Genomic DNA, 57,671 nt, shown 5'->3' with positions numbered 1-57,671 from the left:
CGTAGGCGCGCGAACCGATGTGCAGCTGCAGGTACTGCTTGACTGCCTCGGGCGAGTCGAACACCGCGCGCTCCTTGAGGCGCTCGGCCATGGCGCGGCGCGCCAGTTCGAGCACTGCGATGAGTTCGGCGCGCTTGGCGTCGCCGCCCATGCCCTTGATCACCTTCAGATCCTCGGCGCCGGTCTGGAGCAGCCCCGAAAGGCCTCCGAAGTGGTCGAGCAGCTCCTGGGCGAGCTGGAGCACGTTTTTTCCGGCCACGCCCGTGCGCAGCAGCAACGCCAGCAATTCGGCGTCGGCCAGCGCGCCGGCACCCCGCGCGATGAGTTTTTCGCGCGGGCGGGCGTGGGCGGGGAGATCCTTGAATGCCATCGGAAACCTGGTGAAACCCTGAAAGGGCAGGCGAACGCGCCCGCTCCTTAAAATGCAGTCCAGTTTATCGGGACACCCACCTTGTCTTTGCCTACCTCCACTGCACCCATGTCCCACGTTGTGACTTCCGGCTCGTTCCTGACCCTGCACTACCGGCTGGCCGGTCCGGCGGGCGACATCATCAACACCTTCACCGACAAGCCCGCGACCCTGTCGCTGGGCACCGGCGAGCTTTCGCCCGCCATGGAGCAGCGGCTCATGGGCCTGGAAGAGGGCACGCACGCCACCTTCGAGCTGCCCGCCGGCGAGGCCTTTGGCGAGCGCAACCCCGAGATGCAGCAATGGGTGGCCAGGAAGCTGCTGGCGCAGATGGGCGACCCCGACGAGCAATACGCGGTCGGCGACGTGGTGCAGTTTCCCACGCCCGACGGCACGGGCAGCTACGCGGGCGCGGTGGTCGAATCGAACGAGACCGCGGTGCGCTTCGATTTCAACCATCCGCTGGCCGGACAGCCCGTGACCTTCGAGGTGCGCCTGATCGGAGTGCTATGAACCCGAGCCTCGAAGAAGTCATCCTCGCCGAACCGCGCGGCTTTTGCGCGGGCGTGGACCGCGCCATCGAGATCGTCGAGCGTGCCCTTGCCAAGTTCGGCGCGCCCATCTATGTGCGCCACGAGATCGTGCACAACACCTATGTCGTGAACGAACTCAAGGCCAAGGGCGCGATCTTCATCGAAGACCTGGCCGACGTGCCGCCCGGCGCCACGCTGGTGTTCAGCGCGCACGGCGTGAGCAAGGCGGTGCAGCAGGAGGCGCGCGACCGCGGCTTCGAAATTTTCGACGCCACCTGCCCGCTGGTGACCAAGGTGCACGTCGAGGTCGCCAAGCTCGCCAAGGAAGGCTACGAATTCATCATGATCGGCCACAAGGGGCACCCAGAGGTCGAAGGCACCATGGGCCAGCTTTCGAGCGGCATCCACCTGGTGGAAGACGTGGAAGACGTGGCCAAGGTGGCGCCCGCGCAGACCGACAAGCTCGCGGTCGTCACGCAGACCACGCTCAGCGTGGACGATGCGGCCGAAATCGCGGCCGCCGTGCGCGCGCGTTTCCCGAAGGTGCGCGAGCCCAAGCAGCAGGACATTTGCTACGCCACGCAGAACCGCCAGGACGCGGTCAAGATCATGAGCCCGCAGGTCGACCTGGTGATCGTGGTCGGCAGCCCCACCAGCTCCAACAGCAACCGGCTGCGCGAACTGGCAGAGCGCCTCGGCACCGAAAGCTACATGGTCGATTCGGCCGACGAGCTCAAGCCCGAATGGTTCGAGGGCAAGGGCCGCATCGGCCTCACGGCTGGCGCCTCGGCCCCTGAAGTGCTGGTGCGCGAGGTGATCGAGCGGGTGAGGGCGCTCGGCGCGGTGTCGGTCCGCAAGATGGACGGCATCGAGGAAACCATCAAGTTTCCGCTCCCCAAGGGCCTCAAGCTCGACGACATTCCTCCTCCTGGACATATCTCTTGACCAACGAAAACACCGACTGGCGCCTTGAAATAGACGGCGCCTCCCGCCGGCTGCGCGAACGCTCCGGCACCTTCCTGCGCCAGACGCCGCTCTGGAAATTGCCGGCTTCCGCTTTCGGCATCGAAGTGCCCGGCGTGGAGCTGTGGCTCAAGCTCGAGCACATGCAGGTGAGCGGCAGCTTCAAGGCGCGCGGCATGATGAACCGCCTGCTGGCCAACGACATTCCCGCGAGCGGCGTGGTCGTGGCCTCGGGCGGCAATGCCGGCATTGCCACCGCGGCGGCCGCCAAGGCGCTGGGCGTGCGCTGCCAGGTGTTCCTGCCCGGCGTCTCGCCCGAAGCCAAGCGTGCGCGGCTGCGGGCACTGGGGGCCGAAGTGATCGTTGTCGGCGAGCTGTACCCGGACGCGCTGGCTGCCTGCCTCACGCGCCAGAAGGAAACCGGCGCCCTGCTGACCCATGCCTATGACCAGCCCGAAGTCGTGGCCGGCGCGGGCACGCTGGGGGTCGAAATCGAAGCCGAGGGCGGCCTGCCCGACGCGGTGCTCGTGAGCGTCGGTGGGGGCGGCCTGATCGGCGGCCTCGCCGGCTGGTTCCAAAAGCGCGCCCGCGTGGTGGCGCTCGAACCCGAGAAGGCGCCCACGCTGTTCCGCGCCCGTGAGGCCGGCGAGCCGGTCGACGTCGATGTGGGCGGCATCGCGGCCGATTCGCTCGGCGCGCGACGCATCGGCGCCATCTCGTGGGAAATTACCCAGAAGTACGTGCAGGACGCGCTGCTGCTGTCCGACGAATCCATCCGCGCCGCGCAGCAGTGGCTGTGGAAGGAACTGAAGCTCGCCGTGGAGCCGGCCGCCGCGCTGCCGCTGGCGGCGCTGCAGACCGGCGCCTACCTGCCGCGCGAAGGCGAGAAGGTGTGCCTGATCGTCTGCGGCGCGAACGTCGACCCCGCCACCGTCGCCTGAAGTCCTTTTATTTTTCGCAGTTGACCATCCACGGCACGCCGAACTTGTCCTTCAGCATGCCGAAGCCGACGGCCCAGAACTGCGGGCCGTACGGCATCGTCACTTCGCCGCCCTCGGCCAGCGCGTCGAAGAGCTTTTTCCCTTCGTCCACGTTGTTGCCCTGCACCGACAGCGAAAAGCCCTTGTGGCCCTCGAAGGGCATGCCAGGCGGCATGTCGGAGGCCATCAGCTGGTGGCCGCGAGCCTCCAGCGTGGCGTGCATGATCTTTTCCTTGTACGCGGCGGGTGTTTCGGCGCCCATGGGGCTTTCGCCGAACGTCATGCTGAAGATGACCTTGCCGCCCAGCGCCTTCGCGTAGAAGGCCAGTGCCTCGGCCGCGTTGCCGTTGAATGTCAGATAGGCTTGCATCGCTCTTTCCCTTCGGTTGAGGTGTGGGGAGGAAGATGCTACGCCCACCTAAAATCCCCCCATGCTTGACATCACTCTGCTCCGCAAGGACCTGGCCTCCGCCGTCGCCGGCCTCGAAAAACGCAAGAAAAACCAGCCCTACCTCGACGTGGCGGCGTTCACCACGCTCGAGGCCGAGCGCAAGACGCTGCAAACCCGCACCGAGGAAATCCAGGCCCGCCGCAATACGCTGAACAAGCAGATCGGCCCGCTCAAGGCCAAGGGCGAATCGACCGATGCGCTGATGGCCGAAGTCAACGCGCTCAAGGCCGAGCAGGAATCGCAATCCAGGCGCCTCGAAGAAATCCAGCCCGAACTGCAGGCGCTGCTGCTCGCGGTGCCCAACCTGCCGCATGCCAGCGTGCCGGTCGGCGAGGACGAAACCGCCAATGTCGAAATGCGCCGCTGGAGCCCCCAGGGCGGCGCCGGCGCCAATGCCGCGCCGCTGGCGTTCACGCCAAAGGACCATGTGGACCTTGGCGCGCCGCTGGGGCTCGACTTCGAGATGGGCGCCAAGCTCGCGGGCTCGCGCTTCACCGTCATGAAGGGGCCGATTGCCCGCCTGCACCGAGCGCTCGCGCAGTTCATGCTCGACATCCAGACCGAGAAGCACGGCTATGCCGAGTGCTACGTGCCCTACATCGTCAACGCCGCCACCTTGAGCGGCACTGGCCAGCTGCCCAAGTTCGAAGGCGACCTGTTCGCCGCCAAGAAGGGCGGCCAGGACGGCGAACCCGCGCCCGACCATTCGGCGCTCTACCTCATTCCCACCAGCGAAGTGCCGCTGACCAACTTCGTGCGCGACGAGGTCGTGGCCGAGGCGCAGCTGCCGATCAAGCTCACGGCCCACACGCCGTGCTTCCGCTCCGAAGCCGGCAGCGCGGGCCGCGACACGCGCGGCATGATCCGCCAGCACCAGTTCGACAAGGTCGAGATGGTGCAGATCGTCCACCCCGAGAAGAGCTACGAAGCGCTCGAACAGATGACCGGCCACGCCGAGGCCGTGCTGCAGGCGCTGGAGCTGCCGTACCGCGTGGTGCTGCTGTGCACCGGCGACATGGGCTTTGGCGCCACCAAGACCTACGACCTGGAGGTGTGGCTGCCGGCGCAGGACACGTACCGCGAGATCAGCTCGGTGTCCAATTGCGAAGCCTTCCAGGCGCGCCGCCTGCAGGCCCGGTTCAAGAACGCGCAGGGCAAGAACGAACTCGTCCATACGCTCAACGGCTCGGGCCTGGCGGTCGGCCGCACGCTGGTGGCGGTGCTCGAAAACCACCAGAACGAAGACGGCTCGATCAGCATCCCCGCCGCGTTGCGGCCTTACCTGGGCGGGAAGGAACTGCTGCGCGGCTGATGGCCCCGGGGCTTCAAAACCCCCGTTTTTGTCTGCTAGAATCGCAGGCTCGACAGCACCGGAGAGGTGGCAGAGTGGTCGAATGTACCTGACTCGAAATCAGGCGTACTAGCGATAGTACCGAGGGTTCGAATCCCTCCCTCTCCTCCAGAATGGCCCCGCAAAGGGGCTATTTTTTTGCCTGTCTTTTTTCCTGTCTTCCCGCCGACTTCCTTCGCTCGGCCGCCCGCGCCGGCAAAACAATACCTTTCGTTTCCCGGCCTTTGCGCTTCGTTCGCAGGGCCCATCAAGGTGCCGTGCCGATGCCCGGGAAGGCCGCATCCGCCCGTTAAGATCGCCACCTCTTCATTCCCCGCAACTTGCGGGCGGTTCCTGTAGTCGAAAACTAAAAAGAGGGCTCAGCGCCACATGGCCAATGCGTCGATCGCGAGCGTGACACCGGTCCCGGCTTCGGCCGATGAAGCTGAATCGTGGGTACGCGGCGAGCTGATCCGCAGTCTGATGCGGTCCGCACGCGGGTCCTACATGGTCTCGGCGGCGCTCATGCCGTTGATGGTCGGCCTCAACTGGAGCTACATCCCGCACTGGGAGTTGCTCACGTGGCTGGCCGCAGGCTTCATTGCCACCGCTTGCCGTGCCTGGGGCGCCAAGGTCTATGCCGTGCGCTATGCGGGCCGGAGCGCAGCCGCGCAGCAGCAGTTCACCGAGCGCTACGGTTTCATCTGGAGCACCAGCGCGGTGGTCTGGGGCGCGTCGATCCTGCTGTTCTTCGAGCGCACGCCGCAGGTCAACCAGTTCATGAGCTGGCTCATCGTGGCCGGCGTCGGCACTTTTCCGCTCAACGGGCTGGCGCTGCACCCGCCGCTGCTCAAGCGCTACGTCAATACGCTGTTCATCACGATGCTCGGAGCGGTTCTGATCCGGCTCGTGAGCATCAACATCGTGGAGCCGCATTTCCAGTACGGCTTCCTGATGCCGATCTTGCCGATCCTGCATTGGTTTCTGCTGCTGCGCGCGGGGCGCCACATCCACGAGACGGCGCGCAACAGCCTGGAACTGCTGTTCCACAACCACATCCTGATCAAGTCGCTCACGCAGCAGCGGCAGGCCGCGGTGGCGGCCGTGGCCATGAAGAACCGCTTCCTGGCCAGCGCCGCGCACGACATGCGCCAGCCCGTGCTGGCCTTGTCCCTGTACGCCGACTGGCTGCGCAACGAGCCGGAGCTGGTGCTGGAACTCGCGCCCAAGATCGTTCGCGCCACGCATGCCGTGAACGCGCTGTTCGACTCCATGTTCGATCTGGCGCGCATCGACTCGGGCCAGGTGCGGCTGCACATCGAGCGCGTGGACGTGGCCGAGCTGCTCCATGACCTCGAACTGCAGTACCGCCCCGTGGCCGAAAGCCGCGGCCTCGATTTTCGCGTGCACGTGACCGAGGGCAGCTTCCTCACCGACCCGATCCGCGTGCGCCGCATGATCGGCAACCTGCTTGCCAACGCCATCAAGTACACCACCGACGGCGGCGTGCTGCTGGCCTCGCGGCAAACGCGCGACGGCCTGCGCATCGAGGTGTGGGACACCGGCATCGGCATTGCGCCCGAACACCTGCGCGACGTGTTCCTGGAGTTCTACAAGGTCGCCGACCACGCCGGCACCTCCGACGGCTTCGGCCTCGGCCTTGCCATCGTCGCCCGCCTGTCGCACGTCCTCGGCCACCCCGTCAGCGTGCGCTCCCGCCTCGGCAGCGGCAGCGTGTTTCGCGTCGCACTGCACGACGCCGACGAAGCCGTCGCCCAAGCCCGCGTCAGCGCCTCCGGCGGCTGACACCCTTGCCCCAATAAAAAACCGCGCACGAGGCGCGGTTTGATTCCTTCCAGAAACACCGCGGAACCGGCTTTGCCGGGCCGGTGGTGTTGCCCCCGGAAGGGGGTTGGCGAAGCGACACGAAGTGCGCGAAGACTGGGGGAGAGCCAAGCTCTACCGAGGAACCGGCTTCGCCGGGCCTCTGGTGTTGCCCCCGGTAGGGGGTTGGCGAAGCGACACGAAGTGCGCGCAGACTGGGGGCGAGCCTAGTTGCTTGAAATCAACCCATTGGTACGCGCATAGTGCAGCGCCTGCGTGCGGCTCTTCACGCCCAGCCGGCGGAACAGGCGCCACAGGTGCACCTTCACCGTGTGCTCGCTGATCTCCAGGTCGGTGGCGATGTCGCGGTTGCTCATGCCCTTGTCGAGCATGGCAATCAGCTGCGTCTGGCGCTTGGAGAGCTTGCTGTTGCTGGCCAGCGCGGGCTCTTCCCCTTCTTCGGAGCCGGCCATCAGCAGGCCGCGCAGGGCCGCGGTCAGCTCGGCCGAGCTGGCCGACTTCTCGATGTACGTGTCGGCGCCCGCTTCGATGCAGGCGTCTTCCATGTCCCCGGCCGGCGCCGCCGAATACACGGCGATCGGCACGTTGGGGTAGACCTGCTTGACCGCGACCACGCCCGAAACGCCGTTGGTGTCGGGCAGCTTCAGGTCCAGGCAGAAGAGGGTGGGCGCACCGCGCTGCTGGACCGAACTCGCGAGCTTGTCGAGACGCTCGAGCTCGACGATATTCTCGGCCGGCCGCAGGCGCCGCAACACCATCACGATGGCGTCGCGCATCAGGGGGTGGTCGTCGATGACATAAATGCTCATGTTTTCTTCCTTAGTGATCGCACCGTCTTCTTTCGTCTTCCTCGGCGGGTAGCCGATGGATATTGCCGGATCAACTCCCGTTGGTAGGGGCTGTTGCTTCCGCCAGTGCCTCCAGCGCCTCGTTCGCGGCGCGTAATTCTTCCGGCCCGGCCGGCTCGAGCCGGTCGGCCAGCGTGGCCAATGCCGCGCCACGCTGCTGCTGCAAGGCGGCAATGGCACGGCCGGCTTCCTGCGGCGAGGCAAAACCGCGGCTCTGCAGCAGGGCGGTGCCGTGCGCATCGAGCAGCTTGAAATAGAACAGCCCGTCGCGCTCGCGGTACTGCTTGAAACTCGGCTTGGCAACCTTGGCCTTGCGGGCGCCGTCCTTGCCGCTGCCCGCCGCGAGGTTGCGCAGGCCCACGGCATGGCGCAGCTCGGCCATGAAGGGGCGGGCCAGCTTGCGGGCCTTCTCGGCGCCGATGAGCAGAATGCGCTCGATCTCCGCCGGGTCGTTCATCAGCGCTTCGTAGCGCGCACGCAGCGGCGCCACTTCGAGGTCGATGCGCTCGAACAGCATCTGCTTCGCGTCGCCCCAGCCGATGCCTTCGGCATAAGCCTTGCGCAGCGCCTCGGTTTCTTCGGCGGTGGCAAAGGCCTGGTAGATCTGGAACAGCGCCGAGCCCTCTGTGTCCTTGGGTTCGCCGGGCGCGCGCGAGTCGGTCACGATGCTGGCAATCTGCTTTTGCAGCTGCGCACGCGGCGCGAACATGGCAATGGTGTTACCGTAGCTCTTGCTCATCTTGCGGCCGTCCAGGCCAGGCAGGGTGGCCACCGCATCGTCGATCTCGGCTTCGGGCAGCGTGAAGTGCTCGCCGTACTGGTGGTTGAAGCGCTGCGCCATGTCGCGCGCCATTTCGATGTGCTGCACCTGGTCGCGCCCCACGGGCACCTTGTGCGCGTTGAACATCAGGATGTCGGCGCCCATCAGCACCGGGTACATGAAGAGGCCGGCCGTCACGTCGGCATCCGGGTCTTCGCCCTTGGCGATGTTCTTGTCGAGCTGCGCCTTGTAGGCATGGGCGCGGTTGAGCACGCCCTTGCCGGTCACGCAGGTGAGGAACCAGGTCAGCTCGGGAATCTCGACAATGTCCGACTGGCGGTAGAAGGTGACGCGTTCCGGATCGAGTCCGCAGGCCAGCCAGCTGGCGGCAATCTCGAGCGTCGAGCGCTGGATGAGTGCCGGCTCCTGCACCTTGATGAGCGCGTGGTAGTCGGCCAGGAAGAAAAAGCTCTCGACGCCCGGCGCGACGCTCTGCCGCACCGAATGGCGGATCGAGCCGACGTAATTGCCGAGGTGCGGCGTGCCGGACGGCGTGATGCCGGTCAGGACGCGCAGGGGAGCGGAAGAAGACGTAGCCATGGGAGAGGAACTTAACGCAGCAAAGCCGTGAGCGGTGAGATAAGCAGGTTGATGACGGTGTATCCGACGTCCATCAGCGGACGCAGCCAGAAGGTGCTGACGATGCCCGCGAGCACCAGGCCCATCACGATGAAGAAGCCGAAGGGCTCGATGCGCGCCAGGAAATTCTGCGCCGCACCGTTGGGAAGCAGGCCCGCGAGCACGCGGCCGCCGTCCAGCGGAGGCAGCGGAAATAGGTTGAAAGCCCACATCACGAGGTTGACCAGCACGCCGCCCTGCGCCATCTTGATGAAAAAGGTTTCATCCACGCCGGTTGCAATGAGCCCGACCAGCACCAGCGCCCAAAGAATGGCCTGCACGAAATTCGATGCCGGCCCGGCCAGCGCCACCCAGATCATGTCGCGCTTCGGATGGCGCAGGCGCTCGAAGTTCACCGGCACCGGTTTGGCGTATCCGAAAAGAAAGGCTCCAGAAGTGGCAAAGTACAGCATCAGCGGCATCAGGATGGTCCCGATGGGGTCGATGTGCTTCATCGGGTTGAGCGTGACGCGGCCCATCACTTCGGCTGTGTTGTCGCCGAAATGGCGCGCCACATAGCCGTGCGCCGCCTCATGCACCGTGATCGCGAAGACCACGGGCAGTGCGTAAATAAGTACCGTCTGTATCAGGTTGGAAATATCCACTGTGCGATTGTGTCAGACAGAGTGAAAGCTTCGGTGCCGCTTGTCAGAGGCCGAGCACCGCCAGCGCGCCGCGGCCCTGCCGCACCACCACCGGATCGTCGCCCGAGCCCATGGGCGTGAGGTCCACCACAGTGGTGGGTTGCGAAGGGCAGGCGCCCGCGTCGATGACGGCGCCGATCTGCTTCTCGAAGCGCTCGCGAATGGTCTGCGCGTCGTTCAGCGCCTCGGTTTCTCCCGGCGCGATCAGCGTGGTGGCCAGGAGCGGCGCGCCGTGCAGCATCAGCAGTTCGAGCAGCACCTTGTGGTCGGGCACGCGCAGGCCGATGGTCTTGCGCTGCGGGTGGCTCACGCGCCGCGGCACCTCCTTGGTGGCTTCGAGCAGGAAGGTGTAGGGCCCGGGCGTGGCGGCTTTCAGCAGCCGGTATTGTTTGTTGTCCACACGCGCGTAGTTGGCCAGCTCGCTCAGGTCGCGGCAGATCAGCGTGAGGTGATGCTTCTCGTCGACCTGGCGGATGCGGCGCAACTGGTCGACCGCGTCCTTGTCGTCCAGATGGCAGGCCAGCGCGTAGCTCGAATCGGTGGGCACGGCCACGATCTCTCCGCGCTGCAGCAGCGCCGCCGCCTGCTTCAAGAGGCGTTGCTGGGGGTTGTCGGGATGGACTTCGAAGTACTGGGCCATGAAGAAAAAAGCTCCTGATCAGGATTCCGCCGGTTCGATGGGCACCCGGCGCTCGCGCACGGTGAGCCAGGCGCCGGCAGCGCCGCAGACGGCGATCATCGCCATGCCGATGAGCGAGAAGCGGTCGGGCACGTGCGAAAAGACAAGCCAGCCGCCCAGCATGGCAAAGGCGATCTGCGCATAGAGGTACGGCGTGAGCGTGGAGGCCGGCGCGCGCTGGTAGGCCAGGATGAGAATGAAATGCCCCACCGTGCCCATGAAACCCATGAGGCACAGCAAGGCCCACCAGTGCCACGAGGGCAGCGCCGTCCAAACGAAGGGCAGCGTGAGCGAGGCGATCAGCGCGCCGACCCAGCCGGTATAGAAATGCATGGTCAGCGGATTCTCGGTTTGCGCCAGCTTGCTCGTGAGCACCTGGAACCACGCATTGGTCAGCACCAGCCCCACGGGCAGCAGCACGGCCCAGCTGAATGCACCGCCGCCCGGCCGCAGGATGACCAGCGTGCCGATGAATCCCCCCGCCACCAGCACCCAGCGCAGCGGTGAGACATGCTCCTTGAGCGTGGTGGCCGCGAGCAGCGTGATGACCAGCGGCGCGACCAGCACGATCGACGTGAACTCGGCCAGCGGCATGTAGCGCAGGCTCAGGAAGGCCAGCGTGCTCGACACCAGCAGCAGCGCGCCGCGCAGCAGCTGGTAGCGCGGATGCTGCGTGCGCAGCAGCGCGGTGCCGTGCCGCGGCAGCAGCACCGCCGTGGTGGCCACCGCCTGGAAGGCATAGCGGAACCACACCCCCATGAGGATCGGCACGGCGGCGGTGGACGTCTTGGTGGCGGTGTCGAGCGTGGCAAAGCAGGCCACCGCCACCAGCACCAGGCCGATGCCCGCGAGGATGCGTCCGGATTCGGTGTCGCGCGCCTGGCGCGACGCGGCGCGGGCGCTCGCCAGTGCCGCCGTTGCCGCGCTGTCGGTGCCGGGCCCGTGGGTCTGGCTCACTGCTGGATGCGGTCGCTGAGCAGTTCCCACACCGGCGTGAGCGCACCGGGCAACGGTGGCAGCTTGCCGAGATCGCAGTGGCTTTCGTCGGGACTGTGGAAATCGCTGCCGCGCGAAGCGGCGAAATCGAACTCGAGCGCCTTGTCGGCGTACTCGACGTATTCGGCCGTCGTATGGCTGCCGGTGACGACCTCGATCGCCTGCCCGCCATGCGCCTTGAATTCGAGGAACAGCGCGTATTCCTCGTTCGCCGTGAACTTGTAGCGCCCCGGGTGCGCGATGACGGCCATGCCCTTGGCGGCCGTGATCCAGTGCACCGCATCCTTCAACGAGGCCCAGCGGTGCGGCACGTAGCCGGGCTTGCCTTCGGTCAGGTACTTGCGGAACACCTCGGACGTGTCGCGGCAGTGGCCCTGCTCGACCAGGAAGCGCGCGAAGTGGGTGCGCGAGATCAGCTCCGGGTTGCCGACGAACTTGAGCGCGCCTTCGTAGGCGCCGTGGATGCCGACCTTGGCCAGCCCCTCGGACATTTCCTGCGCGCGCTTGCCGCGGCCGCCGCGTGTGTCGTAGAGGCCCTGTGTCATCGCGGCGTCGGCGGGGTCGAAACCCAGGCCGACGATGTGCACCGTCTCGTTGGCGAAGGTCACCGAGATCTCGGTGCCGGTGAGATAGCGGATGCCGTTGGCGCGTGCCGCGGCGGCTGCGCGGTACTGGCCGCCGACCTCGTCGTGATCGGTGAGCGCCCAGAGCTCGACCCCGTTGGCTGCCGCGCGCGCGGCCAGTTCCTCGGGCGTCAGGGTGCCGTCGGAGACCACGGAATGGCAGTGCAGATCGGCATTGAGAATGGTGGACACAACGTCATTCTATTGGGTCTGGAAATCGATGCAGGCGCATGGATGCTATTGTGGTTGCTATTAAATAAATAGCATTACTGCGCCTGCCGATGCGCCTCAGCGCTTCTTGCGGAATGCCGTCCAGGCGGCCACAGCGGTAAAGCTGGCAACGATTGCCACCACGATCCAGAACCCGTGCTTGTGCTCCGCCAGCGGAATGCCGCCCACGTTCATTCCAAACAGGCCTGCGAGGATGTTGATCGGCAGCGCGAGCACGGTCACCACCGTCAGCACGAACAGGCTGCGGTTGTTGTCCTCGTTCACGTTGGCGGCAATTTCTTCCTGCAGCAGCTTGATGCGCTCCTGCAGTGCCTGCATGTCGCGCAGCACCACCGAGAACTCTTCGGTCGAGCCGCGCAGCTCCTGCACGTCGGGCTCTGCCATCCAGCCCGGCGGCCCTTGCAGCAGGCGGAAGAGGGCGGCGGGTTCGGGCGCCAAGAGGCGCTGCAGCCGCACCAGCAGCCGGCGCAGCACGCCGAGCCGCGCGCGCTTGTGGTCGAGCCGGCCGGCAAGCAGCTCGTCCTCGATGCGGTCGATGCGCGAAGTGACGCCGCGCACGATCTTCACCAGCACGTCGGCCTGCGCGCGCAGCAGGTGCTCGAGCAGCTCGGTGCTCGAGCGCGGCGCGTCCCCGGCCTTGACCGCCGTGCGCAGCGCATCGACCGAGCGCAACGGCTTGGCGCGCGCCGTGACCACCAGGCGCGGCCCCACGCTGATCCAGAGCGTCGAGATGTCCGAGGGCTCGAAGCTGAACTCGAAGTGCACGTCGTTGATGACCGCTATCAGCGAATCGTCAGCACGCTCGATGCGCGTGGAGGGCAGGCCCTCGTGCAGCGTTTCGTAGAAGGTGTCGGACAGCTGCGCATGGCGCAACAGCCAGCGCTCGGCCTGGGCGTGGCTCAGGTTGAAGTGCAGCCAGAGGAATGCGGGGGAACTCGCGCGGCCCGGCGCTGCGATGGGGCCGTCCTGTACCGCACCCGTATCCAGCCAGGCCGCAGCCTGCGCCGAATCGATGGCCCGCACAGGCTCCGGCGCATCGGCGTCGAACAGGTAGCCGCAGATCAGCCCGGCTTCGTCGCCGCCGTACGAATTGGCGGCCAGGTCATGGAGTGCCGGCAAGGTGCGTGTGGATCAGGAAAGACAAAAGGGTGTGTCCCGGATGGTGTTCGCCATTTATGACAACTTCGTGTCGGCGGATTGCAGGTTGTCACGCGATGGTCATATGCGGCGGGCAGCATGCTTTGTTCTACCCCACACCTCTTCTCCTTGCCATGATGCTGACGAGCGCACTTCCAGACCACGAAGACCTGATGCAACGCATCGCCCGCGACCTGATCGACAGCTATGACGAAGAGCTAGAGCTGGAGATCGAGGACCGCAACATCGACGGGCTCGACCCCGCGGCGCAAACAACCGACAAGGCTGCTCGCCAGGCCTACTTCAAGGAGCTGTTCCGCCTGCAGGGCGAGCTCGTGAAGCTGCAGGACTGGGTGCAGCACAGCAAGCAGAAGGTGGTCATTCTTTTCGAAGGCCGCGACGCGGCGGGCAAGGGCGGCGTCATCAAGCGCATCACCCAGCGCCTGAACCCGCGCGTGGCCCGCGTGGCCGCGCTGCCCGCCCCCAACGACCGCGAGCGCACGCAGTGGTACTTTCAGCGTTATGCCGCGCACCTGCCGGCCGCCGGCGAAATGGTGCTGTTCGACCGCAGCTGGTACAACCGCGCCGGCGTCGAGCGCGTGATGGGCTTTTGCAGCGACGACGAATACGAAGAGTTCTTCCGCACCGTGCCGGAGTTCGAGAAGATGCTGGTGCGCTCGGGCATCAAGCTCATCAAGTACTGGTTCTCCATCACCGACGACGAGCAGCACATGCGCTTTCTCGGCCGCATTCACGATCCGCTCAAGCAATGGAAGCTGAGCCCCATGGATCTCGAAAGCCGCCGCCGCTGGGAGGAATACACCAAGGCCAAGGAGATCATGCTGGAGCGCACGCACATTCCCGAAGCGCCCTGGTGGGTGGTGCAGGCGGTTGACAAGAAGAAGGCACGGCTGAACTGCATCAGCCACCTGCTGGGCCAGCTGCCCTACCAGGAGGTGCCGCATCCGCCGGTCGACCTGCCGGCGCGCGAGCGCCATGCGGACTATTTGCGCCAGCCCGTGCCGGCCGACATGATCGTGCCGGAAATCTACTGAGGCCTCGCGGCCGTTTGGCCGGCCGGCGCTTTGCCCTCACACTGCGCCCATGGTCCGTCGTTCCACTGCATCCCTGTTCGCCCGCGCCTACGAGCGCAACCTGAAGGCACTCACCAAACTCACGCTCAGCAACAGCAAGCGCGTGACGGGCCAGGTGCAGCGCGCCACCGCCAAGCGGCTCAAGCCGCCGCCCGGCAGGGGCGACTGGCTCAGCGGCATGGCGCTGGGCCCCGGCGGTGCACGCGGCTATCACCTGTTCCGTCCCGTCGACCTGAAGCTCGCGCCCGGCGAAAAGCTGCCGCTCATGGTCATGCTGCACGGCTGTGGCCAGACGGGGCGCGACTTTGCGGCCAGCACGCGCATGAATACGCTGGCAGTGCGGCAGCGCTTCCTGGTGCTGTACCTGGAGCAAGACAGGCTGGCCCATCCCCAAGGCTGCTGGAACTGGTATGAGCGCCGCTCGGGCAAGGCCGATGCCGAGGCCGCCACGTTGATGGCGGCCATCGACCAGGCCTGCGTGCTGTATCCGGTCGACCGCGAGCGCATTGCACTGGCCGGCCTTTCGGCCGGTGCCAGCATGGCGGCGCTGCTGGCCACGCGCTACCCGCTGCGCTTTCGCGCCGTGGTCATGCATTCGGGCGTGGCGCCGGGTGCGGCAAAGTCTTCGGCCACCGCCCTTGGCGCGATGCGCGGACAGCACACGCCGCCCATGCCGTCCACCGCGGTCGGCAAGGCGATGGGCGCGGCTGCCGTCTTTGCAACCTTGCCGCCGATGCTGGTGCTGCATGGCACCGCAGATGCCGTGGTGGCGCCGAGCAATGCCGTCAGCAGCGCGGCCGTATGGGCCACGGCCCTGGGTGCCAAGCCGGGGACGCCGCGCACGCTTCAACGCGGCAAGCGGCACCCCATGCAGGTGACCGAGTTCCGGCGCAAAGGCCGCGCGGTGGTCACGCTGTGCGAAATTGAGCGCCTGGGGCACGCGTGGAGCGGCGGCGCTTCCCGGCTGCTTTTCAGCGACCCGGGAGGGCCCGATGCGACGCGCATGGTCTGGGCCTTTGCGGTGGCCCAATTCAAGCGCGAGGCCCGAAGTTTGATTTCGGCCGCGAATGCCTAGTCCAGCCTGGGCGGCGGCAGTTCAGAGAGCTTCGAGGCTACGCGCTCGCATGCTGCGATCAGATCGCGGACGATGCGCTCATCCACATTCAGGTTGCCTTCGTACTCGCCGAGGTTTCGTATTTCGTGGCCTTTGGCCAATACCCTCCACACCTCCGGTCCCAACTCCAACGTATGGGGCAACACCTGGAAGACGATGAAGCGGTTGCTCGACCGATAGCCATGCCAACGCAGCGCTGCGAGGCACATGGCATGCGCGGCGTTGTATGCGAGATCGAATCGGCCCTCGACGGAGAGTTGCATCACCTGGGCATCCGCCAGGCGTGCAAGGCCAGAACGCAGCAGGCCCGCGAATTCGCGAGCATCCGGGGGTTCTGCGGTGAGCGGCTTGGTCGGGCCGCACAGGTTTTCAAGCGGGGAGGGCATGCGCGTCACCGATGACCCAGAGCTTGGGCTGTTCCATGACGCGCTTCACGAACGACTCGCCGTCTTTGTGCTTTCGCATCAGTTCTTTTCTTGTGAACATGGTCGGGTTCACTGTACGGCCAAGACGTGCCGACACTGCATCGAGGGCGAGAAACAGGTCCGAATACGCAAGTTCTTCACTGATCAGCAGCAAGTCGATGTCGCTGGAGGCCGTATCCCTGTTCTTGGCCACCGAGCCGAATACGAAGGCGGCTTCGATTTTTGCGGCGAGCGGTTCCAAGGCTTCGCGCAGCGGACCTGCGAGGCCGAAGGTCTTGCGAACAATGCTGCTCAACTCGTCGTAGATCGGCGCCGCGGCGTTGGCTTGATAGTGCTTCTGGTTGCCCACGCGTGATGTGATGAGCAAGCCGCTGTCGGTCAATTGCTTGAGCTCGCGCTGCACCGCGCCGGAGCCTGCGCCGGTGAGCTTGATCAATTCGGTGGAAAAGAAACTGCGGTCCGGCTGCCCGAAGAGATAGCCAAGCACGCGTTGCTGGGTGGTCGTGAACAGGGCATCCGCCAAGCTGGCGGGCCTCTCGATCTGCGCGGCGGGCGACAAGAACTTACCCATTTTGGGCATTTTAAAGCCCAAAATGGGTTTTTGCCACGAGGATCACGCGCGTAGAAAGAGTGTGTGGCCGAGCCGAATTGCAGGTCGGCCGCCCTGAGTACCTCCGTGTACGCCACCCGGCGTATTTCTCGCGGGCGGGCGAATCCGCAGACTCCCTTCCATCGTCCGGCCAGCCGGCGACAAAGGTTTCAACCACCCTGGAGCAGGAGTCCACATGCAACGTCGTTTCACACTCAAGGCGCTTACCGCCGCCGTCGCCCTGGCCAGCATCTCCGCTGCGCCGGCCTTTGCCGCCGACACCATCAAGGTCGGCGTGCTGCACTCGCTGTCGGGCACGATGGCCATCTCGGAAACCGTGTTGAAAGACACGGTGCTGATGGCCATCGAGGACATCAACAAAAAGGGCGGCGTGCTGGGCAAGCAGCTCGAGCCCGTGGTGGTCGATCCGGCTTCCAACTGGCCGCTGTTCGCCGAGAAGACCAAGCAGCTGCTCGGCCAGGACAAGGTGTCGGTGATCTTCGGCTGCTGGACTTCGGTGTCGCGCAAGTCGGTGCTGCCGGTGGTCGAGGAAATGAACGGCCTCCTGTTCTACCCCGTGCAATACGAAGGCGAAGAGCTGTCGAAGAACGTGTTCTACACGGGCGCCGCGCCCAACCAGCAAGCCATTCCGGCCGTTGACTACCTGATGAGCAAGGAAGGCGGCGGCGCCAAGCGCTGGGTGCTGCTGGGCACCGACTATGTGTACCCCCGCACCACCAACAAGATCCTGCGCGCCTACCTGAAGAGCAAGGGCGTGAAGGACACCGACATCGACGAGAAGTACACCCCCTTCGGCCACAGCGACTACCAGACCATCGTCGCCGACGTCAAGAAGTTCTCGGCCGGCGGCAAGACGGCCGTGGTGTCGACCATCAACGGCGACTCCAACGTGCCGTTCTACAAGGAACTCGGCAACGCCGGCCTCAAGGCCAAGGACGTGCCGGTGGTGGCCTTCTCGGTGGGTGAAGAAGAACTGCGCGGCGTGGACACCAAGCCGCTGGTCGGCCACCTGGCCGCATGGAACTACTTCATGTCGATCAAGAACCCGACCAACACGGCGTTCATCAAGCAGTGGGGCGATTACGCCAAGGCCAAGAACATTGCCGGCCACAAGGACAAGCCGCTCACCAACGACCCGATGGAAGCCACCTGGATCGGCATCCACATGTGGAAGCAGGCCGTCGAGAAGGCCAAGAGCACCGACACCGACAAGGTGATCGCGGCGATGGCCGGCCAGACCTTCACGGCGCCCTCGGGCATCGTGTCGAAGATGGACGAGAAGAACCATCACCTGCACAAGAGCGTGTTCATCGGCGAGATCAAGGCCGACGGCCAGTTCAGCGTGGTGTGGAAGACGCCGGGCCCGGTCAAGGCCAAGCCGTGGAGCCCGTACATCGAAGGCAACGACAAGAAGCCTGACCAGCCGGCTGGCAAGTCGCTGTAATTCGTCGGCAAGTCCCTCTCTTGCTCCCTCTCCCCTCGGGGAGAGGGCGGGGGTGAGGGCAACGGCGGTCGATCTGGCCGCCGTGTCTGTTGGAAGGCTGCCCGCCCTCACCCCAACCCTCTCCCCAAGGGGAGAGGGGGCAACACGATCTCATTCACCATGCTTCGACGATCCCTTCATTGCGCACTCGCCGCCATGCTGCTCATGGCATCGGCCGTCCACGCGCTGACCGCCGACGAAGCCAAGGCCATCGCCTCGGGCGAATCCGAATCGCGCATCACCGCGCTCAACAAGGCCGTGCTCACGGCCGACGACAAGACCGCCGCATTCATCCAGGCCATGTCCGAGGACGCGGTCAAGTATTCCGAAGACAAAGTCTTCGTGATGAAGGACGACAAAGGCTACGACCCCGTGACCGGCGCCGAATTGAAGGTGCCCGACACGGCCGAGGACGTGGTCAACAACAACCTCATGCGCGGCGCGCTCGATGCCGCGCAAGCCGTGCTCAAGCTCACGAGCAAGGACGATGCGGTGCGCGCCGAAGCCGCGCAGGCGCTCTTCAAGGAGCCCGACGAATCGCGCATTCCGATGGTCGAAAAGGCGCTGGCCGCCGAGACCAACCCCGGCATCAAGGCGCAGCTGGAACTGGTGCGCGCCGCCAGCATGCTCACCAGCGCGGACAAGGCCAGGCGCCTTGCCGCGGCCAAGGAGCTCGGCGCCAACAGCAGCCCCGACACCAAGCTGCTGCTCAACCAGCGGCTCGCTGACGAAACCGAAGCGGACGTCAAGGCCGCCATCGTCGCTTCCATTGCCAGCATCGACGGCTCGCTGGTGTGGGGCGACCGCATCAACGCGGTGTTCAGCGGCATCAGCCTGGGCTCGGTGCTGCTGCTCGCCGCCCTCGGCCTGGCCATCACCTACGGCCTCATGGGCGTCATCAACATGGCGCACGGCGAGCTGATGATGATCGGCGCCTACGCCACCTACGTGATGCAAGGCATCTTCCAGCGCTACATGCCCGAAGCGGCCTTCGGCTGGTACCTGGTGGCGGCCATTCCGGTGGCGTTTCTGAGTTCGGCGCTGGTGGGCGCGGTGCTCGAGCGCGGCGTGATCCGCTTTCTCTACGGACGGCCGCTCGAAACGCTGCTTGCCACCTGGGGCATCAGCCTGATGCTGCAGCAGCTCGTGCGCTCGCTGTTCGGCGCGCAGAACGTCGGCGTGGAAAACCCCGGCTGGATGAGCGGCGGCTTCACCATGCTGAGCAACGTCACGCTGCCGTGGAACCGCATTTGCATCATCATCTTCGCAGTGCTGGTACTGCTTGCAATGGGCTGGCTCATCGGCCGCACGCGGCTCGGCCTGTTCGTGCGCGGCGTGACGCAGAACCGGCCCATTGCCTCCTGCATGGGCGTGAACACCGCGCGCATCGACACCTACGCCTTCGCGCTCGGCTCCGGCATTGCCGGCCTCGCGGGTTGTGCGCTGAGCCAGATCGGCAACGTCGGCCCCGACCTCGGCCAGAGCTACATCGTCGACAGCTTCATGGTGGTCGTGATGGGCGGCGTCGGCCAGCTCGCGGGCACGGTGTATGCGGCCATGGGCCTGGGCATTCTCAACAAGTTCATCGAAGGCTGGGCGGGCGCGGTGCTCGCGAAGATCGCGGTGCTTGTCTTCATCATCATCTTCATTCAAAAGAGACCTCAGGGCATCTTCGCCATGAAGGGCCGGAGCGCAGAGGCATGAGCAACAACAAGGTCGTATTGCCAACCAAAGGACCGCTCTTGAGCGGCAAGGGCTGGACAGCCTTCTTCGTCACGCTGATCGTGGTGTGCGCCGTGGCGCCGGTGCTCAACATGGTGGTGCCGGCGGGCAGCCCGCTGCACATGAGCGACTACGCGGTGGCGCTGGTCGGCAAGATCATGTGCTACGCCATCTGCGCGCTGGCCATGGACCTGATCTGGGGCTACACCGGCATTCTCTCGCTGGGCCACGGCCTCTTCTTTGCGCTGGGCGGCTACATGATGGGCATGTACCTCATGCGCCAGATCGGCCGCGACGGCAACTACAAGAGCGACCTGCCGGACTTCATGGTGTTTCTCGACTGGAAGACGCTGCCCTGGCACTGGACCTTCAGCGACAGCTTCGTTGCCACGCTCATCCTCATCGTTGCGGTGCCGGGCCTCATTGCCTTCGTGTTCGGCTTCTTCGCGTTCCGCTCGCGCATCAAGGGCGTGTATTTTTCGATCATCACGCAGGCCATGACCTTCGCGGCCATGCTGCTGTTCTTCCGCAACGAGACGGGCTTCGGCGGCAACAACGGCTTTACCGATTTCAAGCGCATCCTGGGCATTCCGATTGCCACGCAAGAAATGCGCATGACGCTGTTTGCACTCACGGGCGCCACGCTGCTCGGCTTCTTCCTGTTTGCCAGGTGGCTCATCGGCAGCAAGTTCGGTCGCGTGCTGCAGGCCATCCGCGATGCCGAAACGCGCGTGATGTTCTCGGGCTACAACCCGCTACCCTACAAGCTCACGATCTGGGTCATCTCGGCCGTCATGTGCGGCGTGGCGGGTGCGCTGTACGTGCCGCAGGTCGGCATCATCAACCCGGGCGAGATGAGCGCGGCCAACTCCATCGAGATCGCGATCTGGGCTGCGGTGGGCGGGCGCGCCACGCTCATTGGTCCGATCATCGGCGCCTTCATCGTCAACGGCGCAAAGAGCTGGCTGACGGTGGCGTACCCCGAGTATTGGCTGTACTTTTTGGGTGCCTTGTTCATTGCCGTCACGCTGTTCTTGCCGAACGGCATCGTGGGGCTGGTGAAGAAATGGCTGTCGCGCGAGAAGACCGCGCCAAGCGCCGGCCGAGAAGAAGCGCAGCGCGCCATGGCCGCCGCGCAAGGCGTGGAGCCGGAGGCGCTGCACGCGCCGCTGGCCGCCGAGGTGAAGGGAGCGCGCGCATGACGCCCGACCTGATGGAAGCCGGCGCCGAGCGCGCCGCCCGCGCCGCGGGCATGCCCTACATGAGCGGCAGCACCGAGTCCGGCGGCCGTTCCGCGGATTTCGGCCGCATTGCAACGCCGGGCGAGGTCGACGTGACACACGGCCGCATCCTGTACCTCGAAGACGTGAGCGTGAGCTTCGACGGATTCAAGGCCATCAACAAGCTGTCGCTCGACATTGCGCCGGGCGAACTGCGCTGCATCATCGGACCGAACGGCGCGGGAAAGACGACGATGATGGACATCATCACCGGCAAGACGCGGCCCGACGAAGGCACGGTTTTCTTCGGCAGCACCATCGACCTGCTGCGCCATCGCGAAGCCGACATTGCGCAGCTGGGCATCGGCCGCAAGTTCCAGAAGCCGACGGTGTTCGAGCATCTCACCGTGTTCGAGAACCTCGAACTCGCGCTCAAGACCAACAAGGGCGTTCGCGCGTCGATGCTGTTCAGGCTCGACTCCGCGCAGAGTGACCGGCTCGCCGAAGTGCTGCAGACCATCCACCTGGCCGACAGCGTGTCCCGCCTGGCCGGCAACCTGAGCCACGGCCAGAAGCAGTGGCTCGAGATCGGCATGCTGCTGATGCAGGACCCGAAGCTGCTGCTGCTCGACGAGCCCGTGGCCGGCATGACCGACGAGGAAACGGCGCGCACGGCAGAGCTGTTTCTCACGCTCAAGGGCAAGCATTCGCTGATGGTGGTGGAGCACGACATGAGCTTCATCCGAACAATTTCCGAGATTGTCACGGTGCTGTGCGACGGCTCCGTGCTGGCGCAAGGCACGCTCGACGAGGTGCAGGCTGATGAGCGCGTGATCGAGGTCTATCTTGGTCGCTGATTCTGTTCGGGGTGCGTCGATAGGGGTTGAGCCCTTGGGCGGCCGACGTCACCGGCCCTTCGGGCTTCCCTGCGCTGCTCGCGACGGGCGGGGTCTCGCAGAACTCGCTTCGCTCAAACAGCTGCGAGCCCTGATCCGCCCGTCGCTGCGCTGCTCGGCGGTGCCTCAACGGCCACCCAAGGGCTCAACCCCCATCGCCGTGGACAGAGCCATGGTGTACCCCCTGACTTCCTCCCTCTCCCTTCGGGAGAGGGCTGGGGTGAGGGCAGGCGGCATTAACGCCACGGCCAGCGCCCGGGGTGCGGCGCGGTGTGGGCGGCCCCTCTGTGCCGCCGAGGAGCGCAGCGTTTCGCGGATCAGGGCTCGCAGCTGTTTGAGCGAAGCGAGTTCTGCGAGACCCCGCGAAATGCGAGCACCGCAGGGGAGCCCGAAGGGCCGGCATAGTGGGGCCGATCGCGCCGTGCCGCACCCCGGGCGCCTCCAACAAAGACAAAGGAAGGCGTCCCCAAAATGCTGACAGTAAAAAACATCCACCAGTACTACGGCGGCTCCCACATCCTTCGGGACGTGAGCTTCGAGGCGACGCTCGGCAAGGTCACCGTGCTGCTCGGCCGCAACGGCGTGGGCAAGACCACGCTGCTCAAGTCGCTGATGGGCCTCGTTCCCATCAAGAGCGGCAGCATCGAACTCGAAGGCAAGCCGATCCACAAGGCCACGCCGTATGAAAGAGCAAGAGCGGGCATCGGCTTTGTCCCCCAAGGCCGAGAGATCTTTGCCCGCCTCACGGTCGAAGAGAACCTGCGCATGGGCCTAGCCTACAAGAGCGGCAGCACGCCCATTCCGGCGGAACTGTTCGAGTTGTTCCCCGTGCTCAAGCAGATGATCAACCGCCGCGGCGGCGACCTTTCGGGCGGGCAGCAGCAGCAGCTGGCCATTGCACGCGCGCTGGCTCCCAAGCCCAAGCTGCTGATCCTGGACGAGCCGACCGAAGGCATCCAGCCCAGCATCATCAAGGACATCGGCCGTGTCATCCGCATGCTGGCCGATCGCGGCGACATGGCCATCGTGCTGTGCGAGCAGTACTACGACTTTGCCCAGGAGCTGGCCGACGACTACCTCGTGATGGAGCGCGGCGAAGTGATCGCGCGCGGCCTCGGCGAGGACATGGAAGCGCAGGGCGTGCGCCAGCTCGTGGCGATCTAAGCATCCCGGCCGGCCATCGTCCGGCACGGCGGTACCAGCCGGACAGCATGGCTGTATCAGCAAAAATTCAGGGTTTACCCTAAAATCAGGCCTCTGCCCGTCGCCGCCGGGCACCCTCCCAGGAGCCTGGCCTTGAACGCCTCCCCGCCCGCGCTGGACAGCGCGGATACCGATCTTTCCGTTTCCTCTTCCGCATCGCGCGTCGACTTCCTGCGGGCCGTGCTGGCCCTCGGCGTGGGCGGCTTTGCCATTGGCACCGGCGAATTCGTGATCATGGGGCTGCTGCCCGAGGTCGCGAAAGACATCGCGGTCACCATCCCGCAGGCCGGCCACGTCATCAGCGCCTACGCACTCGGCGTGGTGATCGGCGCGCCAGTGCTCGCGGTGCTCGCCGCGGGCTGGCGCCGCCGCGCACTGCTGGTTGCGCTCATGGCCGTGTTTGCCGCCGGCAACTTTGCCAGCGCCATGGCGCCGGGCTACATGTCGCTCAACCTGCTGCGCTTTGCGACCGGGCTGCCGCACGGCACCTACTTCGGCGTTGCCGCGCTCGTGGCGGCCACGCTGGCGCCACCGGGGCGCCGCGCGCGGGCCGTGGGCCTCGTGATGCTGGGGCTCACCGGCGCCACGCTGGTCGGCGTGCCCATTGCCGCTTGGCTCGGCCAGCTTTTCGGATGGCGCGCGGCCTTCGTGTTCGTGGGCGTCATCGCACTCATTGCCGTGGTGCTGCTGCGCCGCGACATCCCCGACCTTGCGGCGCCCGCAGGTGCCAGCCCCTGGCGCGAACTGGGCGCGCTCAAGCGCAAGCAGGTGTGGTTCACGCTCGGCATCGGCGCCATCGGCTTCGGCGGCATGTTCTCGGTGTTCAGCTACATCAAGCCCACGCTGATCGAGGTGGCGGGCCTGCCGCTGGGCGGCGTGCCCTTCGTGCTTGCGCTGTTCGGCCTGGGCATGGTCGCCGGCAACCTCGTCGGTTCGCGCCTGGCCGACAAGTCGCTCATGCGCACCATCGGCGGCCTGCTCGTCTATGCGGCGCTGGTGCTCGCCGTGTTCACGTTCGCGGCGCACAACGTCTTTACCGCGGCGTTCAACGTGTTCCTCATCGGCACCACCGTCGCCATCGGCCCGGCCCTGCAGATTCGCCTGATGGACGTGGCCGGCGACGCGCAGACGCTCGCCGCCGCGCTCAACCACTCGGCCTTCAACATGGCCAATGCGCTCGGTGCATGGCTCGGCGGCGTGGCCATTGCCGCGGGCCTGGGCTGGACGTCGACCGGCTGGGTCGGCGCCTTGCTGGCGCTGGCCGGCATGGGTGTGTTCTGGTGGGCGGTGGCGAGTGCACGCGCCAGCGAGCGGCCCGACGCCGCTCAGCGCGCGCCGAGCGCTTCGTAGATCGAACGCGCAAACTCGCTGGCGCGCTGCGTGGCCGCAGTGCCCGGCCGCACCCGACGGTGAGCGCCTGGGTCATCGACCCGCGCGAGGAAATTGCACAATGGCTCACCATGCCCGTGCGCCAGATCACCACCGACCGCTCCGACCTGGCCCTGGCCGCGCGCGAAAAGACATGAGGGCGGCCCAGCCTGTCTCGCGCCGCCGCCGCCTGCTGCTCAGCGGGATGGCGGCTGCATCGCTGGGCCATCCGTTCCTCCGGCTGAACGCGCAACAACAAAGTTCGCGCGAACTCTTCACGCTCGGCGTGGCATCGGGCAGCCCAAGGCCCGACGGCGTGGTGCTGTGGACGCGCCTGGCGCCCGATCCGCTGCAGGGCGGCGGCATGGGCGACGCATCGGTCGACGTTCGCTGGGAAGTGGCGCACGACGAAAACTTTGCCCGCATTGCTGCGGAGGGCAGGGCCACGGCCGTTGCGGCGCTCGCGCATTCGGTGCATGCCGAAGTGCGGGGCCTCGCGCCCGGCCGGCCTTATTGGTATCGCTTCACGGCCGAAGGCGCGCGAAGCCCCGTCGGCCGCACCCGCACCGCGCCGGCCGAAGCCGATGCCGCGCTGCAACCATTGCGCTTTGCCTTCGCGTCGTGCCAGCAGTTCGAGCAGGGCTACTACGCCGCCTACCGCGACATGGCCGCGCAGCCTTTCGACTTCGTCGTGCACCTGGGCGACTACATCTACGAAAGCTCATGGGGCTCGCGCCATGTGCGCCGCCACCAGGGCGGCATTCCCACGCAGCTGGGCGAGTTTCGCGACCGCTACGCGCTCTACAAGACCGACCCGCACCTGCAGGCCGCGCATGCCGCGTTCCCCTGGCTCGTGACCTGGGACGACCACGAGGTGGCCAACGACTACACCGACGACGTGTCGCCGCGCGCCATCGACCCCGCGCAGTTTCTTGCCATCCGCGCCGCGGCTTACCAGGCGTGGTACGAGCACATGCCCGTGCCCGCCAGCATGCGGCCGACCGGTGCCGCGGCCACCATCTACGGGCGCCATCGCTTCGGCCGCATGCTCGACGTGTTCCTGCTCGATGGGCGGCAGTACCGCTCGCACCACGCCTGCCTGGCCGGCCGCAGTGCATCGCCATTGGCCGACTGTGCCGACCGACTCGCGCCGGAGCGCAGCCTCCTGGGCAAGAAGCAGGAAGCCTGGCTCGCGAACGAACTGGCCGCGCCGCCCGCGCGCTGGACGGTCATTGCGCAGCCCACCTTGCTGGCCGAGGCCGACCGCAAGCGCGGCCCCGAGCACGGCTACTGGATGGACGGCTGGGACGGCTACGCCGCGTCCCGCGCGCGCCTGCTCGACAGCCTGGCCGCCAACAAGGCGCGCGGCGGTGATGCGCTGGTCATCAGCGGCGACGTGCACGCCTTCTGGGCTGCCGATCTGCGCCGCGAGCCGCAAGGCCCGGCGGTGGCGACCGAATTCGTCGGCGGCGCCATCACCTCCGAAGGGCCCAGCGCCGCCAACGTGACCAACCTGCTCGCCAAGAACGACCACCTGCGCTACGGCCGGGGCGACAAGCGCGGCTATGCGCACATGGCGTTCGATGCGCGCGGCTGCACGGTCGAGTTCCGCGCCGTGGAAGACGAGAAATCCGCAGACAGCGCCGTCGCGCCGATGGCCCGCTTTGCGGTGGAGCGCGGCGCGCCCGGCGTGCATCTCGAAGCCACCTGAAATATCGGGGGTGCCAGCAGGTTTGCGCGGCCGTGTCTATGATGGCCGCCGCCCTTCCTCTCCGTCATCTCTCTCGATCGAGACCACCATGAGCATTCCCACCACCCGTCTCGGCCGCACGGGCCTTACCGTGTCGCGGCTTGCGCTTGGCACCATGACCTTCGGCCTGCAGACCGACGAGGCGGTGTCGCACCGCATTCTGGACAAGGCCGCCGAGGGTGGCATCAACTTTCTCGATACCGCCGACGTGTACCCGCTTGGCGGCACCGTCGAAACCACCGGCCGCACTGAAGAAATCATCGGCCGCTGGCTGCAGAAGCAGGGCCCCACCGGCCGCCGCCGCTTCGTGGTGGCGACCAAGGCGGTCGGCAAGGTCGGGCCCAACAGCTGGGACCAGGGTGCATCGCGCAAGCACTTGCTCGACGCCATCGACGCCTCGCTCAAGCGGCTGCAGACCGACCACGTCGACCTGTACCAGCTGCACAGCGACGACCGCGAGACGCCGCTCGAAGAGAGCCTGGAGGCGCTCGACGTCATCGTCAAGTCGGGCCGCGCGCGCTACATCGGCGTGTCCAACTTTCTGGCCTACCGGCTGGCCCGCGCGCTTGGCAAGGCCGAGCTGCACAAGCTCACGCGCTACGTGTCGGTGCAGCCGCGCTACAGCCTGCTGTTCCGCGAGATCGAGCGCGAGTTGCTGCCGCTGGCGGGCGAAGAGGGCCTGGGCGTGATTCCCTACAACCCGCTGGCCGGCGGCCTGCTCACCGGCAAGTACAAGCCCGGCGCCACGCCCGAGGAGAACACCCGCTTCACGCTCGGCACGGCCGGCGGCATGTACCAGGACCGCTACTGGAACGAGCGCAGCTTCGACACCGTGACACAGCTCCACAAGCTGGCCGACGAAGCCGGCGTGCCGCTGGCCACGCTGGCGGTGGCCTGGGTCATGGCCAACCCGCTCATCACCGCGCCACTGCTCGGTGCCAGCCGCCCCGAGCAGCTCGACGCCACGCTGGCCGCGGCCGCCTACAAGCTGGACCCCGCGCTGAAGCAGAGGCTCGACGAGCTCACGGCCGAATACCGCAAGGGCGACGCGCCGCGCTAGGCCGCCCCAAACGAGTGAACCCCAACCTCGCGTTGCTGTTGCTGCTGCCATGGCACAGCTGATGTCGCTGCTGGTGCAGAACGCGATCGCGATCGTCTTCGCGGCGAGCTTTGCCGCGCGCCTCGGATTGCCGGTGCCCGCGGCCGCCGTGCTGGTGGTGTCGGGCGCGCTGCTGGCGGCCGGCAACGTCTCGGTGGCGGGCGTGGTGCTGGCCGCGGTGCTGGCCAACCTGCTGGGCGACGGCGCCTGGTTCTATGCCGGGCGCCGCTTCGGCTACCGCTTCATGCGCCTTCTGTGCCGCATCTCGCTGTCGCCCGATTCATGCGTGCGGCGCGGCGAATCGCTCATCGGCCGCTGGGGCGGGCTCTCGCTGGTGGCCGCCAAGTTTGTGCCGGGCGTCTCGGTGGTGGCACCACCGATGGCCGGTGCGCTGGGCATGCCGGTGTGGCGCTTCATCGTCTTCGACATTGGCGCCGCGCTGGTCTGGACCGGCCTTTTTCTCGGGCTGGGCTGGATCTTTCGCGACCAGATCCAGGACGTGCTGGCCATGCTGGCCCAGGCCGGCGGCGTTGCGACCGTGGCGCTGGTGGTGGTGCTGGCCGTGATGCTGGCGGTGCGCTACTGGCGCCGCCGCGCGTTCATGCGGCTCACCGGCATGCCGCGCATCACCGTGGAAGAGCTGCATGAACTGCTGGCCAGCGAGACGCCCCCGCTGGTGATCGACGTGCGCGGCGAAGCGGGCGTGCAGGTCGACCCGCGCCGCATTCCCGGCGCGCTGGCGTACACGCTCAAGTCGCTGCAGCAGCGGCACCCCGAACTGCCGCACGTCGGCGGGCGCGATGTGGTCGTTTACTGCAATTGCCCCAACGAGGTGTCGGCGGCCCTGGCCGCGCGCGTGCTGCTGGCGCGCGGTGCGCGGCGGGCCCTGCCATTGACCGGTGGGCTCGATGCCTGGGTGGCCTCGGGCCGGCCGACCAGTGTGCACTGAGTGAGCGCCGTCAGGCGACGGGCTCATGGCCGCGCCCGGTGGTAGTCTTGCCCCCCGATGAACCTCCGCACCAAGATCGTCGCGCTGGCTGTGGCACCGCTGCTGGTTGCGCTGGTGCTGGTGGCCCTGGCGGTGCGCCACCAGGAGCATGACCTGGCCCGGCGCGAACGCGCGCTCATCGAAAAAAGCTATATGGATCAGCGGCGCAGCGAACTGCGCAGCTATGTCGACCTGGCCGTGAGCACCGTGCGCCCGCTGTACGACGCCGGCCAGGACGACGACGAAACCCGCAACGAAGCCCTGCGCCGCCTGGCCGCGCTCGACTACGGCGACGACGGCTACTTCTTCGTCTACGACATGCAGGGCCGCTCGCTCATGCATTCGCGCCAGCCCGACCTCGTCGGCAAGAATCTCTGGGACCTGCGCGACGCCCACGGCCGCTTCACCATCCAGGACCTGATTGCCGGTGCGCGGGCCGGCGGCGGTTTTGTCGAATACGAATGGCGCAAGCCCTCCAGCGAGCAGATGGCGCCCAAGCTCGGCTACGTCACGGCGCTGCCGCGCTGGAACTGGATGGTCGGCACCGGCCTTTACCTTGACGACATCGAAACGACGATGCAGGCGCTCGACCGCCAGATGAGCAGCAACGTCACCACCACGCTGCTCTGGATTGCCGGCATTGCCGCGCTCTGCCTGGGCGTGGTGAGCGCCACCGGCCTCCTGCTCAACCTCAGCGAGCACCGCGTGGCCGAAGCCAAGCTGCGCCTGTTGGCGCGGCGCGTGGTTCAGTCGCAGGAAGAAGAGCGCGGCCACCTTGCACGCGAGCTGCACGACGGCACCAGCCAAACGCTGGTCTCGGCCAAGCTGCTGATCGAATCCGCCGTGGAAGCGCTCGACCGCGAAAGCCAGGCCGCACCGCCCGCACTGGCCAAGGCGCTGCAACGGCTCAACGATTCGCTGCTGGAGGTGCGCCGCATCTCGCACCGCCTGCGGCCTGCGTTGCTCGACACCCTCGGCCTGCCCGCCGCGCTCCAGCGCCTGGGCGACGAGTTTGCCGAAGAGGGCGCCATCGATGCGTCGATCATGATCGAGGGCGAAGCCTACGAACTCTCGCAAGAAGCCAAGACCGCACTTTTCCGCGTCACGCAAGAGGCGCTCACCAACGTGCGCAAGCATGCAAAGGCGCACCGCGTGCACATCGACCTGGGCTTTTTCGACGACGAAGGCGTGCGGCTCGAGATTGGCGACGACGGCATCGGCTTTGACGTGGACGCCATGCAGCTCGACCCGCGGCGCGGCATTGGCCTGCGCAACATGCGCGAACGCATGGAGTCCATCGGCGGGCGCCTCCGCGTGACATCCGGCGAAGGCGGAACCACCATCGTGGCCGAAGTGCCGACCCGCAGCGCAAAGCCTGAGTAGCCAGATGACGAATAAAGACGCCGCCCCCATTCGCCTCTTTCTGGTCGACGACCATCCGCTGGTGCGCGATGGCCTGCGCGCAAGGCTCGGCGCCATGCCCAATCTCGAGATCGTCGGCGAGGCCGGCAGCGCAGCCGAGGCGCTGGCCTTGATCGAATCGCTCAAGCCCGACCTGCTGCTGATGGATGTCGGCATGAAAGAAATGAACGGCATCGACCTGGCCGCGCTGGTGCTGCAACGCCAGCCCGCGCCCCACGTGGTGATGCTCAGCATGTACGACAACCCAGAGTACGTGCAGAAGGCCCTGCAGGTGGGCGCGCGCGGCTATGTGCTGAAAGACGCGCCAGCGGCCGAGATCGTCGCCGCCATAGAGGCCGTGTCAGGTGGTGGCACCTTTTTGAGCCCGGCCGTGTCGAAGAAGCTGTTTCGCAATCAGGCGCCGAGGCCGTTGCTCACCCCGCGTGAGAGCGAAATACTCACTGCGCTAGGCAGGGGTGAATCGAGCAAGCAGATTGCGCGGGATTTGGGGCTTAGCGTGCGTACGGTGGAGGCGCACCGGCAGAGTATCAAGCGGCGGCTGGGGATCGAAGGGCAGGCGGAATTGATCAAGTATGCGGTGGAGCATGCGAGGGAGTTTGGGGGCGGGTGAGTTGCTGCTGCCGGATGCCGAGGAATGCATTGCTCAAGAGGCTGCTTCAGACTGGTTTGCGGTCCTAAGATCGCGAAGCCTGAACGTCGCAATCGGGCCCAGAGCTACCTTTCAGAGCATGTAAAGGAAAGCCCGCAAGCAGTCTGAAGTTGGACTTGGACACTTGCACAGATCTTCTCGTCGCCATTGGGCATGAGCACCTCCCGGGTGGACTTTGAGGTCTAACGTTCGAGCTGAGCCGCCCGCGGGCCTATCGCCGTGATTCAGCCGTGGCCGATCCGTAGGCGAGGACATCGGCTGGAACCGCTTGTTATGTCGCTCTCCACGTAGGCCAGCATCAGCTTCATCAGGGCGACTGTCTTCTCGTCGATCTGCGGATCTTCGGCAAAAAAGTGATCGCTTCCAAGAGCCACAATTGTCAGGCTGTTCGGGGCGATCGCATCTGCAAGCATCGTCAGCCCGTCGTTAGGCCCATCCGAGCTGAGGATCGGGTAGTTGTCTCGCGAGAATCTACTGAGCTGTCCCGACAGGGGAATACCCAGGTAGTTGACAACCAGAATGCCGGAACCCATGTCCAGGCGCGCGAAGCGGCTTCTGCTCCGGCTCGTAGACATGCTGCGAATCGCCTCCTTCTCCCACCCTTTAAGCCAGACGATCGGGCTGAACAGCCACGGCCTCGCCTCAAGATAGTCGACAAGCGGGCTGCCCTGAAGGATGCCGCCGAGATTGAGCCAGGCCTTGACCGAGTCCTGGTCCCTTTCGCTCAGCATCTCGCCTAGGACAAGTTGAACGGCAGGTCCGGCGGAACTCGCGCTGGCCAGAATGATCTTTTTTCCCGAGCGGCTTCGCCTGGCAATCTCTGAAGCCAGAACAGTTGCATTCCGCTCCACAGAACCGGTCGGAGGTAGTTCGACCAAGTGGTTCTCCAAGCCAAATCGGCTAACAAGCTCGCGTGGCTTGGCAAAATCGGCGCCGGTCACGTGTCCGTTCCGTGCGTAATCCCAGCCCGGAACGAAGAGCACCACGTAGGAGGAAACGATCCCGGGGTTGACGCCGGCCTCAAACTTGAGGTAGCTCGCAAAGGACTGGTTCAGCGCCCTGTTGCATTCGTCGGTCAGGAGCCGGTGCGCGAGGAACAATGCTGCGAAATCAACCGAGAACACCCGCGAAAGTGCGCTGAGATCCTCTCTCGACGGCGGGGATCGAACATACTCTGCGATGCAGAGCATCTATCCTGCCACTCAGAGCGTGGTTCTCGTCTTCGCCCTGCAGGTAGTTTTCCAGGTAGTAACGCGCCACTTCTGAATCCACGGTCGTTCTAACGTGTTGTCCGAACAGGTCGCCTGCAGCGGGAACCCTGGGTGCATAGCTGCACGACGTCAGAAAGAGGTATGCCAGGACAACGCATGCTCCCGGAACTGACGGCCGCCGCCACTTGGTGCGTTCAGACATTGCGTTTGACATGAGCGGCAGGCGCCGGGCGTAGCCCGTTGAGTGTCCGCTCGATGGAAGGGTTAGCGAAGTAATCGGCCGCGCCCGCAAATCGCCCGAAAGTCACACTGAAGATTCCTTGAGAATCAACTACTTGGCGGAAGTGACTTGAGAGGCTTTCTCAGTGTTCCTCCCACCATTGGGTGGTGTCGACAATCAAACCATCGGGGTGCGCCTCGAAATGATTTGGCAAATCGGCAAGACTCGTTTGGAGCGCATCTTTCAGACAAAAGCGGCAGCCGATTGATCATGACAGACTTCTCGAAAACTGACATTGCCGAGTGGCGGCTTCTGGCCGACTACGGTAGTACACGAGCATAAGTCCACCGACCGCTCTTGCCGCGTTAGCCGCCCTTCAGGCATGCCCGCTCCAGACTGGTTGCCGCCCTTCGCCTTCGCCCCCGTCGAATGTCGGCGGCTGACGATTGCAGGCAGTGGCACTTTTCTTCACGAACGGCCGGTCTACCTTCGGAACTAGACCTTCGCCGGCATCGTCGATGAAATCCGCAGGGTTTCAACACAACTCGATGCTCTGGCGCAGCAACCCTGATTCCTCGGCACTCGGGCCGACGAGGATCTCGACTTCGCCCGCCTCGAACAAGGGCTGCAGGTCCGGCCCGAGGTAGCGCAACTCGGCCGCCGGCAGCTCCAGGCTCACCGAGCCGGCCTCGCCAGGCATCAACCGCAGCTTGGCGTAGCCCTTGAGTTCCAGCAACGGCCGGGTGACGCGGCTCAGCTTGCCGCGAACGAACAGGAAGACAGTCTCTTCAGCCTCGCGCGCGCCAACGTTACGCAGTCTGACGCTGATCTTCAGCGTGTCCTGCTCGCGCATGCGCCGCGGCTCAACCTGAAGCTCGTCGTATAAAAACCGGCCGTAAGTCAAGCCGTGGCCGAAGGCATACAGCGGCGTATTCTCGACGTCCTGGTACTTGCTCGTGAAGTAGTCGGCAGGGTTGATCGGCCGACCGGTGGGACGCTGGCCGAAGTAGATCGGCACCTGCCCCACGGCGCGCGGCCAGCTCATCGGCGTGCGACCGCCAGGCGTTGCCCGGCCCGTGACCACGTCGGCGATCGCATGGCCGGCTTCGATGCCGAGGAACCACGCAGCCAGCAGCGCATCGGCGTGTTCGGCCAGCCAGGGAACGACGAGCGGGCGGCCCGAGAACAAGATTGCGATGACGGGAATGCCGAGCGCATGTGCACGTGCCGTCACCGCTTCGGCCAGAGCCTGTTGCCGGCCGGGAAGCGCGGGCGTGGCGCGGCTCGCCGCCTCGCCACTCATCGTGGCACGTTCGCCCAGGCACAGCAGGACGGCGTCGGCGCCGTCGCACAGCAGGGTGGCGGCTTCGATGCCGCTGTCGTCGCCGCCCTCGATGGCGACGCCGGGTGCATGGCGTATGTCGGTCTGCGGCAGCGCGGCGCGCAAGCCGGCAAGCACGCTGACGGCCGGCTCGTGTTCGCCGGCACCCCACCATGGGCCTTTCATCTCGGTGCTGGCGTCGGCCAGCGGGCCGATGACACACAGTGCCTTCGGTGCAGCAGGCAAGGGGAGGGTGTCCCGCTCGTTCCTCAGCATGACGATGGCCTTGCGCCCGGCGTCGCGCGACAGCGTGTGCCGCTCGGCGACAACCGCCGCGGGCTCCGGTGTTGTCGCGCCGCGGCGGTAGGGGTCGTCGAACAGGCCGAGCTGCTCCTTGAGCCGCAACACGCGGCGCACGCTCGCGTCGATCTCTTCGATCGTCACCCGTCCCTGCTCGAGCGCGATGGGCAGACCCTTGCGATACGCGTCGGCCATCATGTCGATGTCGACGCCGGCCTTCAGCGCCAGCACCGCGGCATCGGCGAGATCGGCCGCGACGCCGTGCTTGATCAATTCCGCGATCGCGTTGTAGTCGCTGACGATGACGCCGTCCCAGCCCATCTCGCCGCGCAGCCAGTCGCGCAGCAAAGGGATGTGCGCCGTCATCGGCACGCCGTTGAGATCGGTAAAGGCGGGCATCAGCGTCGCGACGCCGGCGCGGACCGCTGCTGCGAAGCCCGGCAGATGCACCTCGCGCAAGTTGCGCTCGGAGATGTCCACGGCGGCGTACTCCCGCCCCGCGTTGACTGCGCCGTACGCGACGAAATGCTTCGCACAGGCGGCCAGCGAATCGGCCGATGACAGGTCGGTCCCCTGGAAACCGCGCACCTTGGCCTGTGCGATGCGTGCGTTCAGCCAAGGGTCTTCGCCGGGCCCTTCCGCGGTGCGGCCCCAGCGGGGATCGCGCGATACATCGAGCATCGGCGCGAAAGTCATGGCCAGGCCGTCGGCGGAGGCTTCGCGCGCAGCCTCGCGCGCAGTGCGCTCCCAGAGGTCTTGGTCGAAGGTGCCGGCCTCCGCAAGCGGAATCGGAAAGAGCGTGCGATGGCCGTGAATGATGTCCAGGCCGATCAAGAGCGGAATGCCAAGCCGAGACTTCTCGACGGCCAGCCGCTGCATCTCGTGCGTGGGGCCTGCGCCGACCATGTTCAGCAGATTGCCGACGGTGCCGTCGATGATCGACTGCGTGGAGTCCCCCGCGAGCACCGGCCCGGTGACCGTGTAGCTGGAGGCAGTCATCGTCAGTTGACCCAGCTTTTCGGCTAGCGTCATCCGGGCCATGAGGGTATCGATGCGGCTCATCAGGGATTTCGAATAGAACCCAAGGGCCTTAATGATGGCATGCTGCGGGCGGAGAGCCCTCGGCCGCGTTGCGCTGCCGACAATTCGGTGAAACCAAACGTGTTACCGAGACGACAACGAAAGGAGCCGTTCGTGCTGAAGGATGACAGGAACCCGAGGGCACTGGCAGCCCTGCCCGATGAAGCCTTGATCGACGCCGTGCAGCGGCAGACCTTCCGCTATTTCTGGGATGGTGCGGATGCCGCCAGCGGCCTGGCGCTCGACCGCCGCACGCTCGTCGGCGCCACGGGCGAAGACCTGGCGGACGAGAGGGTGGCGATCGGCGGCACGGGCTTCGGCATCATGGCCTTGATCGTCGCGGTGGAGCGCGGATGGGTCACGCGGGACGCAGCGCTGGAGCGCCTGGGGCGCATGCGCGACGCCCTCTTTCGCGCCAAGCGCTACCACGGCGCCTTCCCGCACTTCATGGACGGGGCGAGCGGCGAGACGATCCCGATGAGCCCCAAGGACGATGCGGGCGATCTGGTCGAGACCTCGTTCCTCTGCATGGGCCTGCTCTGTGCGCGCCAGTATTTCAGCGAGGACACGGCCATGGCGCGCCGGTTGCGCGCGGACTTCGACACGCTGTGGCACGAGGTCGAATGGAACTGGTTCACTCAGGGCGGGCAGGACGTGCTGTACTGGCACTGGAGCCCGAAACACGGCTGGGCAATGAACCATGAAGTGCGCGGCTGGAACGAGTGCCTCATCACCTACGTGCTGGCCGCGGCCGCGCCCCGCCATGCGATCGATCCGCGGGTGTACCACCGCGGCTTCGCGGCGGGCGAAGGCTTCCTCAACGGCCAGTCGTACTACGGCATCGAGATTCCGCTTGGCATGCCTTACGGCGGCCCGCTGTTCTTCACGCATTACTCGTTCTGCGGCCTCGATCCGCGCGGCTTGAAGGATCGCTACGCCGAGTATTGGGATCTGAACTGCCGCCACGTCCAGATCAACCGTGCCCACTGCCTCGCCAACCCCCAGGGCCACGCGGGCTACGGCGAATCGTGCTGGGGCCTGACCGCCAGCGACGACCCCTACGGCTACCTCGCGCACGCTCCGGACATCGACAACGGCACCATTTCGCCGACGGCCGCACTGGCCAGCCTGCCGTACGCGCCGGCCGAGGTGATGAAGGTGGTGCGGCATTTCCTCAGCGTGCATGGCGAGCGGTTGTGGAGAGACTACGGCTTCGTCGATGCGTTCTGCGAGCAGCGAGACTGGTTCGCAGACACCTATCTTGCGATCGATCAAGGCCCCATCGTCGTGATGATGGAGAACCATCGCACGGGCCTTCTGTGGAAACTGTTCATGAGCGTGCCCGAAGTGCAGGCCGGGCTGCGGCGCCTGGACTTCAGCAGCCCGCGTCTCGGGTCGCCCGCACCGTGACCTTCAGCGTGGCGAGCCTGGAAGACCCGGCGTTCGAGTCCTGGCTCGAAACACAGCTGCGCCATTCGGCGACGGCGATGCTGTCCAGCATCTCGCCGGTGTCGACCGTCAAGCATCGGCCGGGCTTCGGCCAGACCATACGGCCGATAGTCGGCGCCATCGTCGCTTCGCCCGTGCTCGCCGACTACAACCCGGACCCGGACTACTTCTTTCATTGGTTCCGCGATTCCGCCGTCGTCATCGATGCACTGCGCCTGCTCTACGCCGAAGGGCGCGTCGGCGACGAAGCCCTGCAGCATCTGCGCGATTTCATCCGCTTCAGCATTGCCGTGAACGGGCTCGACGGCCGCGCGGTTGCCGCGGAGCAGGACCGCAGAGCGCGCGCGGCCCCCGAACTCCTGCAGTATCTGCGCGAGGACCATGACCTCGCGAGCGTCCACGGCGATGCCGTCGTCGCCGAAACGAGGGTGAACCCCGACGGCACGCTCGATGTCCTCCAATGGGCGCGACCCCAGCACGACGGGCCTCCATTGCGCGCGTTGGCGCTGCTGCGCTGGGTGGCCGGCGGGCACCTCGACGCGGCCCTGCTGGCGGAGATCACGCCGCTGATCCGTTTCGACATCGACTTCACGCTGCGTCACTGGCGCGAGCCGTCATACGACATCTGGGAGGAAGAACTCGGCCACCACTACTACACACTGCGCGTCGCAGGGGCCGCGCTGGCCGAAGGCGCGGCATGGCTGGAGGGCTTGGGCGACACGGCGCAGGCGCAGCGCTGCCGGGAGGAGTCTGGGGCCGTGCGGCGCCTGCTCGACGACTACTGGGTGGATGAACGAGACGAGCGAGGCGAGCAGTCAGGCGATCGCGACTCGACGCGCGGCTACTACCGTTCACGCGTGCTGGCGGACGGCCTGCCCAGTCCGAAGGCGCTGGACATCGCGGTGATCCTGTCGGCGATCCACAGCCTCGGCAGCCTCGGCACCGAGGCCGTGCATGGACCGGCCGATCCGCGTATGCAGGCCACGCTGGAGCGCCTCGACGCGCTGTTCGATGCAGCCTATCCAATCAACCATGGCCGCGGCGCAGGCCGTGGCGCGGCGATGGGCCGGTACGCCGGCGACGTGTACTACTCGGGCGGCGCGTACTACTTCTCGACGCTCGGCGCCGCCGAGTTCTGTTTCCGCGCCGCGGCGGCGATGGGCGGCGATGCACGCCATTGGAACCAGTGGATGGGGCGCGGTGACGCCTACCTCGCCACCGTACGCGCATACACACCGGCCGGTGGTGATCTGTCGGAACAGTTCGACCAGCGCAGCGGCGCGCAGACCTCGGCCAAGCAACTGGCCTGGAGCCACGCCGCGTTCATTTCGTGTGTCTCGGCGCGCCGCCTCGCGGCCGCCGCTTGTCAGGCGCAGCGGGGGCGATGAGCGCAAGGCCAGAGAACCGTGCCGAGCCGGCTGCGAAGACCGGTTTCTTTCGTCAGGTCAGCGAGTTGCTCGGCGCCTTGCGCGTGTCCCCGGTCGCGAAAACGCTTGTCGCGCTGATGGGCGCGATCGTCGTGGTCGTTGCGCTCACGGCGTATGGGCAGATCGAGCTCAATAGCTGGAACAAGCCGTTCTACGATGCGATCTCGCGTCGCGACCTGAGCGAATTCGTCGTGCAGGTAGGCGTCTTCGCGGTCATTGCGGGCGCGCTGCTGGTCTTGAACGTCGCGCAGAGGTGGCTGGGCGAAACCTTGCAGCTGAAGCTGCGTGAGGCCGTGGTCAATGATCTCGTGGGGCTGTGGCTGCAGCCGCGCCGGGCGTTCTGGCTCCAGGCCAGCGGCCCGATGGGGGCCCATCCGGATCAGCGCATGCACGACGACGCGCTGAAGCTGTGCGATCTGTCGGTCGCCCTTGGCGTGGGTCTGTTGCAGGCAGCGATGCTGTTCGGCAGCTTTGCGAGCGTGCTGTGGGTCATCTCCAAGGACTTCAGCCTCTTCTTCGACGGCAAGGACCATGTGTTGCCGGGCTTCATGTTGTGGGCGGCCATTGCCTATGCGGTCGCCGGCTCCCTGGTCACCTACTGGGTCGGCAACGGCCTGATCTCGCGCAACGCAGAGCGCTACGCGCGTGAAGGCGAATTGCGCTTCTCGCTGACGCGCATCAACGAGCATCTCGACGGTATCTCACTGGCTGCGGGCGAGGCCGACGAGAAGCGCCGCGTTGCCATGCATTTGGGCGACGTCTTGCACGCCACGTCGCGCGTGGTGCTCGGGCTGACCAACCTGACCTGGGTCACCGCGGGCTTCGGCTGGGTCACCATCATCGCGCCGACGCTGGTGGCCGCACCCCTGTACTTCTCGGGGAAGGTTTCGTTCGGCGGCTTGATGATGGCCGCCGCGGCCTTCACGCAGGCACAGTCGTCGCTGCGCTGGTTCGTCGACAACTTCAGCATCATTGCCGACTGGCGCGCCACGCTGCTGCGCGTTGCCGACTTGCGCCGGATGCTGGCGTCCGATCTGGAGGCACAAACAGGCGGCAGCCGCATCGCCTATGAGGAGGGCGAAGCCGGGGCGCTCGCGATCGAAGCGCTCGAGGTTCGCTCCTGGAGCGGCCATGATCGGCTGGACGCTCCGGGTCTCGTCGTGCACCGGGGTCAGCGCGTCTTGATCCTCGGCACGCCGGGCACCGAGAAGACTTTGCTGTTTCGGGCGCTCGCGGGCCTCTGGCCCTGGGGCTCCGGCATCGTGCGCCGGCCCGCCGGGGAGACGATCCACTACATGCCGCGCGGCACGCCCTACATTCCCCGCGGCACGCTGGCCGAAGTGCTGTCGTACCCAATGGAACCGTCGAGCTACCCGAGAGAAGCCACGGTGGCCGCACTGGCGAGTGTGGGCCTCCAGCGCCTGGAGCCCTTGCTGAACAAGACGGGTCGCTGGGAGAGCGAGCTCAGCATGGACGAGCAGTTGCGCCTGGGCTTCGCCCGCGTGGTGCTGCAGGCACCGCCCTGGCTGGTGATGGACGAAGCCTTCGGCGCGTTCGACGACGACACGCTCGAACTCATCATCGACCTGCTGGGCAAGCTCACGCACACGGGCATCGTCCACATAGGCTCGGCCGGAGAAGCGCACGACCGGCTGTTCACGCAGGTGGTGCATCTGGTCAAAGCGCCAAACGCCGTGCCCCAGGAGCAGCGACCATGAGACACCGCGAGTCGACCGTCAGTCGTGTGCGCCGCGCCCTCACGCGCGTGATTCTTGCGCTGCCCGCGTGGGCTTGGGGAGCGGATTTCGGCTTCCGGCCCCCTCGCGATCCTGACGATGCCACGGCGGCGGAGTTGATGCGGGATCTGGCCCAGCGCATCTTGCCGGTGTACCAAGAGGCGGACACCGATGTCTTCCTGGCCAACCTGACCGCTCTGCAGATCGTCAGCGGCGCCTACCGTGCAGCCTCCGACAGCAGCGGGTCCCTGCGCAGCCGCCGTAAAGGCAAGCCGTTCGACGACCTGGTCCAGCGTGCGATCCTCGATGGCATCTATGCGCATGCGCGCACGCTCGAAGCGGGGGGACTCGGCTTCGCCGAAGCCTACGCGCGCTCGTTCCGGGAACTGGTGTCGCCGCTCGACAACGCGCAAGCCCAGGCCATCATGGCGCGGCTCGAAATTCCGCCGGCGGTATACAGAGAGCCGCTGCGTCGAGCTTTCGATCTCTGGCGCGCGAAGGGCAGCCTCCCGGAGGCCGATGCTCTGGCGCTCGTGCGAACCTGGCATTCGTACCAGTCGCGTCGCAGCTTCGGTGCGCTGCTGCCCGAATTGTTCGCGGCGGAAAACCGCGCCCGCTACGTGGCGGAGGCCGACGTCAGGATTCCCGTGCGCGGGGGTGTCATCTTCGCGAGCCTGGTTCGGCCCGGCCGCACGACTGACGCTCTGCCGACGCTGCTGCGCTTCACGCTCGATCCCGCCGAGGACGACGCCCAGCGCAGCGCCGTCAAAGGCTATGTCGGCGTCACGGCGTACGTGCGCGGACGCACGCCCGACGGTAAGGGCGCCGTGTGGCCGTTCATCCGCGACGGCGAAGACGCCGCCGCCGTCATCGACTGGATTGCCCGGCAGGCGTGGAGCGACGGCCGCGTCTGCATGCTCGGCGACGGCTACTCCGGCTACGCCGCCTGGGCCGCCGCCCGCTTGAGACCGGCGGCACTCAAGGCCATCGCCACGATCGCGCCGATGGCGCCGGGCATCGACTTTCCGATGGCCGGGCAGATCTTCCGCAACGCCATGGTCCGCTGGGCGCAGGAGCACGCGAATGCCGAGCCCCTGCGGGCCGGTGTCGACGCCGACGCCGACCCGGACACGATGTGGCAGGCACTCGACGCGCGCTGGTATCGAGGCAATCGCCCTTACTGGGACATCGACCGCGTCCTGATTGGCAAGCGCAGCAGGCTGATCCGCACCTGGCTGACGCACCCCAGCCACGATCGCTACTGGCAGAAGTTCTTGCCGTCGGCGGAGCAGTTTGCGCGAATCGACATCCCGGTGCTCAGCTTTGCCGGCTACTACGGCGCAGACGCCGGCGCGCTCTACTTCCATCACGAGCATCTTCGCAACCGGCCAGAGGCCGATACGACGCTGCTGCTCGGCCCCTACGACGCGGCCTCGATCCGGCTCGGTACGGCGGCTACGCTGCGCGGCCACACGCTGGACTCCGTCGCACGCGTCGACCTGCCCGAGCTACGCTTGCAATGGATCGACCACATCCTGAAGGGCGCGAACAAGCCTTCTCTGCTGGTGGATCGCATCAACTACCAGGTGATGGGCGCGGACCAGTGGCGCCATGTGCCGACGCTGGACGCGCCGCAGCGCACCCCGCTGCGCCTTTACCTCGACACTCGCGAGCGCGACGAACCGCACCGCCTGTTGCCGTCGCCGTCTGAAGGCGGTGGCAGCGCGCGGCTGTCGGTCGATCTTGCCGATCGGCGTGACGTGCGCATCCCGTGGCCGGACGTGCTGCGTGTGAAGCAACTGCCGATGCGCAACAGCATCAGCTTTGTCAGTGATCCGCTCCCGGAGGACACCGAGATCTTTGGCAGCCTGCACGGCATGTTCGACATCACGCCCTCGCGGCAGGACGTGGACTTCAACATCTCGCTGTATGAGCAGACGGAAAGCGGCGAGTATCAACTGCTGTTCGATCCCTACGACTTTCGCGCCAGCTACGCCGGCCATCGCGTGCGTCGCCGGCTTCTTCGGGCCGGCGAGCGTCAGCTGCTTTCGTTCACCACCGAACGCGTGACGGCTCGCAGGCTTGCGGCGGGCAGCCGCATCGTGCTGCTGATCAGCCTCAACAGAAGACCCGATCGGCAGATCAACTACGGCAGCGGCAAGGACGTGAATTCGGAAACCATCGCCGACGCAAAGTGGCCCGTGCGCGTGCGCTGGCATGCGCGCAGCTACGTCGAGATCCATACCGGCAAGTCTTGATTGCTCATCGTGTCGGCGGACCCTTGTCGTTCACGGTGCCGATAACGACGCCTTCGTGAGGCGCCAGCACCAGGGGACCCTCGATGAACTCGGCGCGAGCAGGATCGGTCGATGCCAGCACGATCGGCTGGCGCGGCATCAACGCCGGCGAAATCGGCGCCGGGGTAGCGCCGAAGTTGAGGAGCACCACCAGCCGCTGTCCTTCGCCGTTGCGCGCATAGGCGAGCACCTCGCCCTCGGTTTCAAGCGCTTCATAGTTGCCTCGGTTCAGCGCAGGCTGCGCGCGGCGCAACGCGATGAGGCGCCGGTAGAGCGCCAGCATCGACCCCGCGTCGCGTGATTGCGCTTCCACGTTGTTCATGGGCCAGTCGGCTGCCAGGCGCAGCCACGGCGTACCGGTCGTGAAGCCCGCGTGCTCTCCGGCACTCCACTGCATGGGTGTTCGCTCCGGGTCGCGACCCAGGCCCATGCCAGGCTTGTTCTTTTCGAACGGGTCCTGCACTTCATCGGCGGGAATGGGGACGTCCGTCATACCGATCTCGTCGCCGTAGTAGAGCGTCGGCGTGCCGCGCAGTGTGAGCAGCAGCATGGCCGCGAGCCGCGCCATCTGTGGCCCGACGCGGCTCGCAATGCGGGATCTGTCGTGGTTGCCCAGCACCCAATTCGGCTGGGCGCCGGCGGGCAAGGCGGCTTCGTAGTCGCGCACAAAGCGGTCGATGCGCGCCGCCTGCCACTCGGTCGCAATCAGCTGAAAGTTGAACGGCAGTTGCACGCCTTCGAGCACACCTTCGGCGTTGAGTCCGTAGTAGGCGACCAGGCGCGGGAGCGGCAGGTAGAGCTCGCCGATCAGCACGCGCGATGAGCGTGTGTCGCTGAACGCGTCGACCACGCGGCGCATCTCGGCCACGATCGGCTGCACCTCCGGCAGGTCCGTGTTGTAGAGCATCAACCAGCGAAAAAATGGGTCCTGGCCCGGGGCGAAGTACGGATTCGGCGGGTTGTCGCGGAACTGCGCGTCCTTGATGATTTGAGAGAGCACGTCGACGCGGAATCCGTCGACGCCGCGCCGAAGCCAGAAGCGCAGCACCTCGTACATCGCGGCTCGCACTTCGGGGTTGCGCCAGTTGAGGTCGGGCTGCTCCTTCAGGAACGAATGGCCGTAGTACTGGCCCGTGGCCGGATCGAAGGACCAGGCCGGGCCGCCGAAATTGCTGAGCCAGTTGTTGGGCGGCCCGCCGTCCGGCGCCGGGTCGCGCCAGATGTACCAGTCGCGTCGCGGATCGCTGCGTGCGCTGCGGCTCTGCACGAACCACGGATGACGGTCCGACGTGTGGTTGGGCACGAAGTCCAGGATGAGCTTGAGCCCTCTCGCATGGGCCTCCTGCACCAGCGCATCGAAGCCGTCCAGCGTGCCGAAGCGCGGATCGATGTCGCAAAAATCGGAAATGTCGTACCCGAAGTCGGCCATCGGCGAGGGATAGATCGGCGAGATCCAGACGGCATCGACGCCGAGCGAGACCAGATGATCCAGCCGGGCGCGGATTCCGCCCAGATCTCCGATGCCATCGCCGTTGCTGTCCTGGAACGAACGCGGGTAGACCTGATAGACGATTCCGCACTTCCACCAGTCGTCGGCTGACATCTTGATCCCCTCATGCTCGGTTTCGACCGGGTCCATTGTCTCCAGAAAGTATGCAGGGCAGCACCACGCTGCGGCCAATACCTTTGCAGACGGTCGTGTAGCACCGGCCAGAACCGGCCTGTAATGAAGTGAAATGGACTGGCGCATGAAGAGGCGCCACAGTGCTCAGGTTCGGTTTCCGGCGTGGGCGGCGATGGGCATCCCCGTCACGTCGGGGACGAGCGCGCATTTCTCATCTATCCACTCAAGCAAGGAGCACAGCCATGTCTTTCAAGATTCTCTGCTGCGACGGCGGCGGCATTCGCGGCGTCATCACGGCGCTGCTGATCCAGGACCTGGACCGAAGCTTCGGCATCGTCCAAAACGCAGACGGTTTCGCCGGCACTTCCACTGGTGGCCTGATCTCGCTGGGCCTGGTGAGCAATGTGGGCATCGACGCCATCGTCAATCTCTACCAGAACGAAGGAGCCACGATCTTCGAGCCCAACGGCTGGTTGCTGGGCGCAGAGGCCAAGCAACAGGACCGTGCGCCGGCGCAGTCGACGGAAGAACTGCTGGGCAGCGGCCCGGGCATCTTCAGATGCCAGTACGTCAACACCGGCTTGCAGGCGGTCGCCCAGAAGCTGGTGGGTACCGGCGCGTTGTCGTCGGCGAGCCGCTTCGTGGCCGTCAACTCCGCGCGGCTATGGGATGCGAGCGACAACAGTTGGGCGCCGTGCACCATCTCCAACGGCCAGAGCAACACCTACCGTGACATCAGCATGGTGGACGCCGCGCTGGCCACCTCGGCCGCGCCGACGTACTTCCCGCCGTACCAGGTGGGTGACTTCGGCTACTTTGCCGACGGCGGCACTTTCGCCAACAACCCCTCGATGACGGCGATCGTGGAAGCGATCTACCAGGGCTACGCCACCGCCACGTCGGACATCGTGATGCTGTCGCTGGGCACCGGCGCCAATCCGGTGGGCGTGCCGCCCAGCTCCGTGTCCAATCCGCTGGACTGGGGCGTCACGCATTGGCTGTGGCCGTTCAGCGATGGCACGGTGCCGGCCACGGCGCTGCTCAACCTCACCATGGACGCCACCGCGGAGTTGGCGGCGATCCAGGCCCAGCAACTGCTCGGCAGCAACTACATGCGCGGCAACGTGCCGCTGAGCCAGCCGTTCGGTCTGGACGACTACAAGAACGTAGGCGAATTGGTGAGCGCGACGCTGAACTACATAGAGACCTCGTCCGAGTGGGCGGCGGTGCGCAGCTGGGTGCAGCAGAACTGGACGTGAGCGAGCACATCCTGACCCGCTGACGTGCAGCCAGGTTGCGCTACGCCAAAACCCGTACGGTCGAATTCGGCGGCAGTGAGTGCCAATCAACCCATTCACCCGCCACCAGGTGATGCGTGGGCGTGGCGGCGCCTTCCATGTGGCCCCATTGCAGAGTGAACTCGCGCGTCCCGAGCCGTAGCGCGATCTCGAAGCCCGGCCAGTGCGCCGGCACGCGCGGTTTCAACGAGAGCTGCTTGCCCTTCACGTTCAGGCCCAGCAAGGTCTCGACGGCGGCGCGGTGCAGCCACGCGGCCGAGCCGGTGTACCAGCTCCAGCCCCCTCGGCCCACATACGGCGCGGCGCCGTAGACGTCGCCCGCCATCACGAAGGGCTCCAGCTCGTAGACCGGGCCGCGCTCGGGGTGCCGTGCGCGGTGGGCCGGGCTCAGGCCCTCGAAGCTTTGCCAAGCTGCTTCATGGTCTCCCTGCAGCGCCTGCGCCATCAGCGCCCACACGGCACCGTGCGAGTACTGGCCGCCGTTCTCGCGCACGCCCGGCGGGTAGGCCTGGATGTAGCCTGGGTCGTTGATCGAGTGGGAAAAAGGCGGCACCAGCAGCCGCAGCAGGCCGGCCGGCTCGTCGTGCAGGTGCTTCTGGATGGCGGCCATGGCCGGGCCGGTGTGGGCCGCGTCCGAGGCGCCCGAGAGCACCGACCAGGCCTGCGCGATCAGGTCGATGCGGCACTCGCCGTTGACCGACGAGCCCAGCGGCGCGCCGTTGTCGAAGAAGGCGCGGCGGAACCAGGCGCCGTCCCAACCCGCGTCGTGCAGTGCGGCGATCCAGCCGGTGCGTGCCTCGGTCCAGCGCGCGGCGCGTTCGTGCTCGCCACGCGCTTGCGCGATGGGTGCGAAGCGCTCGACCACGCTGCACAGGAACCACGCCAGCCACACCGATTCGCCGCGGCCTTCGTGGCCGACGCGGTTCATGCCGTCGTTCCAGTCGCCGGTGCCCATCAGCGGCAGGCCGTGCACGCCGGTCTTCAGGCTGCGATCGATGGCGCGCGCGCCGTGGTCGAACACGGTGGCCATGCGGCCGCTGTTGTGCGGCGCGTAGTAGGCGTCTTCGGCGCCTTCGGGGATGCCGGGGCCTTCGATGAAGCCGACCATCTCGTCGAGCAGCGAGGCATCGCCCGTCACCTCGACGTAGTGCGCCGACGCGTACGGCAGCCACAGCAGGTCGTCGGAGAAATGCGTGCGCACGCCGGCACCACCGGGCATGTGCCACCAGTGCTGCACGTCGCCTTCGGGGAACTGGCGCGCCGCGTTCACCAAGATCTGGGCGCGAAGGCGCGCCGGGTCGGTGAGCGCGAAGGCCATCGCGTCCTGCAACTGGTCGCGAAAGCCGAAGGCGCCGCCGGCCTGGTAGAAGCCGGCCTTCGACCAGAGCCGGCACGCCAGCGTCTGGTACACGAGCCAGCGATTGACCAGCGCATCGAACAGCGGGTCGGGCGTGCGCACCTGCAGGCGGCCCAGCAGGTCGTTCCAGAAGCCGCGCACCTGCGCCAGCGCTTCGGGCACGTCGCGCCGCCGCCAGCGGCGCGCAAGGTCGAGCGCCGCGTCGGCCGTGCCGGCGTGGCCCAGCACGAAGCTGAAGCTCGAGGTCTCGCCGGCGCCCACGACGAATTCGCCACCGAGGGCCGCGCAGGCATCGAGCCCGCTGCCGGCGCGCCGCGCCAGCGTGTCCGGCACTTCGACGATGCCGCGGCCGGCGAAGAACTCGCTGCGGTCGCAGGTCCATTGCGTGGCCCCGGTCGTTACGCCCTGCAGGCCAGCGAGCAGCAGGAAGGCCGCGCTGCCGCCGAAGCCCGCGCTCGATTCGCGCTGCTGGCCGAACACGGCCGGCTGGTCTTCGGGCTTCCAGCAATGCACGGTGCGCCGTTCGCCGCGTGCGGCGCCCAGTTGCCACTCGACCATCGCGAGCGCGCGCAGGCGGCGCTGGCTGGCGCCTTCGTTGCGCACGCGCACGTGCACCAGTTTGACGGCTTCGTCGCGGTCCGCGAAGAAGGTGGTTTCGAGCGCGAGGTCGCCCTGGCGGCACTCGAAGACGGTGTAGCCTTGTCCGTGCCGCACACGGTGGCGGGTGAGGCCGTCGCCACCGCCGGCCGGCGTCAGCGGCAGCATCTCGCGCGAGGCCACGTCCTGCAGCAGGTAGTGCTCGAAGGCCGGGTCTTGCACCGGGTCGTTCGACCACGGCGTGACCTGGTGCATGCGGCTGTTGCCGGCCCAGGTGTAGCCGGCGCCCCATTCGGACACCTGGAAGCCGAAGGCCGCGTTGGCGATCACGTTGATCCACGGGCGCGGCGTGCGGCGGTCGGGGCCGACCTCGAAGCGGAACTCGCCGCTCTCGGCGTCGAAGTCACCGGTGGGCGCTATGGCGGTCAACTGCGGCGCCCGTCTCGTCAACAGCGGCGTGCGGTGCTGCACCGGTGCGCTGCTGTCGTCGGCGATCGTCGGGCTGCGTGCCTCATGCAACGCCGCCACCTGCACTTCGAGCGCTCGGCCATCGGCCGTGAACACCACGCGCGCCAGGCTGGACAGCACGGCCTTTTCCGAAGGCACCACGTCCTGGTCGCGCAAGAGGTAGAAGCCGGCCGTGTCGTTGCGCGGAAAGCTGTTCTGCGTCTGCTGCGCGACGCGCGAGCGCAGCGCCTCGATCTCGCGCTGCAGCGGCATCAGGTACGAATTCGGTTCGCCGTTGAGCACCACCAGGTCGCAGGCCACGCCACCGAAGCCCCACCACGGCTGCGCGCGCAGCAGCGTGTTGATGAGACCCATGCCGTCCATCGAGTGGATGTACACCAGCACGATGGGCTTGTCGCCCGAGATGCCGAAGCGCCAGATCTGGCGCAGGTCGATCAGCCCGCGGTCGCGCATCACGCGCGGCGTGGTGTAGGTGAGGATGGTCGTCAGGTCCTGCAGCGCCAGGTTCTGTGCGGGCGCGATGCTCAGGTCGCGCAGCCGCACCTGCGCCAGCGTGGCGGCCATGCGGGTGGCGCGCTCCACGTGCATGGGCTGCAGGTAGCGGTCGATGCTGGGCATCAGCGCCTCGATGCTCTCGTCGGCGGCGGTGGCGAAGCTCAGGCGCGCGGTGGTGCCCGGCGCAATCGACAGGCGCACGCGCAGGCAGGCGATGGGGTCCAGGCCGTTCACCGGCGTGCCGTTGATGGCCTTCGGCTGCGCATCGAGCGCGGGCGTGGCCAGCGTGCGGTTGCGGCCGATGAAGGCGCGCCGGTCGGTCATGCAGTCGATCGACAGCACGTTGGCATCGACCGAGGCCACGAAGTGCACGGCGGCCACCACCGCATCGCCATGCAGGCGCGGCTTGCGTGCCAGCAGCAGCGCGCGCCACGCGGGCTCCCAGCGCGACTCGACGAACAGGTTGGCGAAGGCCGGGTGGGCCTCGTCGGCCTTCGGGTTCGACAGCACCGGCTCGAAGTACGAGATGAGTTCGAGCGTGCGCGTTTCATCGCCCGAATTGTGCAGCGTGATGTTGCGCAGCTCGGTGTCGTTCTCGGGGCTGATCAGCACCGTGGTGCGCACCTGCAGGCCGGGGCCGGCCGCATCGAACTGCACCTGGTCGGCCAGGAAGCGGGTGCGGTAGTGCCAGTCGGCGCCGGGCGCGGGCAGGGCGGTGAGCGAGGTGAGCTCGGCCTGGCCTTCGTCTCGCACGTAGAAGAAGGTGCCGTAGCTGTCGCGCAGCGGATCGTCGCGCCAGCGGGTCACGTTGAACGAGCGCCAGCGGCTCACACCCGCGCCGTTGGCCCGCAGTGCCACCGTGTAGCGGCCGTTCGACAGCAGGTGCGTGGGCTGGAAGCCCGGCCCCATCGGATCGACCACGCGCGGCTGGAACAGCGGCGCCAGCTCGGCCTGGCTGGGCTCGGGCGGCGTGCGCGGGTCGGCGCTGCCGATGATCTGGCGCGGCGTGCGTTCGTGCAGCAGCGACTCGTGCGCCTGCACCAGCGCGGCACTGCCGAACCAGCGGCGCGGTGCTTCGTCGCGCAGCACGTTGCACAGCGCCACCAGCGACATGCCCTGGTGGTGCGCCATGAAGTTGCGCACCACGGTGAAGTCCTGGCCCTCGGTCTGGCGTGAGGCGGTGAAGTCGATTGCGTCGTGAAAACCGAACTCGCCGCGCGCGCCGAGCGATTCGAGCAACTCGAGATTGATGACGGCCGCTTCGGGCGCGAACGGCGCGGCCATCAGGCTGGCGTAAGGCGCCACCACGCGGTCGGTCGGCGGCGTGCGCCGCAGTGCCAGGCGCGGCACGCCGAAGGGCGAGTATTGATACGCCAGCGAATGGTCTTGCGCGAAGTAGGCCGACTCGGACACGCCCCACGGCATGTTCTGCGCACGGCCGAAAGCCTGCTGCTCGGCGATGGCCGCGGCGTTGGCCACCTGCAGCAGGCCGTCGGTGGGCTCGGTCATCACCAGCGCCGGCATCAGGTACTCGAACATCGAGCCCGACCAAGACTTGAGGCTGGGCTGGGAGCTCACCAGCAGGAACGGCCGGCCCAGCGCCATCCAGTGGCGGCGCGGCACGTCGCCCTTCGCAATCGCCAGGAAGCTCAAGAGGCGCGACTCGGAAGCCAGCAGGTCGTAGTAGCTCGCGTCGAGTACGTTCTCTTCGACGCGCAGGCCGATGTGGAACAGGTGGCGCTTGGCGTCGTAGAGGCCGCTGAAATCCATGCCGTCGTGCAGTGCGTCGCAATGTTGCGCCAATGCTTCCAGTGCGGGTGCTTCGTGGTACTGGCAATTTTCTTCCGCTGCGAAGGCGCGGCAGGCCTGCGCCACGGCCACGAGGTGGCCTGCGAAATTGCCGCTGTCCACGCTCGACACATAGTCGGGCGGCAGCGGCTTCAGCGTTTGAGTGTCATACCAGTTGAACAGGTGGCCGTGGTGCTTCTGCATGCGGTCGACGGTGTCGAGCGTGGCGGTGAGGCGCGCCAGCAAGGCGGAGGTGTCGATCCAGCCGAACTCGCGCGCGCAGCAGGTGGCCAGCAGGTACATGCCGATGTTGGTCGGCGAGGTGCGGTGCGCGATGGTCGGTTGCGGTTCGAGCTGCAGGTTGTCGGGCGGCAGGTGGTTGTCGTCCGGGCCCACCACGTGCTCGAAGAAGCGCCAGGTGTCCTGCGCCAGCTTGTCGAGGTAGCTGCGCTGCGCGGGCAGGAGCGGGTCTTCCGCGTGCGCGTCGACGCGGCTGCCCCACCAGGCCGCGAGGGGCGCCAGGGACCAGAGCACGAAGAGCAGGGGGCCAAGCACCGGGTAGGCACTCCAGTTTGCGAGCACGGCAAGCACCAGGCACACCGCGCTGCTGAGGGCCGCGCTGCGCACGAAGGGCTTCAGTCGTTGGCTGGATTGCGCCTGCGCCTGGTCTGCTGTCGTCCATTGCAACAGGTGCCTGCGGCTGACGACCAGCCGCCAGGTGGCGAGGAAGGCCGCGTCGAGCAGCAACCGCGTCTGCGCGGCCAGCTGCACGAACTGCCAGGCCGCGCTGGCCATGGCGCGCAGCAGGTCGACCGCGCCCACGTCGAAGAAGTGGCGCAGCTCGATGGCGCGCCGCGTCGGCACCAAGCCGGCCAGCGCACCCAGCAACGGGCCGAGCGTGAGCGCCGCGCCGACGGCAGCCAGTGCCCAGCCGAGCGGCATGGCCTGCGTGAAGATCACCAACACCAGCAGCGCGAAAGACGCCGGCACCACCAGCGAGCGACGCAGGTTGTCGCTCATCTTCCACAGGCCCAGCGCGTCGATGCCGAAGCGGCGCGCGCGCCACATCAGCGGCAGCAGCTGCCAGTCGCCGCGCACCCAACGGTGCACGCGCGAGGCGGCCACGCCGGCATGGTGCGGATGGTCTTCCACCAGCACGACGTCGCTGACCATCGCACAGCGCGCGACGCTGCCTTCGAGCAGGTCGTGGCTCAGCACGGCGCTGTCGGGCAGGCGGTCGTTCAGCGTGGCATGCACCGCGCGCACGTTCAGCAAACCCTTGCCGGTGAAGGAGCCGCTGCCGAACACGTCTTGGTAGATGTCGGAGGCGCCGCTGCCGTACGGGTCGAGCCCGCACTGCCCGGCGAACACCCAGTGGAAGAAGGAGCGCTCGCTGCGCATCGGGAACGGCGTGACGATACGCGGCTGCAGGATGCCGAAGCCCGCGACCACGCGTCGGCTTGGCATGTCGATCTCGGGCGCATTCAGCGGATGCGCGGCAATGGACACGAGGTCGCGCAGCGCGCCGGGCGGCAGGCCCGTGTCGCTGTCGAGCGTCAGCACATAGGGCGTGCGGCCGGGCGTGAGCTGCTGGCCCGGTGCGAGCGGAAGAAAGCCGCTGGCGTCGCCGCTGGCCAGCAGGCGCATCAGCATTTCGAGCTTGCCGCGCTTGCGCTCCCAGCCCATCCAGCGCTGCTCGGTCTCGCTCCAGCTGCGCGGACGATGCAGCAGCAGGAAGCGCGGCGCGGCGCCTTCCGCCGGCGGGTACTTGGCGTTGAGCGCGACGATCCGTTGCTGGGCGTCGTCCAGCAAGGGCGCGTCGTCGGGCATCGATGCTTGCGAGGCGTCGGCCCAGTCGGTCAGCAGCGCGAACTGCGCGTGCGCCTCGCGGTTGGCCAGCCAGTGAAGTTCGAGCCGGTGCGCGAGCTTTGAGTTGTTCGCGGTCGAACCCAGCATCGTGGGCATGACGACGAGCGCGCGGTGCCGCTCGGGAATGCCGTTTGCAAAGTCGAGGCGTGGCAGGGCCTGCACGCGCACCGATTCCGCCATGATGCGCTGCGCCAGCGCAATCAACGCTTCGGACAGCGGCCATGCAAGAAGCAGCAACGCCGCGACGGTGGTCCAGTCGCCGCGATGCGGCAGACCGTGCACCACGGCCGCCAGCAGCAGCGCGGTGCCGATGGTGACGGCGCTCACGTAGACGGGCAGGCGCCAGCCGCGATGGCTGCGCGCGGGCCGCGTGTTTGCTGCGTGGGCGGAACGGCCCGGCGGGCTGTCGGCCTGCAGTGACGCGATCAGCGCGGGCCGGCCCTGGCCGAAGAGGTAGTAGCCCGCGGTGCCGTCGGCGCGGTCGGTTTCCGCGCCGGCTTCGTCGGCCGGCGCGCTGGATGCCAGCGTGACCACGGCCTGCGCCACGTCGCGCTCGGGCCGTTCGGTGCTGCGCGCCACCTGCTCCATCGCATGCGTGATCTGCTGGCGCGTGAGTTCGCTCTCGTTCGCAAAGCTCGGCAGTGCGCGCAGCACGCGCAGCGAGCGGCTCACCGGCTCGATCAGGTCGCTCCACTCGACCTGGCCGATCATGCGCAGGGTCGTGATGATGTTGCCGACCGTGAGGTTGGCCGCGGCCTGCGCGTTCTGCGCGTCGCCGATCAGCGCCGGGCCGTTGGGGCAGTGCTGCTCGGTCCAGCGCACCAGCGCGGGCATGTCGTCGCCGTGCTCGACGGGCAGGCGCTGCCACAGCTGGGTGAGGTAGCTGTCCTGCAGGCCGTGGCTTTGCAGTGCGCGGTACAGCACGTCGAGGTCTTGCACCGAGAGATGCGGCGCCGCGTCCCATGCAGCGTGCGCGATCTCGCATGCGACCTTGTTCTCGGCAATGCGCTCGGCCACGAGGCGCAGGTTTTCGAGCAGCACCACGCGCAAGGTGGTGGGCAGCGCCCACAGTTCGCCGAGCATGAGCTCGTCGATGTCCTGGTACGCGTTGAGGAAGGCGGTGAACAGCGTCTTGTTGAGCACGCTGTCGGTGTGCGCCACATAGGCCCACGCAATGCCGTACACGCGCGGCAGCCCCGCCAGCGGCGGCGTGATGAGCTTGGGCAGGCGCGCGTAGTAGCTGCGCGGCACGCCGTCATGGATCTGCTGGAGCTGCGCCTCGACGAGGTGGAAGTTGTCGAGCAGCCATTCCGCCGCCGGCGACACATAGCGCCCGCTCAGCGAGATCAGCGCGATGTAGTCGAAGGCGGCGCGTAGCGACTCGAGGTTTTCGTCGACCCGCGGAAAGAAGGGCGCGCCTTCGCGTGCGCGGTGGTGCTCGTCTTCCACCACCTGGGCACGGGCCAGGCTGTGGCCGTGCTGTTCGAAACGTTGGGCGCCGAAGAGTTCGGCGCGGATCGGGAGTGCTATCGGGGCGTGCGGACCGAGCAGAAGGGTCCGGGCGTAGTGACTGAGCCCTTGGAGGCGGTCGACGACGGCAGCGACGCTCAAGTGACAGCGAACAAGCCGATGCCCAACACCGCGGCCACGCAGGCCATCGTGACGATGCGACCCGCAGCGAGCGCGCGCACACGTTGCATGTGGCTTCGCAGCGAGAACCATCGCCCGTGGGCACGTGCACAGTGGTGCATGTGGGAGGCCAGCGCTTCGAAATCGTTGCCGACGAAATCGATGTGCGAATGGGAAAGGGACTGCGGGACGGACATTGCAACGGGCTCCTGTGAAACGACTTCGAGCTGCCGCGCGATTGCGAGAACTGTGAACGTATCCCGACCGTACGCTTTTAAATGACCTTACGGGTTCCTGCTTTCGGACGACGTAGGAGGATGCTTACGCATTCGCGTTTCAAGGCATGCCTGTTGTGCTTGCTGTCGTGGCACACCTTGTCGTCCAGAGGTGATGGACACCACATATCGCCTAGACAAGCGCCTCGCCGTCCGGCCCTGATACCCTCCAAACCAACCATCCAAGCCCAATACCGATGCCCGACCTTCCGCACAGCCCCGCCGCCGACCGCAACAAGCAGCCCATCCTCGATGCATTGATCCTCATCCTCGGTGAGCGTGGCACCGCGCTGGAGATCGCATCCGGCACAGGCCAGCACGCCGCCTGGTTCGCGGCAGCAATGCCCCAATGGATCTGGCAGCCCACCGACGCGGACGCACGCATGATCCCCGCGCTGGCAAGCCGCGTTGCAGAAGCCGCACTGCCCAATCTCTGCGCGCCGCTCCTGCTCGACGTGATGGCGCCTCAATGGCCAACGCAGGGTGCAGCGTTCGCTGAAGAAGAAAAGAAGTTCGACGCGATCTACTGCGCCAACATGCTGCACATCGCGCCCTGGACCACATGCGCCGCGCTGATGCAAGGGGCCGCGCGGCATCTGCTTCCTGGCGGGATGCTGATCACCTACGGGCCTTACTTCGAAGAAGAAGTCCCACCGGCGCCGAGCAACCTGGCGTTCGACGAAGACTTGCGCGCCCGCAATTCCGCCTGGGGCATACGCCGCCTGGAGGACGTGGCGGCAGAGGCGCGTCGCAGAGGCCTTGCCTTGCGAGAGCGGCATGCGATGCCTGCGAACAACTTGCTGCTGGTCTTTGGCTTCTAAGGTTCGCTGGTGGGTGAGCGGTGTGTTTGTCATTTTCGTAGTCGCTCTGGAAGAATGGCTTCCATCGCCCGTCAACTGACTCCGTCCATCGCGGAAACTCCCGTCCATGACCGATCTCCCCACCCCCTCCCGCGTCGCCGTCGTCACCGGCGGCGCGCGCGGCATCGGCCTGGCCATTGGCCGCTGGTTCCTGGCGCACGGCTACAACGTTGCGCTGCTCGACATCGATGCCGTCACGCTCGATCAGGCGGTGGCCGATCTGGCCGAGCCGGAACGTGTGCTTGGCGTGCACTGCGACGTATCGAATCCTGCGCAGGTGGGCAGTGCCGCGAAGGCCGTGGTCGCGCGCTTCGGGCAGGTCGATGCGCTGGTCAACAACGCGGGGGTGGCGGTGTTCAAGCCAGTGTTGCAGACCTCGTTCGAAGAGTGGCGCGCCGTGCTCGGCACGAACCTCGACGGTGCGTTCTTGTGCACGCAGGCGTTCGGCGCGCTGATGGTCGAGCGCGGGCGGGGCGCGGTGGTCAACGTCGCTTCCATCTCGGGCCTGCGCGCGAGCACGCTGCGTGTCGCCTATGGCACCAGCAAGGCGGCGCTCATCCACCTGACCAAGCAGCATGCGGTGGAGCTGGGCAATGCCGGTGTGCGCGTGAACGTGATCGCGCCGGGGCCGGTGGAAACCGAGATGGCCAAGCTCGTTCACACGGTGGCGATCCGCTCCGACTACTACGACACCATCCCGCAGGGCCGCTACGGCACGCCGGAAGAGATGGCCAACACGGTGGGCTTCTTGTGCAGCGACGAGGCCAGCTTCATCAACGGCCAGGTGCTCGCCGTGGACGGTGGCTTCGATGCCGCGGGGGTCGGCTTGCCGACCTTGCGCAAGGGACCGGCTGCGTCCTGAATGCCTATTGCCGCAAACGCGGTATGACTCGGCTGGTGGATGCTCAGCGGCACATGTCGTAGCCGCCGGTCTCCAGGTGAAAGTGGTCGCTGTGCACGGCGTTGTAGTCGGGGCCCAGAACGCCATTGAAGAAGCGACAGGCGCCGCGGTGCGCATCGAGCAGAAGCAGCACCTCCGGATCGTTCGTGCTTTTTGTGCCGGCGCCGTCGCGGGGCCAGGCTTGCAGCACCGTGATGCGTCGGCCATCGGCCAGCGTCAGGGCTGTCACGTCCAGCGCATCGGCTGTCGCGTGCCGGCTGCGTGACGCGCCCGGCACTGCCCCTTCGCCACGGTTCACGTTGCGGCAGGCATAGCTGCCAAGGTGATCGATGGCCACCACCGGTTGGCCGAAGCGCTGCATGGCGGCGGGCTGCAATGCGTGCCTCTCCCACATGAAGAAGGACAGCGCCATGGGGCAGCTGAGCGAAGGCGCGGTGCCCAGGCGCACGCCGGCAGAGCGCAGCCTGACGGCGTTCTGAAAGCCGCAGCCGGGGCCGGTGACGCGGTCGGGCAGCAGGTCGTACTGCATGCCGGTTTGTGCCAGCGCCGCAAGGCAGCGCGCTGGGTCGCGGCGGGCCCGGGAAAGCTTGAAGCCGGTGAGCCAGTCTGGCGCCGCCGCGACGTCGAGCGGCGCCCACGGATTGAAGCGCTCCGGAATCTCGACCGTGCCGGTAGCGACGGCCCACACGCCCGCGGCGAGCGCGGCGCAGACCGCAGCAGCAGCCACGCCGAGCCGGCGCTTGCGGCGCGAAGGCGTCGGCTTGATCGGGTCATCGGAGGAGGCCATGCAGCAGAACTCGCGTCTTGCGTTTTCCGAGGCCTGTGGCTTCAGGGCTGCGTCGCAATCAACGGATCCAGCTCGGCCCGTATGCGCCGTATCGCCACTTCATGCCGCAGCGTCTGCGCCCCGCGTCCGTAGGTCATTGCCTTGCGGATCAGCCGCAGCTGCTCGCGCTGCAATTGCGTCTTCAGCAGCCTCGCGCGCAGGCCGAAGGTCCAGCCGATCTGCCTGCGAACCCTGTAGCGCAACAGAGGCGCCCCCAGCCGGAGCCATTCGTCGTCACGGATCAGCTCGCGCTCCGGCACGAAGTAGGCTGCAAGCGCATGAAGGTAGGCGCCGTTCTCTCGGGCGGCTTCGCGCCAGAAGAGCCAGGCTGCGGCCATCGCGGGAATGCCCTTGATGACGAGCAATACCGCCATCTCGCCGTAGCCGCCATCGAAGAGGTCTTCGAGCCATGGCGAGTTCCAGATGAAGTGCATGGCCCACGCGAGTGCGAAGCACAGCAGGGCGCAGGCGATCCTCACCGCCATCGGCCGCTCGGGGTGCAGCAGAAACCATGCGACGCCGAAGGAGGCGATCGTCGTGTAGGCCGCGTGGCTCCACAGCCCGCTCAAAAGGCCGCGCGTCAGCAGGTTGATGAGCACTGGCACCACCTGGTTCTCGAGCGGAAAGTGCATCGACGCGTTGACGGTGTACGTGAGGTTCTCGACCACCTGGAATCCCAGCCCCGTCATGGCACCGACGATCAGCACCGAAAGATAAGTCTGGAACTGGTTGCGCGCCACCAGCACCAGCAGCACGACGCCAGCAAGCTTCAGGAACTCCTCGGTGATCGGCCCCGCGATGGCCGGTCCCCAGGCCGCGACGAAGTCCGGCGACACCAGCTTGGCGCACAAGCTCTGAATGGCGATGTTCGCGGGCGCGGCAAAGTACACGGCGCCCAGGCCGCCCCATGCAAAGGCCAGCCCGAAAGCCTCCGGCGGATGCTGTTCGAGCAAGTCCAAGGCACGAAAGACGAGAAGAAAAACCAGCGTGTAGATGGCCCACACCAGGATGCCGAGCAACGCGGTGATGGGGACCACGCGGAATCCCATCGAGAACATGTTGACCGTGTAGAACAGGCCGTTGACGATCAATGCCGCCAATACCCAAAAGGCTGCGCGATGTGGCTGAAAGAACGAATCGGTGCCAATGGGCCAGTCGCCCCTGTCCTGTTGTTCGGGAACGTTCAGGTTCACAGCGGCGCCTCCAGGTCCATCGACTCCAGCATGCTCCGGGCCTCGGCCATCGCCTCGGGCAGGCCGTCGGTGGCGCCATAGAAGTCGATCTGCACCAGCGACCGGCGCTGAAGGTCGACCACCTGCCAGAAGCGGCCTGCAAGCTTCGAGCCGTAGTAGGCAAAGGTCTTACCCTGCAAGCCCCAGGTCGTGACGAAGTCCGACGGGTCGCCGTCGATGCGCAAGCGCTGGCCGCGCTCCATGAGCCGTTGCTGCCGCACCAGCGGCCCGTCCGGCCCGCCCGCCCATGGGCCGGTGGTCACCAGAAACTTGTGGCCGCCCTTGAACAGCATCAGCGACCGGCCTGCCTTGGAGCGGGACACGTCCATCTCCCATCCGCTGGCGGGAACGAACCTCGCATGGCCGACCTCGATCATTTCGCCCGCAGGCAACGGCCGGTTGCCGGGCGTGTGCCTGTCCCAGAAAACGAGGCCGCCCACGTAGCCTGCAATGGCCAGCAGAACGGCGAGCGCACCTGGCCAGGTGCGGTACGGGATTCGGCGTGAGGGCTCGGGCATGTTTTGATCGTGCCATATCCGTCTGCAGGCCGGCTCCTTGCCTTGGCCGGATAGGCTGCTCGCGTTAGAGTCTGGCCACGTCCACAAGACAGCCAATCCCACATGCCCGACGCACTCGTAGTACCCGCGCCACGTCCCCGCATGCCACTGCTGCTGCTCCGTCTGCTTTCCATTGGCGCCTGCCTCCTGGCACTGGGTTGCGCGAGCCCGCGGGCACCTCCGCCGTCGGCCGGCTACGGCACCTCGCCGCTCACGTCCGAGGAATCGAACAGCGTCGCGATCCATGCCCTCGGCCTGGTGGGCACGCCATACCGCTATGGCGGCAATACGCCCGAAGGCGGGTTCGATTGCAGCGGGCTCATCGGCTACGTGTACAAGAACAGCGCGGGCCAGGCCACGCCGCGCACGGTGGCGCGCATGGCGGCGTTCGGCCGGCCGGTGTCCGCGTCGGACATCCGTTCGGGAGATTTGGTGCTCTTCGGCGCGTCCACGCCCACGCACGCGGGCATCTACGTGGGGGCAGGGCAGTTCGTGCATGCGCCATCGACCGGCGGGGAGGTGCGGCTCGACCGGCTGGACGGCATCTACTGGTCGCGCCAACCGATGCAGGCGCGCCGGCTTTAAGCGCTTGAAAAGCGCGACTCAATCCAACTCAACGGTTCAGCGTAGTCATCGGTCTACAGGGATGCCTGCCTTGGGGCGGTCCGACCGGTGTGGCATGCTGTGCCGATATCACCGAACCT

45 protein-coding genes and 1 tRNA gene (1 of these 46 running past the window's edge) are annotated in these 57,671 nt (G+C 66.7%); 27 read left to right on the top strand and 19 right to left on the bottom strand.

The window, feature by feature from the left end:
* Positions 1-370: the 5' portion of a RadC family protein gene (gene radC, locus ACJ7Z0_RS10785; protein WP_434789858.1), read on the bottom strand. The gene continues 308 nt to the left of window position 1, outside the view; 370 of the gene's 678 nt are visible here — the first part of the coding sequence; it begins with the start codon at positions 368-370; its stop codon lies beyond the left edge, outside the window.
* 108 nt (positions 371-478) lie between these two features.
* On the opposite strand from radC, the gene ACJ7Z0_RS10780 reads away from it, so the two are divergent.
* From ACJ7Z0_RS10780 to ACJ7Z0_RS10770, 3 genes are read left to right on the top strand one after another with little or no spacing between them, the layout of a single operon-like run.
* A complete protein-coding gene (locus ACJ7Z0_RS10780) occupies positions 479-922 on the top strand; it encodes an FKBP-type peptidyl-prolyl cis-trans isomerase (protein ID WP_431128457.1) in 444 nt (147 codons plus the stop codon).
* A complete protein-coding gene (gene ispH, locus ACJ7Z0_RS10775; RefSeq protein WP_434789857.1) occupies positions 919-1,887 on the top strand; it encodes a 4-hydroxy-3-methylbut-2-enyl diphosphate reductase in 969 nt (322 codons plus the stop codon). Before ACJ7Z0_RS10780 ends, ispH begins: the two co-directional genes overlap by 4 nt.
* Entirely contained in the window at positions 1,884-2,846 is a 963-nt protein-coding gene (locus ACJ7Z0_RS10770; protein WP_434789856.1) for a threonine/serine dehydratase, read from the top strand. The genes ispH and ACJ7Z0_RS10770 overlap by 4 nt, the downstream gene beginning before the upstream one ends.
* Positions 2,847-2,853: 7 nt before the next feature.
* On the opposite strand, the gene ACJ7Z0_RS10765 is transcribed toward ACJ7Z0_RS10770, so the two are convergent.
* Complete coding sequence (locus tag ACJ7Z0_RS10765; RefSeq protein ID WP_431128466.1) at positions 2,854-3,255, bottom strand: VOC family protein; 402 nt, start codon at positions 3,253-3,255, stop codon at positions 2,854-2,856.
* Positions 3,256-3,316: 61 nt separating this feature from the next.
* On the opposite strand from ACJ7Z0_RS10765, the gene serS reads away from it, so the two are divergent.
* From serS to shkS, 3 genes are all read left to right on the top strand, one after another.
* Entirely contained in the window at positions 3,317-4,648 is a 1,332-nt protein-coding gene (gene serS / locus ACJ7Z0_RS10760) for a serine--tRNA ligase (RefSeq protein ID WP_434789855.1), read from the top strand.
* A gap of 60 nt (positions 4,649-4,708) precedes the next feature.
* A tRNA-Ser gene (locus tag ACJ7Z0_RS10755) sits at positions 4,709-4,798 on the top strand.
* A gap of 258 nt (positions 4,799-5,056) precedes the next feature.
* Positions 5,057-6,472 carry a surface-behavior sensor histidine kinase ShkS gene (gene shkS, locus ACJ7Z0_RS10750; RefSeq protein WP_431128472.1) on the top strand — a complete coding sequence of 472 codons (1,416 nt, stop codon included), beginning with the start codon at positions 5,057-5,059 and terminating at the stop codon, positions 6,470-6,472.
* A 245-nt stretch (positions 6,473-6,717) separates the two neighbouring features.
* Here the strand turns inward: shkS and ACJ7Z0_RS10745 are convergent, their stop codons facing one another.
* From ACJ7Z0_RS10745 to ACJ7Z0_RS10715, 7 genes are all read right to left on the bottom strand, one after another.
* Complete coding sequence (locus tag ACJ7Z0_RS10745) at positions 6,718-7,320, bottom strand: response regulator transcription factor (RefSeq protein WP_369654971.1); 603 nt, start codon at positions 7,318-7,320, stop codon at positions 6,718-6,720.
* A 70-nt stretch (positions 7,321-7,390) separates the two neighbouring features.
* On the bottom strand, positions 7,391-8,719 hold the full coding sequence (locus ACJ7Z0_RS10740) for a tryptophan--tRNA ligase (RefSeq protein WP_434789854.1): 1,329 nt from the start codon (positions 8,717-8,719) through the stop codon (positions 7,391-7,393).
* Between the two features lie 11 nt (positions 8,720-8,730).
* Complete coding sequence (locus tag ACJ7Z0_RS10735; RefSeq protein ID WP_434789853.1) at positions 8,731-9,402, bottom strand: site-2 protease family protein; 672 nt, start codon at positions 9,400-9,402, stop codon at positions 8,731-8,733.
* Positions 9,403-9,445: 43 nt separating this feature from the next.
* Complete coding sequence (locus ACJ7Z0_RS10730; RefSeq protein ID WP_307641132.1) at positions 9,446-10,081, bottom strand: L-threonylcarbamoyladenylate synthase; 636 nt, start codon at positions 10,079-10,081, stop codon at positions 9,446-9,448.
* An 18-nt stretch (positions 10,082-10,099) separates the two neighbouring features.
* A complete protein-coding gene (locus tag ACJ7Z0_RS10725) occupies positions 10,100-11,077 on the bottom strand; it encodes a DMT family transporter (protein ID WP_434789852.1) in 978 nt (325 codons plus the stop codon).
* Positions 11,074-11,931: a 3',5'-nucleoside bisphosphate phosphatase gene (locus tag ACJ7Z0_RS10720; RefSeq protein ID WP_434789851.1), complete on the bottom strand. Its 858-nt coding sequence runs from the start codon at positions 11,929-11,931 to the stop codon at positions 11,074-11,076. Before ACJ7Z0_RS10720 ends, ACJ7Z0_RS10725 begins: the two co-directional genes overlap by 4 nt.
* 96 nt (positions 11,932-12,027) lie before the next feature.
* Positions 12,028-13,089: a transporter gene (locus ACJ7Z0_RS10715; RefSeq protein ID WP_434789850.1), complete on the bottom strand. Its 1,062-nt coding sequence runs from the start codon at positions 13,087-13,089 to the stop codon at positions 12,028-12,030.
* Positions 13,090-13,244: 155 nt separating this feature from the next.
* On the opposite strand from ACJ7Z0_RS10715, the gene ppk2 reads away from it, so the two are divergent.
* Together ppk2 and ACJ7Z0_RS10705 are read left to right on the top strand one after the other, a co-directional pair.
* Positions 13,245-14,162, top strand: coding sequence for a polyphosphate kinase 2 (ppk2, locus tag ACJ7Z0_RS10710; protein WP_431132156.1), 918 nt, complete (start codon positions 13,245-13,247; stop codon positions 14,160-14,162).
* A gap of 49 nt (positions 14,163-14,211) precedes the next feature.
* Positions 14,212-15,276, top strand: a complete 1,065-nt coding sequence (locus tag ACJ7Z0_RS10705; protein WP_434789849.1) for an extracellular catalytic domain type 1 short-chain-length polyhydroxyalkanoate depolymerase — start codon at positions 14,212-14,214, stop codon at positions 15,274-15,276.
* Here ACJ7Z0_RS10705 and ACJ7Z0_RS10700 read toward each other — a convergent pair.
* Both ACJ7Z0_RS10700 and ACJ7Z0_RS10695 read right to left on the bottom strand, forming a co-directional pair.
* A complete protein-coding gene (locus tag ACJ7Z0_RS10700) occupies positions 15,273-15,701 on the bottom strand; it encodes a hypothetical protein (protein ID WP_434789848.1) in 429 nt (142 codons plus the stop codon). The two genes, ACJ7Z0_RS10705 and ACJ7Z0_RS10700, sit on opposite strands and share 4 nt — an antisense overlap.
* Positions 15,685-16,299 (bottom strand): nucleotidyltransferase domain-containing protein, encoded by a 615-nt coding sequence (locus ACJ7Z0_RS10695; RefSeq protein ID WP_434789847.1) that lies wholly within the window; start codon positions 16,297-16,299, stop codon positions 15,685-15,687. The genes ACJ7Z0_RS10700 and ACJ7Z0_RS10695 overlap by 17 nt, the downstream gene beginning before the upstream one ends.
* A 226-nt stretch (positions 16,300-16,525) precedes the next feature.
* On the opposite strand from ACJ7Z0_RS10695, the gene urtA reads away from it, so the two are divergent.
* The 11 genes from urtA to ACJ7Z0_RS10640 all read left to right on the top strand — a co-directional run bounded on the left by urtA (position 16,526) and on the right by ACJ7Z0_RS10640 (position 30,111).
* Positions 16,526-17,794, top strand: coding sequence for an urea ABC transporter substrate-binding protein (gene urtA / locus ACJ7Z0_RS10690; protein ID WP_431128501.1), 1,269 nt, complete (start codon positions 16,526-16,528; stop codon positions 17,792-17,794).
* A 195-nt stretch (positions 17,795-17,989) separates the two neighbouring features.
* On the top strand, positions 17,990-19,537 hold the full coding sequence (gene urtB, locus ACJ7Z0_RS10685) for an urea ABC transporter permease subunit UrtB (protein ID WP_434792646.1): 1,548 nt from the start codon (positions 17,990-17,992) through the stop codon (positions 19,535-19,537).
* Positions 19,534-20,757 (top strand): urea ABC transporter permease subunit UrtC, encoded by a 1,224-nt coding sequence (gene urtC / locus ACJ7Z0_RS10680; RefSeq protein WP_434789846.1) that lies wholly within the window; start codon positions 19,534-19,536, stop codon positions 20,755-20,757. Before urtB ends, urtC begins: the two co-directional genes overlap by 4 nt.
* On the top strand, positions 20,754-21,632 hold the full coding sequence (gene urtD, locus ACJ7Z0_RS10675; protein WP_434789845.1) for an urea ABC transporter ATP-binding protein UrtD: 879 nt from the start codon (positions 20,754-20,756) through the stop codon (positions 21,630-21,632). The genes urtC and urtD overlap by 4 nt, the downstream gene beginning before the upstream one ends.
* A 510-nt stretch (positions 21,633-22,142) precedes the next feature.
* A complete protein-coding gene (gene urtE / locus ACJ7Z0_RS10670; protein ID WP_434789844.1) occupies positions 22,143-22,835 on the top strand; it encodes an urea ABC transporter ATP-binding subunit UrtE in 693 nt (230 codons plus the stop codon).
* 132 nt (positions 22,836-22,967) lie between these two features.
* Entirely contained in the window at positions 22,968-24,224 is a 1,257-nt protein-coding gene (locus tag ACJ7Z0_RS10665; RefSeq protein ID WP_434789843.1) for an MFS transporter, read from the top strand.
* 172 nt (positions 24,225-24,396) lie between these two features.
* Entirely contained in the window at positions 24,397-25,953 is a 1,557-nt protein-coding gene (locus ACJ7Z0_RS10660) for an alkaline phosphatase D family protein (protein ID WP_434789842.1), read from the top strand.
* Between the two features lie 88 nt (positions 25,954-26,041).
* On the top strand, positions 26,042-27,052 hold the full coding sequence (locus tag ACJ7Z0_RS10655; RefSeq protein WP_434789841.1) for an aldo/keto reductase: 1,011 nt from the start codon (positions 26,042-26,044) through the stop codon (positions 27,050-27,052).
* 49 nt (positions 27,053-27,101) lie between these two features.
* A complete protein-coding gene (locus ACJ7Z0_RS10650) occupies positions 27,102-28,040 on the top strand; it encodes a VTT domain-containing protein (protein WP_434789840.1) in 939 nt (312 codons plus the stop codon).
* A 57-nt stretch (positions 28,041-28,097) separates the two neighbouring features.
* Positions 28,098-29,462: a cache domain-containing protein gene (locus ACJ7Z0_RS10645; protein ID WP_434789839.1), complete on the top strand. Its 1,365-nt coding sequence runs from the start codon at positions 28,098-28,100 to the stop codon at positions 29,460-29,462.
* 4 nt (positions 29,463-29,466) lie between these two features.
* A complete protein-coding gene (locus ACJ7Z0_RS10640; RefSeq protein WP_431128531.1) occupies positions 29,467-30,111 on the top strand; it encodes a response regulator in 645 nt (214 codons plus the stop codon).
* Between the two features lie 263 nt (positions 30,112-30,374).
* On the opposite strand, the gene ACJ7Z0_RS10635 is transcribed toward ACJ7Z0_RS10640, so the two are convergent.
* Positions 30,375-31,340, bottom strand: coding sequence for a hypothetical protein (locus ACJ7Z0_RS10635; RefSeq protein ID WP_434789838.1), 966 nt, complete (start codon positions 31,338-31,340; stop codon positions 30,375-30,377).
* 776 nt (positions 31,341-32,116) lie between these two features.
* Positions 32,117-34,264 (bottom strand): glycoside hydrolase family 3 N-terminal domain-containing protein, encoded by a 2,148-nt coding sequence (locus ACJ7Z0_RS10630; RefSeq protein ID WP_434789837.1) that lies wholly within the window; start codon positions 34,262-34,264, stop codon positions 32,117-32,119.
* A gap of 132 nt (positions 34,265-34,396) precedes the next feature.
* Between ACJ7Z0_RS10630 and ACJ7Z0_RS10625 the strand changes: the two genes are divergently transcribed.
* Genes ACJ7Z0_RS10625 through ACJ7Z0_RS10610 form a run of 4 tightly spaced genes read left to right on the top strand, consistent with a single transcriptional unit; the run spans position 34,397 to position 41,152 of the window.
* Positions 34,397-35,692: a glucoamylase family protein gene (locus tag ACJ7Z0_RS10625; protein ID WP_434789836.1), complete on the top strand. Its 1,296-nt coding sequence runs from the start codon at positions 34,397-34,399 to the stop codon at positions 35,690-35,692.
* Positions 35,689-37,119, top strand: a complete 1,431-nt coding sequence (locus ACJ7Z0_RS10620; RefSeq protein WP_434789835.1) for a glycoside hydrolase family 15 protein — start codon at positions 35,689-35,691, stop codon at positions 37,117-37,119. Before ACJ7Z0_RS10625 ends, ACJ7Z0_RS10620 begins: the two co-directional genes overlap by 4 nt.
* Entirely contained in the window at positions 37,116-38,876 is a 1,761-nt protein-coding gene (locus ACJ7Z0_RS10615; RefSeq protein WP_434789834.1) for an ABC transporter ATP-binding protein/permease, read from the top strand. The genes ACJ7Z0_RS10620 and ACJ7Z0_RS10615 overlap by 4 nt, the downstream gene beginning before the upstream one ends.
* Positions 38,873-41,152, top strand: coding sequence for a CocE/NonD family hydrolase (locus ACJ7Z0_RS10610; RefSeq protein WP_434789833.1), 2,280 nt, complete (start codon positions 38,873-38,875; stop codon positions 41,150-41,152). Before ACJ7Z0_RS10615 ends, ACJ7Z0_RS10610 begins: the two co-directional genes overlap by 4 nt.
* Before the next feature lie 4 nt (positions 41,153-41,156).
* On the opposite strand, the gene ACJ7Z0_RS10605 is transcribed toward ACJ7Z0_RS10610, so the two are convergent.
* Positions 41,157-42,794, bottom strand: coding sequence for an alpha-amylase family glycosyl hydrolase (locus ACJ7Z0_RS10605; RefSeq protein ID WP_434789832.1), 1,638 nt, complete (start codon positions 42,792-42,794; stop codon positions 41,157-41,159).
* A 263-nt stretch (positions 42,795-43,057) separates the two neighbouring features.
* Between ACJ7Z0_RS10605 and ACJ7Z0_RS10600 the strand changes: the two genes are divergently transcribed.
* Complete coding sequence (locus ACJ7Z0_RS10600) at positions 43,058-44,074, top strand: patatin-like phospholipase family protein (protein ID WP_431128557.1); 1,017 nt, start codon at positions 43,058-43,060, stop codon at positions 44,072-44,074.
* A 40-nt stretch (positions 44,075-44,114) separates the two neighbouring features.
* Here ACJ7Z0_RS10600 and ACJ7Z0_RS10595 read toward each other — a convergent pair whose 3' ends face one another.
* A complete protein-coding gene (locus ACJ7Z0_RS10595) occupies positions 44,115-52,298 on the bottom strand; it encodes a glycoside hydrolase family 94 protein (protein ID WP_434789831.1) in 8,184 nt (2,727 codons plus the stop codon).
* Positions 52,295-52,513 carry a hypothetical protein gene (locus tag ACJ7Z0_RS10590; protein ID WP_434789830.1) on the bottom strand — a complete coding sequence of 73 codons (219 nt, stop codon included), beginning with the start codon at positions 52,511-52,513 and terminating at the stop codon, positions 52,295-52,297. The genes ACJ7Z0_RS10595 and ACJ7Z0_RS10590 overlap by 4 nt, the downstream gene beginning before the upstream one ends.
* Before the next feature lie 275 nt (positions 52,514-52,788).
* Between ACJ7Z0_RS10590 and ACJ7Z0_RS10585 the strand changes: the two genes are divergently transcribed.
* Positions 52,789-53,412: a DUF938 domain-containing protein gene (locus ACJ7Z0_RS10585; RefSeq protein WP_434789829.1), complete on the top strand. Its 624-nt coding sequence runs from the start codon at positions 52,789-52,791 to the stop codon at positions 53,410-53,412.
* A 106-nt stretch (positions 53,413-53,518) separates the two neighbouring features.
* On the top strand, positions 53,519-54,313 hold the full coding sequence (locus ACJ7Z0_RS10580) for an SDR family NAD(P)-dependent oxidoreductase (protein ID WP_434789828.1): 795 nt from the start codon (positions 53,519-53,521) through the stop codon (positions 54,311-54,313).
* A gap of 43 nt (positions 54,314-54,356) precedes the next feature.
* Here the strand turns inward: ACJ7Z0_RS10580 and ACJ7Z0_RS10575 are convergent, their stop codons facing one another.
* Genes ACJ7Z0_RS10575 through ACJ7Z0_RS10565 form a run of 3 tightly spaced genes read right to left on the bottom strand, consistent with a single transcriptional unit; the run spans position 54,357 to position 56,928 of the window.
* A complete protein-coding gene (locus ACJ7Z0_RS10575) occupies positions 54,357-55,139 on the bottom strand; it encodes an extensin-like domain-containing protein (protein WP_434789827.1) in 783 nt (260 codons plus the stop codon).
* Between the two features lie 41 nt (positions 55,140-55,180).
* Entirely contained in the window at positions 55,181-56,371 is a 1,191-nt protein-coding gene (locus ACJ7Z0_RS10570) for a PrsW family intramembrane metalloprotease (protein ID WP_434789826.1), read from the bottom strand.
* On the bottom strand, positions 56,368-56,928 hold the full coding sequence (locus ACJ7Z0_RS10565; RefSeq protein WP_431128575.1) for a hypothetical protein: 561 nt from the start codon (positions 56,926-56,928) through the stop codon (positions 56,368-56,370). Before ACJ7Z0_RS10565 ends, ACJ7Z0_RS10570 begins: the two co-directional genes overlap by 4 nt.
* Before the next feature lie 102 nt (positions 56,929-57,030).
* Here ACJ7Z0_RS10565 and ACJ7Z0_RS10560 point away from each other — a divergent pair, with 102 nt between their 5' ends.
* Positions 57,031-57,552 carry a C40 family peptidase gene (locus tag ACJ7Z0_RS10560; protein WP_434789825.1) on the top strand — a complete coding sequence of 174 codons (522 nt, stop codon included), beginning with the start codon at positions 57,031-57,033 and terminating at the stop codon, positions 57,550-57,552.
* Positions 57,553-57,671: the final 119 nt, after the last annotated feature.

The sequence above is a fragment of the Variovorax palleresanus genome, from assembly GCF_051144945.1.
GTDB lineage: Bacteria > Pseudomonadota > Gammaproteobacteria > Burkholderiales > Burkholderiaceae_C > Variovorax > Variovorax paradoxus_S.
This window is presented reverse-complemented; position numbering and strand designations above follow the sequence as displayed.

What these genes read in the sequence shown, in the direction of transcription:
- ACJ7Z0_RS10780 (WP_431128457.1), top strand. Translation starts at nt 479, where the DNA reads ATGTCCCACGTTGTGACTTCCGGCTCGTTCCTGACCCTGCACTACCGG.
- ispH (WP_434789857.1), top strand. Translation starts at nt 919, where the DNA reads ATGAACCCGAGCCTCGAAGAAGTCATCCTCGCCGAACCGCGCGGCTTT.
- ACJ7Z0_RS10765 (WP_431128466.1), bottom strand. Translation starts at nt 3,255, where the DNA reads ATGCAAGCCTATCTGACATTCAACGGCAACGCGGCCGAGGCACTGGCC.
- serS (WP_434789855.1), top strand. Translation starts at nt 3,317, where the DNA reads ATGCTTGACATCACTCTGCTCCGCAAGGACCTGGCCTCCGCCGTCGCC.
- shkS (WP_431128472.1), top strand. Translation starts at nt 5,057, where the DNA reads ATGGCCAATGCGTCGATCGCGAGCGTGACACCGGTCCCGGCTTCGGCC.
- ACJ7Z0_RS10745 (WP_369654971.1), bottom strand. Translation starts at nt 7,320, where the DNA reads ATGAGCATTTATGTCATCGACGACCACCCCCTGATGCGCGACGCCATC.
- ACJ7Z0_RS10740 (WP_434789854.1), bottom strand. Translation starts at nt 8,719, where the DNA reads ATGGCTACGTCTTCTTCCGCTCCCCTGCGCGTCCTGACCGGCATCACG.
- ACJ7Z0_RS10730 (WP_307641132.1), bottom strand. Translation starts at nt 10,081, where the DNA reads ATGGCCCAGTACTTCGAAGTCCATCCCGACAACCCCCAGCAACGCCTC.
- ppk2 (WP_431132156.1), top strand. Translation starts at nt 13,245, where the DNA reads ATGCTGACGAGCGCACTTCCAGACCACGAAGACCTGATGCAACGCATC.
- ACJ7Z0_RS10705 (WP_434789849.1), top strand. Translation starts at nt 14,212, where the DNA reads ATGGTCCGTCGTTCCACTGCATCCCTGTTCGCCCGCGCCTACGAGCGC.
- ACJ7Z0_RS10700 (WP_434789848.1), bottom strand. Translation starts at nt 15,701, where the DNA reads ATGCCCTCCCCGCTTGAAAACCTGTGCGGCCCGACCAAGCCGCTCACC.
- urtA (WP_431128501.1), top strand. Translation starts at nt 16,526, where the DNA reads ATGCAACGTCGTTTCACACTCAAGGCGCTTACCGCCGCCGTCGCCCTG.
- urtB (WP_434792646.1), top strand. Translation starts at nt 17,990, where the DNA reads ATGCTGCTCATGGCATCGGCCGTCCACGCGCTGACCGCCGACGAAGCC.
- urtC (WP_434789846.1), top strand. Translation starts at nt 19,534, where the DNA reads ATGAGCAACAACAAGGTCGTATTGCCAACCAAAGGACCGCTCTTGAGC.
- urtD (WP_434789845.1), top strand. Translation starts at nt 20,754, where the DNA reads ATGACGCCCGACCTGATGGAAGCCGGCGCCGAGCGCGCCGCCCGCGCC.
- urtE (WP_434789844.1), top strand. Translation starts at nt 22,143, where the DNA reads ATGCTGACAGTAAAAAACATCCACCAGTACTACGGCGGCTCCCACATC.
- ACJ7Z0_RS10660 (WP_434789842.1), top strand. Translation starts at nt 24,397, where the DNA reads ATGAGGGCGGCCCAGCCTGTCTCGCGCCGCCGCCGCCTGCTGCTCAGC.
- ACJ7Z0_RS10655 (WP_434789841.1), top strand. Translation starts at nt 26,042, where the DNA reads ATGAGCATTCCCACCACCCGTCTCGGCCGCACGGGCCTTACCGTGTCG.
- ACJ7Z0_RS10650 (WP_434789840.1), top strand. Translation starts at nt 27,102, where the DNA reads ATGGCACAGCTGATGTCGCTGCTGGTGCAGAACGCGATCGCGATCGTC.
- ACJ7Z0_RS10645 (WP_434789839.1), top strand. Translation starts at nt 28,098, where the DNA reads ATGAACCTCCGCACCAAGATCGTCGCGCTGGCTGTGGCACCGCTGCTG.
- ACJ7Z0_RS10640 (WP_431128531.1), top strand. Translation starts at nt 29,467, where the DNA reads ATGACGAATAAAGACGCCGCCCCCATTCGCCTCTTTCTGGTCGACGAC.
- ACJ7Z0_RS10635 (WP_434789838.1), bottom strand. Translation starts at nt 31,340, where the DNA reads ATGCTCTGCATCGCAGAGTATGTTCGATCCCCGCCGTCGAGAGAGGAT.
- ACJ7Z0_RS10630 (WP_434789837.1), bottom strand. Translation starts at nt 34,264, where the DNA reads ATGAGCCGCATCGATACCCTCATGGCCCGGATGACGCTAGCCGAAAAG.
- ACJ7Z0_RS10615 (WP_434789834.1), top strand. Translation starts at nt 37,116, where the DNA reads ATGAGCGCAAGGCCAGAGAACCGTGCCGAGCCGGCTGCGAAGACCGGT.
- ACJ7Z0_RS10610 (WP_434789833.1), top strand. Translation starts at nt 38,873, where the DNA reads ATGAGACACCGCGAGTCGACCGTCAGTCGTGTGCGCCGCGCCCTCACG.
- ACJ7Z0_RS10605 (WP_434789832.1), bottom strand. Translation starts at nt 42,794, where the DNA reads ATGTCAGCCGACGACTGGTGGAAGTGCGGAATCGTCTATCAGGTCTAC.
- ACJ7Z0_RS10600 (WP_431128557.1), top strand. Translation starts at nt 43,058, where the DNA reads ATGTCTTTCAAGATTCTCTGCTGCGACGGCGGCGGCATTCGCGGCGTC.
- ACJ7Z0_RS10590 (WP_434789830.1), bottom strand. Translation starts at nt 52,513, where the DNA reads ATGTCCGTCCCGCAGTCCCTTTCCCATTCGCACATCGATTTCGTCGGC.
- ACJ7Z0_RS10585 (WP_434789829.1), top strand. Translation starts at nt 52,789, where the DNA reads ATGCCCGACCTTCCGCACAGCCCCGCCGCCGACCGCAACAAGCAGCCC.
- ACJ7Z0_RS10580 (WP_434789828.1), top strand. Translation starts at nt 53,519, where the DNA reads ATGACCGATCTCCCCACCCCCTCCCGCGTCGCCGTCGTCACCGGCGGC.
- ACJ7Z0_RS10575 (WP_434789827.1), bottom strand. Translation starts at nt 55,139, where the DNA reads ATGGCCTCCTCCGATGACCCGATCAAGCCGACGCCTTCGCGCCGCAAG.
- ACJ7Z0_RS10565 (WP_431128575.1), bottom strand. Translation starts at nt 56,928, where the DNA reads ATGCCCGAGCCCTCACGCCGAATCCCGTACCGCACCTGGCCAGGTGCG.
- ACJ7Z0_RS10560 (WP_434789825.1), top strand. Translation starts at nt 57,031, where the DNA reads ATGCCCGACGCACTCGTAGTACCCGCGCCACGTCCCCGCATGCCACTG.